At 61.8% G+C, this 55,974-nt stretch carries 53 protein-coding genes (1 of these 53 only partly in view); 22 read left to right on the forward strand and 31 right to left on the reverse strand.

Features of this window, described 5'->3' with window-relative positions; genetic code table 11:
* The first annotated feature begins 82 nt into the window (after positions 1-82).
* Positions 83-1,489, forward strand: a complete 1,407-nt coding sequence (locus KJP30_RS02930; protein WP_218447507.1) for a carnitine 3-dehydrogenase — start codon at positions 83-85, stop codon at positions 1,487-1,489.
* A 58-nt stretch (positions 1,490-1,547) separates the two neighbouring features.
* Here the strand turns inward: KJP30_RS02930 and KJP30_RS02935 are convergent, their stop codons facing one another.
* Positions 1,548-2,297 (reverse strand): hypothetical protein, encoded by a 750-nt coding sequence (locus tag KJP30_RS02935; RefSeq protein ID WP_218447508.1) that lies wholly within the window; start codon positions 2,295-2,297, stop codon positions 1,548-1,550.
* 118 nt (positions 2,298-2,415) lie between these two features.
* Here KJP30_RS02935 and KJP30_RS02940 point away from each other — a divergent pair, with 118 nt between their 5' ends.
* Positions 2,416-3,291 carry a glycosyltransferase family 2 protein gene (locus KJP30_RS02940; protein ID WP_218447509.1) on the forward strand — a complete coding sequence of 292 codons (876 nt, stop codon included), beginning with the start codon at positions 2,416-2,418 and terminating at the stop codon, positions 3,289-3,291.
* 3 nt (positions 3,292-3,294) lie between these two features.
* On the opposite strand, the gene KJP30_RS02945 is transcribed toward KJP30_RS02940, so the two are convergent.
* The 4 genes from KJP30_RS02945 to KJP30_RS02960 all read right to left on the reverse strand — a co-directional run bounded on the left by KJP30_RS02945 (position 3,295) and on the right by KJP30_RS02960 (position 6,636).
* Positions 3,295-3,834 carry a hypothetical protein gene (locus KJP30_RS02945; protein WP_218447510.1) on the reverse strand — a complete coding sequence of 180 codons (540 nt, stop codon included), beginning with the start codon at positions 3,832-3,834 and terminating at the stop codon, positions 3,295-3,297.
* A gap of 154 nt (positions 3,835-3,988) precedes the next feature.
* Positions 3,989-5,359: a M20/M25/M40 family metallo-hydrolase gene (locus KJP30_RS02950; protein ID WP_218447511.1), complete on the reverse strand. Its 1,371-nt coding sequence runs from the start codon at positions 5,357-5,359 to the stop codon at positions 3,989-3,991.
* A gap of 57 nt (positions 5,360-5,416) precedes the next feature.
* Positions 5,417-6,091 (reverse strand): anti-sigma factor, encoded by a 675-nt coding sequence (locus KJP30_RS02955; RefSeq protein ID WP_218447512.1) that lies wholly within the window; start codon positions 6,089-6,091, stop codon positions 5,417-5,419.
* On the reverse strand, positions 6,088-6,636 hold the full coding sequence (locus tag KJP30_RS02960; protein WP_218447513.1) for a sigma-70 family RNA polymerase sigma factor: 549 nt from the start codon (positions 6,634-6,636) through the stop codon (positions 6,088-6,090). Before KJP30_RS02960 ends, KJP30_RS02955 begins: the two co-directional genes overlap by 4 nt.
* A gap of 266 nt (positions 6,637-6,902) precedes the next feature.
* Here KJP30_RS02960 and hemA point away from each other — a divergent pair, with 266 nt between their 5' ends.
* From hemA to ispG, 3 genes are all read left to right on the forward strand, one after another.
* A complete protein-coding gene (gene hemA, locus KJP30_RS02965) occupies positions 6,903-8,132 on the forward strand; it encodes a 5-aminolevulinate synthase (RefSeq protein ID WP_218447514.1) in 1,230 nt (409 codons plus the stop codon).
* Positions 8,133-8,255: 123 nt separating this feature from the next.
* Complete coding sequence (locus KJP30_RS02970; RefSeq protein ID WP_218447515.1) at positions 8,256-10,097, forward strand: helix-turn-helix domain-containing protein; 1,842 nt, start codon at positions 8,256-8,258, stop codon at positions 10,095-10,097.
* A 92-nt stretch (positions 10,098-10,189) separates the two neighbouring features.
* Positions 10,190-11,314 (forward strand): flavodoxin-dependent (E)-4-hydroxy-3-methylbut-2-enyl-diphosphate synthase, encoded by a 1,125-nt coding sequence (gene ispG, locus KJP30_RS02975; protein WP_218447516.1) that lies wholly within the window; start codon positions 10,190-10,192, stop codon positions 11,312-11,314.
* Between the two features lie 4 nt (positions 11,315-11,318).
* On the opposite strand, the gene KJP30_RS02980 is transcribed toward ispG, so the two are convergent.
* The 3 genes from KJP30_RS02980 to KJP30_RS02990 are packed head-to-tail and all read right to left on the reverse strand — an operon-like array spanning position 11,319 to position 13,878.
* Positions 11,319-11,723 carry a hypothetical protein gene (locus tag KJP30_RS02980; RefSeq protein WP_218447517.1) on the reverse strand — a complete coding sequence of 135 codons (405 nt, stop codon included), beginning with the start codon at positions 11,721-11,723 and terminating at the stop codon, positions 11,319-11,321.
* 17 nt (positions 11,724-11,740) lie between these two features.
* Positions 11,741-12,523 (reverse strand): DsbA family protein, encoded by a 783-nt coding sequence (locus KJP30_RS02985; protein ID WP_218447518.1) that lies wholly within the window; start codon positions 12,521-12,523, stop codon positions 11,741-11,743.
* A 26-nt stretch (positions 12,524-12,549) separates the two neighbouring features.
* On the reverse strand, positions 12,550-13,878 hold the full coding sequence (locus tag KJP30_RS02990) for a M48 family metalloprotease (protein WP_218447519.1): 1,329 nt from the start codon (positions 13,876-13,878) through the stop codon (positions 12,550-12,552).
* A gap of 57 nt (positions 13,879-13,935) precedes the next feature.
* Here KJP30_RS02990 and KJP30_RS02995 point away from each other — a divergent pair, with 57 nt between their 5' ends.
* From KJP30_RS02995 to prfB, 4 genes are all read left to right on the forward strand, one after another.
* A complete protein-coding gene (locus KJP30_RS02995; protein ID WP_218447520.1) occupies positions 13,936-15,093 on the forward strand; it encodes a pyridoxal phosphate-dependent aminotransferase in 1,158 nt (385 codons plus the stop codon).
* 51 nt (positions 15,094-15,144) lie between these two features.
* Complete coding sequence (locus tag KJP30_RS03000) at positions 15,145-16,350, forward strand: N-acetylmuramoyl-L-alanine amidase (protein ID WP_218447521.1); 1,206 nt, start codon at positions 15,145-15,147, stop codon at positions 16,348-16,350.
* Positions 16,351-16,449: 99 nt separating this feature from the next.
* Complete coding sequence (locus KJP30_RS03005; protein ID WP_218447522.1) at positions 16,450-18,987, forward strand: penicillin-binding protein 1A; 2,538 nt, start codon at positions 16,450-16,452, stop codon at positions 18,985-18,987.
* A gap of 175 nt (positions 18,988-19,162) precedes the next feature.
* A complete protein-coding gene (gene prfB, locus KJP30_RS03010) occupies positions 19,163-20,287 on the forward strand; it encodes a peptide chain release factor 2 (protein WP_218447523.1) in 1,125 nt (374 codons plus the stop codon).
* Positions 20,288-20,302: 15 nt separating this feature from the next.
* Here the strand turns inward: prfB and KJP30_RS03015 are convergent, their stop codons facing one another.
* Complete coding sequence (locus tag KJP30_RS03015) at positions 20,303-20,722, reverse strand: PAN domain-containing protein (RefSeq protein WP_218447524.1); 420 nt, start codon at positions 20,720-20,722, stop codon at positions 20,303-20,305.
* A gap of 135 nt (positions 20,723-20,857) precedes the next feature.
* Between KJP30_RS03015 and KJP30_RS03020 the strand changes: the two genes are divergently transcribed.
* Positions 20,858-21,661 (forward strand): DUF2189 domain-containing protein, encoded by an 804-nt coding sequence (locus KJP30_RS03020; RefSeq protein WP_224874280.1) that lies wholly within the window; start codon positions 20,858-20,860, stop codon positions 21,659-21,661.
* A 24-nt stretch (positions 21,662-21,685) separates the two neighbouring features.
* On the opposite strand, the gene KJP30_RS03025 is transcribed toward KJP30_RS03020, so the two are convergent.
* From KJP30_RS03025 to ilvN, 5 genes are all read right to left on the reverse strand, one after another.
* Positions 21,686-21,898 carry a hypothetical protein gene (locus KJP30_RS03025; RefSeq protein WP_218447525.1) on the reverse strand — a complete coding sequence of 71 codons (213 nt, stop codon included), beginning with the start codon at positions 21,896-21,898 and terminating at the stop codon, positions 21,686-21,688.
* Positions 21,895-23,055 (reverse strand): aromatic ring-hydroxylating oxygenase subunit alpha, encoded by a 1,161-nt coding sequence (locus KJP30_RS03030; RefSeq protein WP_218447526.1) that lies wholly within the window; start codon positions 23,053-23,055, stop codon positions 21,895-21,897. The genes KJP30_RS03025 and KJP30_RS03030 overlap by 4 nt, the downstream gene beginning before the upstream one ends.
* 116 nt (positions 23,056-23,171) lie before the next feature.
* Positions 23,172-23,909, reverse strand: coding sequence for a helix-turn-helix domain-containing protein (locus tag KJP30_RS03035; protein ID WP_425515693.1), 738 nt, complete (start codon positions 23,907-23,909; stop codon positions 23,172-23,174).
* A gap of 177 nt (positions 23,910-24,086) precedes the next feature.
* Positions 24,087-24,458, reverse strand: a complete 372-nt coding sequence (locus KJP30_RS03040; protein WP_218447528.1) for a hypothetical protein — start codon at positions 24,456-24,458, stop codon at positions 24,087-24,089.
* Positions 24,459-24,593: 135 nt separating this feature from the next.
* Positions 24,594-25,154 (reverse strand): acetolactate synthase small subunit, encoded by a 561-nt coding sequence (gene ilvN, locus KJP30_RS03045; protein ID WP_218447529.1) that lies wholly within the window; start codon positions 25,152-25,154, stop codon positions 24,594-24,596.
* A 241-nt stretch (positions 25,155-25,395) separates the two neighbouring features.
* Here ilvN and KJP30_RS03050 point away from each other — a divergent pair, with 241 nt between their 5' ends.
* The gene (locus tag KJP30_RS03050; RefSeq protein WP_246594410.1) at positions 25,396-27,372 is read left to right on the forward strand and encodes an ATP-binding protein; all 1,977 of its coding nucleotides are present in this window, start codon (positions 25,396-25,398) and stop codon (positions 27,370-27,372) included.
* 6 nt (positions 27,373-27,378) lie between these two features.
* Here the strand turns inward: KJP30_RS03050 and KJP30_RS03055 are convergent, their stop codons facing one another.
* Both KJP30_RS03055 and KJP30_RS03060 read right to left on the reverse strand, forming a co-directional pair.
* On the reverse strand, positions 27,379-28,380 hold the full coding sequence (locus KJP30_RS03055) for an acyltransferase family protein (protein WP_218447531.1): 1,002 nt from the start codon (positions 28,378-28,380) through the stop codon (positions 27,379-27,381).
* Between the two features lie 207 nt (positions 28,381-28,587).
* A complete protein-coding gene (locus KJP30_RS03060; RefSeq protein WP_218447532.1) occupies positions 28,588-30,342 on the reverse strand; it encodes an acetolactate synthase 3 large subunit in 1,755 nt (584 codons plus the stop codon).
* A gap of 383 nt (positions 30,343-30,725) precedes the next feature.
* Here KJP30_RS03060 and KJP30_RS03065 point away from each other — a divergent pair, with 383 nt between their 5' ends.
* Together KJP30_RS03065 and KJP30_RS03070 are read left to right on the forward strand one after the other, a co-directional pair.
* Complete coding sequence (locus KJP30_RS03065; protein ID WP_218447533.1) at positions 30,726-30,878, forward strand: hypothetical protein; 153 nt, start codon at positions 30,726-30,728, stop codon at positions 30,876-30,878.
* Between the two features lie 95 nt (positions 30,879-30,973).
* Entirely contained in the window at positions 30,974-31,183 is a 210-nt protein-coding gene (locus KJP30_RS03070) for a hypothetical protein (protein ID WP_218447534.1), read from the forward strand.
* Between the two features lie 33 nt (positions 31,184-31,216).
* Here KJP30_RS03070 and KJP30_RS03075 read toward each other — a convergent pair whose 3' ends face one another.
* A complete protein-coding gene (locus tag KJP30_RS03075) occupies positions 31,217-31,861 on the reverse strand; it encodes a response regulator transcription factor (RefSeq protein WP_218447535.1) in 645 nt (214 codons plus the stop codon).
* Entirely contained in the window at positions 31,858-33,267 is a 1,410-nt protein-coding gene (locus tag KJP30_RS03080) for a cache domain-containing protein (RefSeq protein ID WP_218447536.1), read from the reverse strand. Before KJP30_RS03080 ends, KJP30_RS03075 begins: the two co-directional genes overlap by 4 nt.
* Before the next feature lie 243 nt (positions 33,268-33,510).
* On the opposite strand from KJP30_RS03080, the gene KJP30_RS03085 reads away from it, so the two are divergent.
* The 3 genes from KJP30_RS03085 (at position 33,511) to KJP30_RS03095 (ending at position 38,045) form a co-directional block, all read left to right on the forward strand.
* Complete coding sequence (locus KJP30_RS03085) at positions 33,511-34,599, forward strand: TRAP transporter substrate-binding protein (RefSeq protein ID WP_218447537.1); 1,089 nt, start codon at positions 33,511-33,513, stop codon at positions 34,597-34,599.
* Positions 34,600-34,709: 110 nt separating this feature from the next.
* Positions 34,710-35,669: a TRAP transporter small permease subunit gene (locus tag KJP30_RS03090; RefSeq protein WP_246594333.1), complete on the forward strand. Its 960-nt coding sequence runs from the start codon at positions 34,710-34,712 to the stop codon at positions 35,667-35,669.
* Between the two features lie 15 nt (positions 35,670-35,684).
* Entirely contained in the window at positions 35,685-38,045 is a 2,361-nt protein-coding gene (locus tag KJP30_RS03095) for a TRAP transporter large permease (RefSeq protein ID WP_218447538.1), read from the forward strand.
* Positions 38,046-38,100: 55 nt separating this feature from the next.
* Here KJP30_RS03095 and KJP30_RS03100 read toward each other — a convergent pair whose 3' ends face one another.
* The 5 genes from KJP30_RS03100 to KJP30_RS03120 form a co-directional block, all read right to left on the reverse strand.
* Entirely contained in the window at positions 38,101-38,337 is a 237-nt protein-coding gene (locus KJP30_RS03100; protein WP_218447539.1) for a hypothetical protein, read from the reverse strand.
* 235 nt (positions 38,338-38,572) lie between these two features.
* Positions 38,573-39,385, reverse strand: a complete 813-nt coding sequence (locus KJP30_RS03105; RefSeq protein ID WP_218447540.1) for an arginyltransferase — start codon at positions 39,383-39,385, stop codon at positions 38,573-38,575.
* Positions 39,386-39,549: 164 nt separating this feature from the next.
* The gene (locus KJP30_RS03110) at positions 39,550-39,993 is read right to left on the reverse strand and encodes an RDD family protein (RefSeq protein ID WP_224874276.1); all 444 of its coding nucleotides are present in this window, start codon (positions 39,991-39,993) and stop codon (positions 39,550-39,552) included.
* A gap of 58 nt (positions 39,994-40,051) precedes the next feature.
* Complete coding sequence (locus KJP30_RS03115; protein WP_218447541.1) at positions 40,052-40,486, reverse strand: DUF2852 domain-containing protein; 435 nt, start codon at positions 40,484-40,486, stop codon at positions 40,052-40,054.
* Between the two features lie 245 nt (positions 40,487-40,731).
* Positions 40,732-41,199, reverse strand: coding sequence for a YbaK/EbsC family protein (locus KJP30_RS03120; protein WP_218447542.1), 468 nt, complete (start codon positions 41,197-41,199; stop codon positions 40,732-40,734).
* Positions 41,200-41,294: 95 nt separating this feature from the next.
* Between KJP30_RS03120 and KJP30_RS03125 the strand changes: the two genes are divergently transcribed.
* Complete coding sequence (locus tag KJP30_RS03125; RefSeq protein ID WP_218447543.1) at positions 41,295-44,072, forward strand: [protein-PII] uridylyltransferase family protein; 2,778 nt, start codon at positions 41,295-41,297, stop codon at positions 44,070-44,072.
* Positions 44,069-44,350 (forward strand): hypothetical protein, encoded by a 282-nt coding sequence (locus KJP30_RS03130; protein ID WP_218447544.1) that lies wholly within the window; start codon positions 44,069-44,071, stop codon positions 44,348-44,350. The genes KJP30_RS03125 and KJP30_RS03130 overlap by 4 nt, the downstream gene beginning before the upstream one ends.
* Positions 44,351-44,396: 46 nt before the next feature.
* Here the strand turns inward: KJP30_RS03130 and KJP30_RS03135 are convergent, their stop codons facing one another.
* Positions 44,397-45,041 carry a bifunctional 4-hydroxy-2-oxoglutarate aldolase/2-dehydro-3-deoxy-phosphogluconate aldolase gene (locus KJP30_RS03135; protein ID WP_218447545.1) on the reverse strand — a complete coding sequence of 215 codons (645 nt, stop codon included), beginning with the start codon at positions 45,039-45,041 and terminating at the stop codon, positions 44,397-44,399.
* Between the two features lie 54 nt (positions 45,042-45,095).
* Positions 45,096-46,901 carry a phosphogluconate dehydratase gene (gene edd, locus KJP30_RS03140; RefSeq protein ID WP_218447546.1) on the reverse strand — a complete coding sequence of 602 codons (1,806 nt, stop codon included), beginning with the start codon at positions 46,899-46,901 and terminating at the stop codon, positions 45,096-45,098.
* A 167-nt stretch (positions 46,902-47,068) separates the two neighbouring features.
* On the opposite strand from edd, the gene KJP30_RS03145 reads away from it, so the two are divergent.
* The 3 genes from KJP30_RS03145 to KJP30_RS03155 are packed head-to-tail and all read left to right on the forward strand — an operon-like array spanning position 47,069 to position 49,971.
* Positions 47,069-48,277, forward strand: a complete 1,209-nt coding sequence (locus KJP30_RS03145; protein WP_218447547.1) for an RSP_2647 family RNA methyltransferase — start codon at positions 47,069-47,071, stop codon at positions 48,275-48,277.
* A complete protein-coding gene (locus KJP30_RS03150; RefSeq protein WP_218447548.1) occupies positions 48,274-48,816 on the forward strand; it encodes an RSP_2648 family PIN domain-containing protein in 543 nt (180 codons plus the stop codon). The genes KJP30_RS03145 and KJP30_RS03150 overlap by 4 nt, the downstream gene beginning before the upstream one ends.
* Positions 48,817-48,861: 45 nt before the next feature.
* Positions 48,862-49,971 (forward strand): ABC transporter ATP-binding protein, encoded by a 1,110-nt coding sequence (locus KJP30_RS03155; RefSeq protein WP_218447549.1) that lies wholly within the window; start codon positions 48,862-48,864, stop codon positions 49,969-49,971.
* Here the strand turns inward: KJP30_RS03155 and KJP30_RS03160 are convergent.
* From KJP30_RS03160 to chrA, 6 genes are all read right to left on the reverse strand, one after another.
* Positions 49,968-50,204 (reverse strand): ribbon-helix-helix domain-containing protein, encoded by a 237-nt coding sequence (locus KJP30_RS03160; RefSeq protein WP_218447550.1) that lies wholly within the window; start codon positions 50,202-50,204, stop codon positions 49,968-49,970. The genes KJP30_RS03155 and KJP30_RS03160 overlap by 4 nt on opposite strands.
* Positions 50,201-50,374 (reverse strand): DUF4169 family protein, encoded by a 174-nt coding sequence (locus KJP30_RS03165; RefSeq protein WP_218447551.1) that lies wholly within the window; start codon positions 50,372-50,374, stop codon positions 50,201-50,203. The genes KJP30_RS03160 and KJP30_RS03165 overlap by 4 nt, the downstream gene beginning before the upstream one ends.
* Before the next feature lie 58 nt (positions 50,375-50,432).
* Complete coding sequence (locus KJP30_RS03170) at positions 50,433-51,029, reverse strand: protein-methionine-sulfoxide reductase heme-binding subunit MsrQ (protein ID WP_218447552.1); 597 nt, start codon at positions 51,027-51,029, stop codon at positions 50,433-50,435.
* A gap of 184 nt (positions 51,030-51,213) precedes the next feature.
* Positions 51,214-52,608, reverse strand: coding sequence for a class II fumarate hydratase (gene fumC / locus KJP30_RS03175; protein WP_218447553.1), 1,395 nt, complete (start codon positions 52,606-52,608; stop codon positions 51,214-51,216).
* Positions 52,609-52,716: 108 nt separating this feature from the next.
* Entirely contained in the window at positions 52,717-53,184 is a 468-nt protein-coding gene (locus KJP30_RS03180; protein ID WP_218447554.1) for an SspB family protein, read from the reverse strand.
* 64 nt (positions 53,185-53,248) lie between these two features.
* On the reverse strand, positions 53,249-54,496 hold the full coding sequence (chrA, locus tag KJP30_RS03185) for a chromate efflux transporter (RefSeq protein WP_218447555.1): 1,248 nt from the start codon (positions 54,494-54,496) through the stop codon (positions 53,249-53,251).
* Between the two features lie 165 nt (positions 54,497-54,661).
* On the opposite strand from chrA, the gene KJP30_RS03190 reads away from it, so the two are divergent.
* A protein-coding gene (locus KJP30_RS03190; RefSeq protein WP_218447556.1) for a tryptophan halogenase family protein crosses the window boundary here: on the forward strand, positions 54,662-55,974 show its 5' portion. 331 nt of this gene lie beyond the right edge of the window; only the first 1,313 of its 1,644 coding nucleotides appear in the window; it begins with the start codon at positions 54,662-54,664; its stop codon lies off the right edge, out of view.

The following is a 55,974-nucleotide window of genomic DNA, read 5'->3' on the forward strand; positions in this document are numbered from 1 at the left end:
GTTCTTGCCGTGTTCTGCCGGACGCTACCCGGCAAGGGCTGCAATCTAGGCGCGGGATCACCGTTCAAAAAGGGAGAGACAGGTGGCAAATCGGGCAGCGATCATCGGCGGCGGTGTCATTGGCGGCGGCTGGGCGGCGCGCTTTGCGTTGATGGGCTGGGAGGTCCGGGTTTTTGATCCCGACCCCGAGGCAGAGCGCAAGATCGGTGAGGTCATGGCCGGTGCGGCCCGCGCCCTGCCCATGCTCTACGAAGCTCCGATGCCCGCCCGTGGCCCCATTGTCTTTTGCAAAACCTTGGCCGAGGCGGTCGAGGGGGCAAGCTATATTCAGGAAAGCGTGCCAGAGCGGTTGGATCTGAAACACAAGGTCTATGCCCAGATCCAGGCGGCTTGCGATCCGCTGGCGGCGCTTGCCTCGTCGACCAGTGGCTTTACCCCGACGCAACTGCAAGAGGGCTCGGCCCGGCCCGGTCAGATCGTCGTCGCGCATCCATTCAACCCGGTCTACCTCTTGCCGCTGGTCGAACTGGTGCCGGGGCCGGGGGCCGCGCAAGAGACCGTCGAGTCCGCGCGCAAGACGCTGAGCGCGATTGGCATGTACCCGCTGCATGTGCGTGCCGAGATCGACGCGCATATCGCCGACCGCTTTCTTGAGGCGGTCTGGCGTGAGGCACTGTGGTTGGTCAAGGACGGCATTGCCACCACCGAAGAGATCGACAATGCGATCCGCTATGGTTTTGGGCTGCGTTGGGCGCAGATGGGGCTTTTCGAAACCTACCGTGTGGCGGGGGGCGAAGCCGGAATGCGGCACTTTATGGCGCAATTCGGCCCTGCGCTGGAGTGGCCCTGGACCAAACTTATGGACGTTCCAGAGTTCACCGATGAGCTGGTTGACCTGATCGCGGATCAATCCGATGCACAATCGGGACACATGTCGATCCGGGAACTGGAACGTTTGCGTGACAATAACTTGGTGGCCATTCTTCGCGCTCTGAAAATGCAGGACGCCGCGGCGGGTAAGCTGATACGGGATCACGATGACAGCCTGCGTGGCCCGTTGGACGAGGCTGTTCCGATGGTCACGGTGCGACGGATCGTGCCGGTGGATTGGACCGACGCCAATGGCCACATGAACGAAGGCCGCTACGGGCAGGTCTTCTCGGACGCATCCGAGGAACTGATGGCCCATGTCGGCGCGGACCGCGCGTATATCGAGGCTGGCAACAGCTATTTTACCGCGGAAACCAACGTTAAGTATCTTGCGGAAACCCTTGCAGGCGAAGACATTATTGTCGAAACCAAGGTTCTGTTGGGCGAGGGGAAGAAACTGCGTTTGTGGCATGAGATGAAACGCGCCGAGGACGGCGAGCTTATGGCCACATGCGATCAGTTCCTGCTGCATGTATCTTTGGAAAGCCGGAAAAGCTGTCCGCCTCTGGACCATGTACGCGAAAACGTCGAACGGCTGGCCAATTTGCACGCCGGTTGATTGCCTGCGGGGTGAGTTGTTGAAACTCTCCTGCTTACAATCGCTTACAGGTCGACCTTCAGTCGTACCGAAAGCCGAGCCGCTCTTCGGTTTCAAGGTCAAGGGCACCGCGCAAAAACGAAAGATCCTCGGCGGGAAAACTGTCGGGGGTTTGGGGACGTTCATCCACCGAGGGCAGAAACTTGGACCCCAGCCTTTTGACAATGGGGCGGTAGGGTTTCTCTGGCGTTGGCAGGTCATAGGCCGTCAGCAGTGCCGACAGAAACCCCTGAGGGTCGTGCTGAACCGTCTCCATCCGGCACAGGACGACAGCGCAACCTCGGTTCAGGAAGGACAGCAGCCCCGACAACTTGGCCCGTCGCAGGGCAAAGAGGTTGGGGAACACCTGTCCGGTGATCGGATGGCGGTCATGCTGCAACGGTTGCCCGACCCCGCCGATGGCCTGAACCTGCGGGAAATATCTTTTGCGATCCGCAATGGTGGCCCATTCCGCCCGAATGAACCTTGGAAAGGGCAGCACCTGCATCTGCGGCGGACAATGCCAGGGCTTTGAATGCATGGACAGCGCCCAGGCTCGAGCATCGCGAACGCAACAGACCACCAGAACCTGCGGCGGGATCGCGGTCATATGCGGGAACCCGTGCTTCCAGCCAAGATCCTCTGTCGGGGTCAGACCCGTGTTCCGGCCGATCAGGCGCTTGACGAAATTTGTGCCCGAGGACCTTTCACCGAAAACCTGAAAGCTGACAGGCCGGGCAGGGCCTCGCACCATCTGCCAGCCGGTTTCCGCAAACCTGTCTTCGATCATGGCTGCCCTTTCCTGCCCGTGGGCACAGACTAGCGGGCCTGTGGCCAGAATGCGATTCTCATAAGCGCCGCAATGCTGTACCTTGACCGGCAAAACAACGGCGAAGAGGCCAGAGCAGATGCAATCGGTGGCAGCGGCGCTGACCATGGTGCGCGGCGACGCGTTTTTCCTGAAGGCCTGGGTGCGCCATTACGGCGAGACCTTGGGCCGCGAGAATTGCTATATCGTGAACCACGGTCGCGGAGATGATGTGGCTCGGATCGCAGAAGGCTGTAATATCATAGGTATACCGGGCGATCCTCACCCAAATTTCGACATGAAGCGTTGGCGGATGCTGAACAATTTCGTTCAGGGGTTACGTTGTTATTTCACCCATGTGATCGTTGGCGACGTGGATGAACTGGTCGTGGTGGATCCGTCCCACGGTGGCAGCCTTTTGGATTACCTCCGCCAGGTAAAGCCGAAGCGGGTGCTGACGCCCTTGGGCCTTGAGGTCATTCATCGCATCGACGTTGAACCGGAGGAGATCACAGGGCCGATCATCGGGCCGCGCAGGCATGTCCGGCTGGCACCGCATTACTCCAAACCCTGCATCCTGAGCCATGGGGTCAAGATCGCGCGCGGGGGGCATTTTACCCAGTACGATCAACTGATTGCCCCGGAGGAACTGTATCTGTTCCATCTAAAGTTCTGTGATTTCGGAAACTACGTCGAAACGATGAATGCCCGAAACCGCGTGACTGAAGAAGTGGGCACCAAGGTCGGCGACACGGCAATCGGTCGACATTGGTTTGCCGAGGCGCGGGGCGAGGATCGCGCCGTGTTCGAAGGTTTTGCGGAGTTGCCCTTGCAAGAGGGGTTTGATCTGTCCTGGGTCCGCAAGCGCATGGCCCGCAGTTGGGGCCCCCGAGGCGATACCGGGTTCTTTGCCTTCAAGCGACCGGACTACAATGCGCAGTATCTGCTGCCCGAGCGGTTTACAGGCATTATTTGACGGTCAATAGCCGCGTGACGAGGTAAAGCTGATCTGGTCGATGTTCAGGCCGGGAATGCTGTCTTCGAACAGGGCGCCCGCGCTGGCGAGGAAATTCTGCGACCGGCCATCCAAAAGGTCAAAGCCAAGGTTCACAACCGCGTCGGGTGTGTAGAACATCGCAAAAGCCAATGTGGCCCCAAGAAAATAGGCGCGTCCGTTCCGCCGTCCTACTCCGGCTGTCAGCGCCGCGCGGACCACCTGAAAGGTCAGCATAACCAAGGTGGCCGCCAGCGCCGCCGCCAGTCCTGACAGGATCAGGTTCTGGAACTCGGGGCTAAGCCCCTCTTGCCGCAGGGCAAGCTCGATACGGTCGCGATTGGTAGCGATGGCCGAGGCGGTATAGGCGGCACCAAACCCCAACAGGCAAGAGGTAAAGACCTTGGGTTGCGCGCTGCGCCTGACCATGGACCTTTGTGATGCGCCGGCCGGATCGATGCGGCGCACGCGCTTGCTAAAGTCGCTGTGGTCCTGTTTGCGAAAGACGGTGGGGCGATAAGGCATGGTCATGCCCAAATCGTTAACGCGGCAATTTGGCGGGAATGGCGATGAAATGTGGCGGGAAACGGGTTTTCCCGGTCAAAACACGCTGAATTTTATCGGAACAACCCAGGATGGCGGCACGCCCAAAGGGTATGCCGCCGGTCCGGGTCATGGTTTAGCGAATTGCGTCGAGGATCCGCGCCCAGCTGCGGATGCCTTTGTGAAAGCTCTCGACGTCGTATTTTTCATTCGGCGAATGGATCTGGTCGTCGTCCTTTGCCCAGCCAACCAGCATCGTGTCCATGCCGAGGATGGACTTGAAATAGCCCGCCACGGGGATCGAACCGCCGCAGCCGGTAAAGGCTGCCTCGTGTCCCCATTCATTGCCAAGCGCCGCACGGGCGGATTCAAACGCAGGGTGCGTGGTCGACATCTGTCCGGCGGGCGAGGCACCGTGGCCGTGGAATTCGACAGTGACATCCTCGGGCAGTTGTTCCCGTACCCATGCGCGGAAATGTTCGCGCAGGGCGTGAGGGTCCTGCTGGCCGACAAGGCGGAAGCTGACCTTGGCCGAGGCTTTGGACGGCAGGACCGTCTTGAACCCGTCGCCAGTGTAGCCGCCGATGATGCCGTTGATTTCCGCCGTGGGGCGCGACCAGATCATTTCCAGCGCACTGCGGTCCTGTTCCCCGGCGGGTTTGGACAGGCCGACGTCGCCAAGGAAAGTGCCGTGGTCAAATGCCAGCGCGTCCCATTGGTCCTTGATTTCGGCGGGCAGGTCCGGGACGCCATCGTAGAAATGCGGGACCTGGACGCGGCCCTGGTCGTCGTGCAGGTTGGCAAGGATCTTGGACAGAACGCGGACCGGGTTCATCGCCACGCCGCCGTACATGCCAGAATGCAGGTCCTTGTTCGGTCCGGTCAGGGTGATCTCTTCGCCCAGCAGGCCGCGCAACTGGGTCATGATCGCGGGCACGCGGCTTTCGAACAGGCCGGTGTCACAGATCAGGGCAATGTCAGCCTTCAATTCGTCCTTGTTGGCCTCAAGGAAGGGGATCAGCGAGGGCGAGCCGCTTTCTTCCTCGCCTTCGAAGAAAAAGGTGATGCGGCAGGGCATGGTGCCATGTTCTGCCTTCCATGCGCGGCAGGCCTCGACAAAGGTCATGAGCTGGCCCTTGTCGTCGGACGAGCCGCGTCCGCGGATTACCTTGCCCTTGGCGGTCTCTTCGATTGCGGGATCAAAAGGGTCACGATCCCAAAGGTTAAGCGGATCAACGGGTTGCACGTCGTAGTGCCCGTAGAACAGCACATGCGGGCCGTCACCCTCCACGTGGCCGACAACCATTGGGTGACCGGGGGTCGGGCGGGCTTCGGCGGCGATCCCAAGGCTTTGCAGGTCGGCCACCAGCCAGTCGGCGGCTTGCTGGCATTTGTCGGCATAGGCCGGATCGGTCGAGATCGAGGGGATGCGCAGCAGGTCCAGCAGCCGGTCGAGGGCGGCGGGCAGGTCGGAATCGATACGGGAAAGCGTTGCGTCGAGAGACATGAGGGCTCCTGAATTTTTCGGCGAGGCTAACAGACAGCTTTCCACTGTCCAGCCGGATCAGAGGGCAACCAGCAGAGCCGCGGCGAGAACCTCTCCGGTGGGGGCACCGGTGGGCGAGCCTCCGGGGGGTTCGTCCGAAACCGCCAGTGTCCCACCGTCCAGCCGCGCGGCAAGGTCGGGCGACAGGGCGATCTCGGCCCGGTCGGCATCGGGTAGAACGCCAAGCGACACCGGCGCCGGATCGTCCTCGGCAATCAGCCACAACTCCAGCGCGCGCCCGGGACGGGGACCGCCATCAAGACGGGCCAGAACCAGTTCGGTGCCGGTGATGCTGGCGTCGAATCGTAGCGCTCCGTCGGCAGAAGCGATCTGGGCGCCAAACTGCGGCCCGCGCAGGATCGGGGGCAGGGGCACCACCACGGCCAGCACCGCCAGCGCGGCAAGCCCCAGCCCGGCTCCCAGCCACCAACGACGCCCGCGCGATTCGGGCGCGCCGGAAATTTCTTGCAGCAGGGCGCGACGCACGCGGGGCGAGGCCGGAACATCGTCGAGATCCTCGGCCAGCACGGCCAGCCGGGCCTCCCAGTCGCGGACACGGGCCGCGAAACCGGCATCCTCCGAGGCGCGCCGGGCGGCGACACCTTCGAGGTCGGCGGACAGCAGGCGCAGCACGTATTCCGCCGCCAGCAGGTCATCGTCGTCTTCGGGCATTTCGGGCAGATCGGCGCTCATCGGGACATGCACTCCCTCAGGCTTTGCAGGCTGCGGCGCAGCCATGTCCGCATCGTGTTCAGCGGAACTTCGAATTTCACCGCCAGATCGGCGTAGCTGGCCCCTTCCAGATAGGCCCCCCGGACGGCATTGGCGCGGTCATTGGGCAGCTCACTCAGGCAGGCCACGATGCGGCGGCTTTCGGATGCGGCGATGGTCGATGCCTCGGGTCCGGGGCGGGAATCGGGCAGGGCGTCGGTTTCCGGCCCGTCCGAGCCGGCCTGCGCCCTTTGTCGGGCGCGCAACCGGTCGATGGCGATGTTGCGCGCCACCGTGATCAGCCATGTCATCGGGCTGTGGCCGGTTACGGCATAGCGATCTGCCTTGTTCCACACGCGCAAGAAAACCTCTTGCAAGGTATCCTCGGCCTCTTCCCGATCCTTGAGGACCGACAGGCATATCGCCAGCAGCTTGCCGCTGGTGGCGTCGTAAAGCGCCGAGAATGCGTCGCGGTCACGCAGGGCGATGCGCGCAATCATGGCCTCGATGTCGCTTCGGCTTGTCATGCACGCTCCGGTCTGCAAGGACAGGTCGAACCTAGTCCGGGTCGGCCCCGAGGCCAAGCAATCATGTTTCCGATATGCGTCATTACGTATCGGGTTTCGGCTTTTCCTTGGTCACGGCGTTGATTCAGATCAAGGATGCGACCGTAAGTCCGGACCTAAACGGTAGACACATGACCTCGTGGGCGATAGTTATTCATGAAATTGAATAAGCTGTGGCCCGCAGCACCGGCCCCTTGGCAAGGGTCGCTAGTAGAAGGAGGAGCCCGGTGGACTACACCGCGAAACTGGATGACGCCCTGAACCGTCTGCACGAAGAAGGCCGTTACCGCACCTTCATCGATATCGAACGCAAGAAGGGCCAGTTCCCCCATGCCACCTGGTGCAAGCCGGATGGCGCCGAGGTGCCGATCACCGTCTGGTGCGGCAATGACTACCTTGGCATGGGGCAGCATCCGGTTGTCCTGAGCGCCATGCACGAGGCGATCGACGCCACCGGGGCGGGCTCGGGCGGCACGCGGAACATTTCGGGCACCACGGTCTATCATAAGCGTCTTGAGGCCGAGCTGGCCGATCTGCACGGCAAAGAAGCGGCGCTGCTGTTTACCTCGGCCTATATCGCGAATGACGCGACCCTTTCGACTTTGCCGAAACTCTTTCCGGGTCTCATCATCTATTCCGACGAGTTGAATCACGCCTCGATGATCGAAGGTGTCCGCCGCAACGGTGGCGCCAAGCGGATCTTCAAGCACAACGATCTGGCCGATCTGCGCGCCAAGCTGGAGGCGGACGACCCCGCCGCGCCCAAGCTGATCGCCTTCGAATCGATCTACTCGATGGACGGCGATTTCGGCCCGATCGAGGAAATCTGCGATCTTGCCGATGAATTTGGCGCTTTGACCTATATCGACGAAGTGCACGCGGTGGGCATGTATGGCCCGCGCGGCGCAGGCATCTGCGAACGCGACCGCCTGATGCACCGTCTGGACATCATCAACGGTACGCTGGCCAAGGCCTATGGCGTGATGGGCGGCTATATCGCCGCTTCTGCAAAAATGTGTGATGCTGTGCGGTCTTATGCGCCGGGTTTCATCTTTTCGACCTCGCTGGCCCCGGCATTGGCCGCGGGCGCAACCGCATCTGTCGCCTTTCTCAAGACCTCCGAAGGGCAGAAGCTGCGCGAAAAGCATCAGACACAAGCCAAGATCCTGAAAACGCGGCTTAAAGGCATGGGCTTGCCGATCATCGATCACGGCAGCCACATCGTTCCCGTGATCGTAGGAGATCCGGTCCACACCAAGCAACTGTCGGACATGTTGCTGGACGGCTATGGCATTTACGTGCAGCCGATCAACTTCCCGACAGTCCCGCGTGGGACAGAGCGGCTGCGGTTCACGCCATCGCCGGTGCATGGTCCCGATGAAATGGACCGCCTCGTGGGCGCGATGGACGAATTGTGGAGCCATTGTGCGCTGAATCGCGCTGAATTGGCAGGCTAAACCCCGCCGATACCTGTCAAACTACTTGAGATGTGTTAGCCTGAACGTAATAACCGACCCCACGAATCGTGCTGGTCGGACAGGGCAGGCACAGAATGATGGGTAGGATGGGGCAGTCTCGCTATGATCGGGCGCAAATCCCAACACCGTGAAGAGAACGGCGCAGAAGCGCCGCAGCAAAGCTTTGACGATTTCACCCTGAAGCTGGGTGATGTCATGCGCGGTGAACGGGCAACCATGGGTAAGTCTCTGCTGGATGTGCAGCGCGAGCTGCGCATCAAGGCAAGTTACATCGCGGCGATCGAGAACTGCGATCCCTCTGCCTTTGACACACCGGGGTTCATTGCCGGCTACGTTCGGTCCTATGCCCGTTACCTCGGGATGGACCCAGACGAAGCCTTTGCACATTTCTGCGCCGAAAGCGGTTTCTCTGTTGCGCATGGCATGTCGCAAGAGGCCTCGGTGGTTCGCAAACCCAAGGTCGATGCGCTGAAGGCCCGCAACCGGGATACGATTGCCGAGCCCCGCATGCCCTTTGCCCCGGCGCGCGACAGCATGTTGTCGCGGATCGAACCGGGCGCGGTTGGCTCGTCCCTTGTTCTGCTGGCGCTGATCGGTGGCATTGGCTACGGCGGATATCGCGTGTTGCAAGAGGTCCAGCGCGTTCAGGTGACACCGGTCGACCAGACGCCCATCGTGTTAAGCGAACTGGACCCGCTGCAATCCGCCATCGCGCCCAGTGCGCGCCCCGAGGGTGAAGAGGTCACACAGGCCGGTGTCTTTACGCCGCCGACCACCGAAGCCTTTGACCGGCTCTATCGCCCGCAGGCTTTGGACGTGCCGGTTCTGGTTGCGCGCGATGCGCCGATCTCGACGCTCGATCCCGAACGTGTGGGCGTCTTTGCCGGGGCCGGGCGGTCGGGCTTGCCCGCGATTCAGGACAGCTCTTTGGCGGCTGCGGCTTTGGCCGAACGGCTGGTTGCCGAGGGGGTGATCCCCGAATCCGCCACCGGTGCCGCGCCGGGCCTCAGCCTCGCCGGTGCCAAAGGGGTGACCGTGGTTGCCGTGCGCCCTGCTTGGGTCGAAATCCGTGCCGAAGGGCGCGGCGTGCTGGTATCCCGCGTGTTGAATGCTGGCGAAACCTTTTCCGTGCCCCGCGACGCTTCGAACGCCCGCATCCGGGTGGGCGAATCCGGGGCCGTTTATTTCAACGTCGACGGCCAGACATTTGGTCCGGCCGGCGCACCCGGTCGCGTGACCAGCAATGTGTCGCTGGCCGCTGCTGACCTTGTGGACCGATATAATCTTGCGGATACAGCCAAGGATCGCGACCTGGCGTCGGTTCTGGTGGATCTGAACCTGTCCGCGCCGCAAGTGGCGCTTGCAGAAACCGTGGACCGCACCGCGCAATCTCCGATCCTGACGGATCTGGCGCGCAAAGTGCCCGACACACCGCCGGTGGCGCGCCCGGAAAGCATCGCGCTTGCCGCGGCCATCGCCGCCACCCCTGTTGCCCCGACCCCGACACCGCAGCCGACCCCGGTTGCCCCGGCAGCGCCTGCTCCGGTGGCTGCTGTCGAGCCGGACCCACAACCGATCGTACCGCAAGTACCGCGCGTGACGGCGGAACCGGCCCCCGGGATCACCGTGGTCGCCGTGGCCGAAACATGGGTCGAAATCACGTCACCTTCGGGCAAGAAGCTGTTGGCGCGGTTGCTGAAACCGGGCGACACCTATCAGGTGCCCCAGACCGATCAGGCCCCGACGATCTTTTCGGGCAACGCCGGTGGCGTCTTTTTCGCGGTGAACGGTCAAACCTATGGTCCTTATGGGGCCAGCGGGCAGTTCGGACGGGATCTGGCGCTGTCGGCGAACGAGATCCAGCGCGAAATGGCCGTGGCAGATCTGAGCCGCAACCAGACCCTTGCCAAGGTTGTCGCGGAACTGAACCTGCAAGGTCAGTGACGGCAAGGCGCGGCGCCGGGACGCATGCTCTGGTCTGTCGCCCTGCGAAGGTCTAGGTTCGCCCCAAATCGACCCAACACAGGACCGAGCGCATGAGCCTCAATCACGTCCGCCCGTGGCGCAATATCTATCGCCGGAGCTCCCGCCAGATCATGGTTGGCAATGTCCCGGTCGGCGGGGACGCTCCGATCAGCGTCCAGACCATGACCAATACGGTCACAACCGATATTCCCGGCACAATCGCGCAGGTTCAGGCCGCCGCCGAGGCGGGGGCCGATATTGTCCGCGTGTCGGTCCCGGATGAAGACTCGGCCAAGGCGCTGAAAGAGATTGTCCGCGAAAGCCCCGTGCCCATCGTGGCCGATATCCATTTTCACTATCTCCGCGGCATCGAAGCGGCCGAGGCCGGGGCCGCCTGCCTCCGGATCAACCCGGGCAATATCGGCAGCCCGGAGCGGGTCCGCGAAGTGATTCAGGCCGCGCGGGATCACAACTGTTCGATCCGCATCGGCGTGAACGCAGGCAGCCTTGAAAAGCACCTGTTGGAAAAATACGGCGAACCCACCCCCGAGGCCATGGTCGAAAGCGGGCTGGACCACATCAAGCTGCTGCAAGACAACGATTTCCACGAGTTCAAGATCAGCTGTAAAGCCTCGGATGTCTTTATGGCGGCTGCCGCTTATCAGCAATTGGCCGAACAGACGGACGCGCCGATCCACCTTGGCATCACCGAGGCAGGCGGCCTGATGTCTGGCACGATCAAATCGGCCATCGGTCTTGGCAACCTGTTGTGGATGGGCATCGGCGACACGATCCGCGTGTCGCTGTCGGCGGATCCTGTTGAAGAGGTCAAGGTCGGTTTCGAGATTCTGAAATCGCTTGGTTTGCGCCACCGGGGCGTGAACATCATCTCTTGTCCGTCTTGCGCGCGGCAGGGCTTTGACGTCATCAAAACGGTCGAAACCCTTGAAAAGCGGTTGGAGCACATCAAGACACCGATGAGCCTGTCGATCATTGGCTGTGTGGTGAACGGCCCGGGCGAAGCGCTGATGACCGACGTTGGCTTTACCGGGGGGGGCGCTGGATCGGGCATGGTCTATCTGGCGGGCAAGGCCAGCCACAAGATGTCCAATGACAAGATGATCGACCACATTGTCGAAGAAGTCGAAAAGCGTGCCGCCGTGATCGAGGCCGAGAAACCCGAAGCTGCCGAATAGGCGGTTATTCCGAAAGGTAACGTGCCAGCACGAAAGCTGGCATGTCACCGCGGATCAACCTGTCCTTCATCACATAGGATGGCAGCACGTCCAGCCCGAGCGCCGCCATCAGGTCAGCGACCTTGGGATCGGCGCTGTCATGGATGCGGATGTCCAGCCCCCGTTCCTTGGCCATGGCGCGAAGGTCTTGGCCTGCATTTGCGCAGGTCGGACAATCGGGACCGATGAACATGGCGATCACCGCGCCTTCGGCCCCGAACAAATCGGGCGCGTGGCGGGCAATCAGGGCAAGATCGCTTTGCCGCTCGTCGGCATAGGGATCAACGGGCGCGGGCGCATTCAGCGCCCGCAACCGTTCACTCAGCGTTGCCTCTTGTGCCGAAACGGCTCCGGCACAGAGACAGGCCATTAAGAGCGCGGGGCGGATCAATCCGCCTCGGCGCGGATCTCCGCAACGATCTGCTGCATGGTCGGCAGCGGCGCGTAACCTCGGACCATCTGGTCTCCAAAGACAAAGCTTGGCGTGCCGTTGATGTTCATCGCCACCGCCAGTGCGCGTGTTTCAGCGATGCGACGCGACACTTCCTCGCTGCCCATCTCGGCCATAATCAGATCGGCATCCAAACCCAGCGTTTCCGCGATGCGGCGCAGCGGGCCGTTGCCGGGATTGCCTTCCAGCGTGATCAGTGCGTCATGAACCGCCTTGTAGGCTTCGTCGCCGGCGACGATCTTGGTCGCGATGGCAAATCGCGACGAGGTCATCGAAGCCTCGCCAAGGATCGGAAATTCCTTAAGGATGAAGCGGATATTGCCATCGCTTTCGATCAGTTCCTGAACTTCGGGATGGGCGCGGCGGCAGTAGCCACAGCGGTAGTCCGAAAATTCCACGATGGTGATATCGCCCTCGGGGTTGCCGCCGACCCAGGAAAACCCGTCGTCCAGCAAGCGGTCCATGTTGTTTGCAACCAACGCATCGTCCTGTGCGGCCTGCGCGGCTTTCTCCCGTTCTTCGAGGACGGCGACCGCCTCCATTATGACCTGCGGGTTGTCCAGCAGATAGGCGCGGACCTGCACACCGAAGGCGGCGCGCTGTTCCGGTGTCATGGCGCCAAAGTCGAAGTCGGGCGCATCCTGTGCCACGGCCATCGGCGCGGCGAGAAAGCAGAGGGCGGCAGCGGTGCCACGCAGGGCTTTGATGGAGGTGAACATGGAAACTCCTGGAAATGGGTGTCTGATTATTTCGCCTGTTTTGCCGCACTTAGCACATCCTGTGCCCGTTGCCACGGGGCAGAGCCGCGCGGCAGGGTCGCGACGGCCCGTTCGGCATGTAGCTTGGCGTCTTTCAACCGCCCCTGTAGGGCGTAGCGTTCCGCGGTTACAACCGAGGCCATGCCGGTCTGACCCAGTTTGGCATAGGCAACGGCAAGATCGCGCAGGACGCGGGCATCGGTGAAATCGCGGCCGCGGGCAGCCTCAAGAGACTTGAGCGCCTCTCGGTGATTGCCGGTTGCCAATAGCGCGCGGCCCAGACCGCCAAGGATCAGGGGTTCGCGCGGGGCACGACCGGCGGCGGCGCGATAGACCTGTACCGCCGCTCCGAACTGGCGCGATTCCAGCAGGATCTGGCCCTTGAGTTCCAACAGGTAAGGATCGTTGGGCCGCAGGGCGATGGCCTTGTCGATGGCCGAGACGGCCTTTTTCAGGTTGGATTGCCGGTGGTAGGCCACGGCCTCGCGCATGTAGGCGATGTCCTGACTGCCGCTGTCCTTGAGCCTGCGCAGGGTCCAGGACGGGGCGCGTTTGAAGGCACTCAGCTTGCCCTGTGCGCGTTTGAACCAATATTGCGCCGTCGGGTTACGGCCCGGGCTTTTTGTCCCGACCACCAATGCCTCAAGCGCGCGCAGCCGTTCCCGGGACAGGGGGTGGGACCGCATGTATGGGTCCTGCCGTCCGACGGACAGCGCCTCTTGTCCCCGGAAAAGCTGTTGGACCTCCAGCGCGCCGCGCGGATCGACGCCCGCGCGCACCATGTACCGGACAGAGGAAATGTCCGCGGCGGCCTCTTCGGCGCGGGTATGGGCAAGAAACAGGCGCAGCGCCGAACCTTGCGCGCCAAAGGCCACACCGGCGGCGGCCTTGCTGTTGGCACCGGCTGCTGCTGCGGCGGCGGCCAGAGCCATACCAATGCCCGCAGCCGTGCGCGCGGCCCGCATGTTGCCCAGACGGCGCGAAATATGACCGTTTGCGATATGGGCTGCCTCATGGGCGATCACGGCCTGCAAGGCCTCGGCGCTGTCCAGTCGCATGATCAGGCCCGAGTGCAGGAAGATATGGCTGGTGTCAGTCACGAAAGCGTTAAGCGAGCCATCGTCGATGACGATGATCTTGACCTGTTGAGGGCTGAGCCCGGCGGCGCTGAGCAGGGGGGCGGCCAACTGGCGCAGGGCATATTCCATGTCTGCGTCGCGCAAAAGCGTTGTCGCCGCCCGGGCCTGCGTGGTGGCCATCAGGGAAAAGGCCAGCACCGCCGTCAACAGCCGGGGCAGGATCGTGTCGCGGATCATTGACGGGCTGCTCCTTGTCCTCGTAAGCCTCACTGGCGACACAGTAGAGAGGCGGGCATGCGAAGTTCAACCCGGGGCGCGGTCGATCCCTTTATCGTGATGGACGTGATGGAGGCCGCGCGGCAGGCCGAAGCCGCAGGTCGGCGCATCATCCACATGGAAGTGGGCCAGCCCAGCACACCCGCACCGGCCGCCGCGCGTGCGGCGCTGGCCCGTGACATGGAGCGTGATCCGCTGGGCTATACCGTGGCGCTTGGACTGCCGGAATTGCGGGCGCGGATCGCGAAACTCTATCAGGAATGGTATGGGTTGACGCTTGATCCGGCGCGGGTGGTGGTGACGCCCGGTTCCTCGGGCGGGTTCATTCTTGCCTTTACAGCGCTGTTCGATGCCGGGGAAAAGGTGGCGCTTGGGGCGCCCGGCTATCCTTCCTACCGGCAGATCCTACGGGCGCTGGACCTTGTACCGGTCGAGGTGCAGACCTCGGCGGAAAACCGCCTTCAACCAGTCCCCGCCGATCTGCAAGATGTCGATTTCGACGGGTTGCTGGTGGCCAGTCCCGCGAATCCCAGCGGCACGATGCTGGACAAACCGGCGCTTGCCGCATTGATCGAGGCCGCGCAGTCTCGTGGCGCGGCCTTCTTGTCGGACGAGATCTACCACGGCATCGAATACGACCAGCGGGCGGTATCCGCGCTGGAGATCAGCGACGACGTCATCGTGATCAATTCCTTTTCCAAGTATTTCTCGATGACCGGTTGGCGTGTCGGCTGGCTGGTGGTGCCCGAGGATATGGTGCGACAGGTGGAGCGGCTGGCGCAGAACCTGTTCATCTGTCCACCGCACGCGGCACAGGTGGCCGCATTGGCCGCTCTGGACGCGCGCGATGAGCTGGAAGGCAATCTTGCCGTCTATGCCCGCAACCGGACCCTGATGATGGACGGGCTGCCCAAAGCGGGGTTCGACCGGATCGCGCCGCCCGATGGGGCGTTTTATGTCTATGCCGATGTCAGCCACCTGACCGGGGACAGCCGTGCCTTTGCGCGCGAGATTCTCGACAAGGCAGGCGTGGCCGTGACGCCGGGTCTGGATTTCGATCCGGTGCGCGGGGCAGGGACGCTGCGGTTTTCCTATGCCCGGTCGACCGAGGACATCGAGGAAGGCCTGGCGCGGCTGAAGACCTTCATGCAAGCGCGCGGACAGGAGCTGCCTTGAAACGCCAAAGACGCAGGCCCTAGGATGGCCCAAAAACCGGAACCGGGGCAGATGAGCAGATTTCTTACCTTCCTGATAGGGCTGTGCCTGTGGGCCAGTGGGACCATGGCGCAGGACGCGGGCCTGGCGCGTTTGATCGAGGGGCGCATCGAGGACCGACGCTTTGGCGGGACGGAACTGGTGCTGTCATTGTCGCAAGGCGTGCCGTGGCGGGTTTTCACCCTGACAGAGCCGGACCGGCTGGTGCTGGACTTCGCCGAGGTCGACTGGCAAGGCGCGGATCCGCGAAAACTGAACAACAGCGCCCGGATCAAGACCCTGCGTATGGGACTTTTCCGTCCCGGCTGGTCCCGGCTGGTGGCCGAACTGGCCGAACCGCTGAGCATCACCCGCGCAGGCATGACCGTTGCCCCGGACGGAAGCGGGGCCGAACTGGTCCTGCGGCTCTCGGAAAGCGACGCGGACAGCTTTGCCGCCAGTGCCGGGCCGCCTGCCGATCCCTCTTGGGTGCAGACGCGGCCGCAGGCACGGCGCATCGATCCTGATCCGGACCGTCCGCTGACCATCGTGCTGGATCCGGGGCACGGCGGCATCGACCCCGGAGCGCAGCGGGATGGCGTCAACGAGGCCGACCTTGTGCTGACCTTCGCGCTTGAACTGCGCGAGTTGCTGTTGCGGTCGGGGGACTACCGCGTTCTGCTGACCCGGCAGGAGGACCACTTTGTCTCGCTCGAGGGGCGGGTGAAATTCGCGCATGACGTGGGCGCGGACCTGTTCATTTCGCTCCATGCCGACGCGCTGGAGGATGGCGTGGCGCATGGTGCCGCCGTCTATACGCTGGCCGAAGAGGCGTCGGACGCGGCGTCGATGGCGCTGGCCGAACGGCATGACCGCGACGACCTTTTGGCCGGGCTGGATCTGACAGGGACCGATGATCGGGTGGCGCAGATCCTGATGGATCTTGCGCGGCTGGACAACACGCCGCGCAGTCAGGCGCTGGCCCGGCACGTGGTTGTGGGGATAGAGGACGCGCTGGGGCATGTTCACAAGGATCCGTTGCGGCAGGCGGCGTTTTCGGTGCTGAAATCTGCGGACATCCCGTCGATCCTGCTGGAACTGGGTTTTCTTTCGACCGAGGCGGACCTGCGCAACCTTCAGGATCCGGTCTGGCGTTCGGGCATGGCCCGTGGCATCCGCGACGGTCTGAACGCCTGGGCGCTGGAGGATGAGGCCCTGTCGCGGTTGCGCCGCCGATAGGCAAAGCCCCGCGCCCCGCGCCGCCCTTGCGGCGATGTGTTTTGACCCGTGCAGTCTTGCGTTATATGCACGGGTTCAATCGGGCAACGGGAGCCGCCAGTGCTGCGTTTCATCTTTTCCTTCTTCGGGGGCATCTTTTCCGTCGTGACCATGGGCACCATGATGGTGGCCCTGACGGTGGGGGCCGTTTTCTGGATGTATGGACGGGACCTGCCCAGCCATGAACATCTTGCCCAATACTCTCCGCCCACGATCAGCCGGATCTATTCCGCCGAAGGCCGTGTCATCGACGAATTCGCGCAGGAACGGCGGTTGTTCACCCCGGCGCGGGAAATTCCCGACCTTGTGAAACACGCTTTCATTTCTGCCGAAGACAAGAACTTTTATGTCCATCAGGGCTATGACGTTCGCGGGATCGTGGCCGCGGGCGTGCAGGCGGTGCAATCGCGCGGTGACAGTGTGCGCGGGGCGTCGACCATCACGCAGCAGGTGATGAAGAACTTTCTGCTGTCCGGCGACCGCCGGGTGGAACGCAAGATCAAGGAAATCATCCTTGCCGCCCGTGTCGAAGGCGCCCTGTCCAAGGAGAAGATCCTTGAGCTGTACCTGAACGAGATCTTTCTGGGTCAGAACGCCTATGGTGTCACCGCCGCCGCGCAGGTCTATTTCAACAAGTCGCTGGGCGAACTTGCCCCGCATGAGGCGGCGACACTGGCCTCGCTGCCCAAGGCCCCGTCGGATTTCCACCCGGTTCGCCGCAAGGAGCGCCTGAAGGAACGGCGGGACTTTGTGCTGAAAGAGATGCTGGAAAACGGCTATATCGATCAGGCAACGTATGAGGCCGAGGTCGCTTTGCCGCTGCGGTCGGTACAAAATGGCGATTTCGAGCCGTACCAGCGGTCGCTGCCGCCGCGCGACTACTTCACCGATGAAATTCGCCGTCAGCTAAGCCGCGACTTTGGCGAGGAACAGTTCTTTTCGGGCGGCTATTCGGTGCGCGCCACGCTGGATCCGGAAATGCAGGAAAAGGCGGCCGCCGCCTTGCGCGCCGCGCTGGAACGGTATGACCGCTCGCGGGGGGAATGGCGCGGCACGGGCAAGACGCTCCCGGCGGAAACCCTGAGTGACGAGACAGAATGGCGGGCCGCTCTGGCGGACCTGCGAATTGCGCGTGACATCGTGCTGGAAAACACGTGGCATGTGGCCGTTGTGCGCGAGGTGCGGGACAACGAACTGGTCCTCGGGATCGAGGACGTGGCGCTGGACGATGCACGTGGGACCAGCGTGCCGCGTTCGGACACCGATTGGTTCAAGGGCAGCCTGCGGGACAATTTCGCGCCCGGCGACGTGGTGCATGTGCGCGAAGTGACCAAGGACAGCGACGGTTCTTTCGTGCGCTGGTCGTTGCGGCAGGTGCCCGAGGTGCAAGGCGGGTTCATGGCCATGGACGCCCATACCGGGCGTGTGATTTCGATGCAGGGCGGGTTTTCCTACCAGCATTCGGTGTTCAACCGGGCAACGCAGGCGATGCGTCAGCCGGGCTCCAGCTTTAAACCCTTCGTTTATGCCTCGGCGCTGGACAGCGGGTATACGCCCGCAACCATCGTGGTCGACGCCCCGATCGAGATCGACACCGGCGGCGGCGTCTGGCGGCCCAAGAACGCCTCGAACCAGTTTTACGGCCCGACACCGCTGCGCACGGGGATCGAACGGTCGCGGAACCTGATGACGATCCGCCTTGCCCAAGAGGTTGGCATGGATATCGTCGCCAGCTACGCCGAGAAATTCGGTGTCTATGATCGGATGGGGCTGGCGCTTGCGAACTCTCTGGGGGCAGATGAAACCACGCTGTTCCGGATGGTTGCGGCCTATGCGATGTTCGCAAATGGCGGTGAGCGTGTAGAGCCCACGCTGGTTGACCGTGTGCAGGATCGCTATGGCGCGACCGTTTATTCGCACGAGGCGGTCTATGGCAACAAACGGGTCTGCGTGGATTGCGACAATCCCGATCTGCCCGAGGGCGAGGCGCCGAGGATCGTTGATGAACGCGAACGGGTGATGAACGCCGTCACCGCCTATCAGCTGACCTCGATGATGCGAGGCGTGGTCGATCGCGGCACCGCCAGCGGCACGGTCAAACTGAGCGTGCCGACGGCCGGCAAGACCGGCACCACCAACGATGCCAAGGACGTGTGGTTCGTGGGCTTTACCTCGAACATCGTGGCCGGGTGCTATATTGGCTATGACACGCCGCGCCCTCTGGGCCGCGGGGCCTCTGGCGGGGGCATGTGCGGGCCGGTGTTCAACGAGTTCATGAAGGAAGCGGTCAAGAAATATGGCGGCGGTTCTTTCAAGGTTCCCGAGGAATGCCAGTTCATCAAGATCGACCGGTTTTCGGGCGCGCGCCTGCCAAACGATGCCAGCGGGCCGAACGTGGTTTCGGAATGTTTCCGCGCTGGCGAAGAGCCGATCTTTGGCATCATGTTCGACGGTGGTTTCGCGATTTCCGGCACGTTTGACGTGATTCAGCCGGACGGTTCGACCGTCGCCCAAGAGGTCACCACCTCGACCGGTGACAAGGCCATCGTCGGCCCCAAGGCGGGGTTTGGCACGCTGTCCTCGGGCGGCCTGTACTAAGCCTGTACTAAACCCCTGGCCGCCCGAAGGGGCGGCCCGACAGCCCTTTGGGTCACATTTGGGCGGGCAGGGCGTTCGGACGGCCCGTTTCAGGCGGGGCGAAATGCATTCGCCGTCTTGCCGCCTCCCTTGGCCCTTGGTATCACGCAGGGCCTGAGAGACTAAGGATATTCCCATGCGCGCAGAGACCCAGAACCAAGCCGAGAAGATCGAGAAATCGCTCGAGCTGCTGGCGCAACGCATGGATTGGGAAACCGCCCCGCACCGGCTTGAGGAATTCAACGCCCGCGTCGAGGACCCGAACCTCTGGGATGACCCGGCAGCGGCGCAAAAGCTGATGCGCGAGCGTCAGCAGCTTGTCGATGCGATGGAGACCTACACCTCGATGAAGCAGGATCTGGCCGACCAGATCGAGCTGATCGAACTGGGCGAAATGGAAGAAGACGCCGAAGTTGTGGCCGAGGCCGAGGCCGCCATTGCCGCACTGGTCGGCAAGGCTGCCAAGAAAGAACTGGAGGCGCTGCTGAACGGTGAGACCGACGGCAACGATGCCTTCCTCGAAATCAAGGCCGGGGCCGGTGGCACCGAGGCCTGTGACTGGGCGCAGATGCTGGCGCGGATGTATGTCCGCTGGGCCGAAAAGCGCGGATTCGAGGTTGACCTGCAAGAAGAACAGGCCGGTGCCGAGGCCGGCATCAAATCGGCCACTTACCAGATCAAGGGGCCGAACGCCTATGGCTGGCTGAAGTCCGAAAGCGGCACGCACCGGTTGGTGCGGATTTCACCCTTTGGCAAGGGCACGCGCGAAACATCCTTTGCCGCCGTGGGCGCTTATCCGGTGATCGACGACAATATCGAGATCGAGGTGAACCCCGCCGATATCCGCATCGACACCTTCCGATCCTCGGGCGCGGGCGGTCAGCACGTGAACACCACCGACTCGGCAGTGCGGATCACGCACATGCCCACCGGCATCGTCGTGACCAGTTCCGAGAAGTCGCAGCACCAGAACCGCGACATTGCCATGAAGGCCCTGAAATCGCGTCTGTACCAGATGGAACTGGACCGCCGGAACGCCGAGGTCAACGCCCTGCACGAGGCCAAGGGTGACGCGGGTTGGGGTAACCAGATCCGGTCTTATGTCCTGCAACCCTACCAGATGGTAAAGGACCTGCGGACCAACCATGAGACCGCCGATACCTCTGGCGTTCTGGACGGCGACCTTGATCCCTTCATGGCGGCGACGCTGGCGATGAACGTGGCGGGCAAGAGCCGCGCCGACGCCCAGTCCGAGGATTGATCGCCGGTCCCGCGCCTAGCGCAGGACGGTCCCGCTGGTGCAACAACTGCCGACATAGCCATCGGGGATCTGCGACTTGATCCAGCAGTTGGGTGTTGGTCCCTGCACCCCGGCATTGACATAGGTCCAAGCGACGCAGCCTGCGTTGTCAACGCAGGCCGTCCGGCATTCATCGGGATCGCTGACCGCAAAGCCGGGCCGCAGGTCGCTGCCGGGGATATCGACATTGACGACGGATCGATAGCCGGACAGCAGGTCGCGGATCTGGACAACCGTCAACTGACCGGCTTGAACGATGTGCCGCTCTGACCGGGGGTCGGTATCATAGGCCCTGCCCGCAGAGGCGTCGCCCGGGGGACTCTCCTGTCCGGTCGCGAGGGTGGGGGCAAGCAACAAGACAACGCTCAGGCACAGGCGGAACATGGCAAACCTCATGGCAGCGGGGTGTCAACCAGAGTGTCCTACACTGGAACACCTGTCCAGTTTTGCGAGGTGAACGGCGGTTGACGCTGGCAAGTCACATATCGTTTACTGAATGCTGAACGAAGGGCTGAGCATGGGAGGAGAGCCGTGCCCGATACCCCCAAACCCGGTGTCCCGGATCTGGGGCCGGTCAATCCGGCCATGCTGAAAGAAGCCTTGCGCCGGGGGTGGAGCGACTTGCGGCGCGCGCCCGGCTTCGCCGTGCTTTTCGCCTCGGTCTACGTGCTGGGTGGCTGGTTCATGGCGTGGGTGACCTGGATCACCGGCCAGAGTTACTGGCTGGTCTTTGCCGCCATCGGCTTTCCGCTGATCGCGCCATTTGCGGCCGTTGGGTTCTACGATGTCAGCCGAAGGATCGAACAGGACCGGCCGCTGGACTGGATGCAGATCCTGACCGTCGTGAAACGGTCCGGCGGGGGGCAATTGCCGTGGCTGGGGGCCGTGGTTCTGGTGATCTTCCTGTTCTGGTTCTTCCTTGCGCATATGATCTTTGCGCTGTTCCTCGGGCTGTCGACGATGACCAATGTCTCGACCTCGCTGGACGTCTATTTCACCGCCAACGGGCTGACCATGCTGGCGGTTGGTACAGGCGTGGGGGCCGTGTTTTCGGTCGTGCTGTACATGATCTCGGTGCTGTCGTTGCCGATGTTGCTGGACCGCGACATAGATTTCGTCACCGGCATGATCACCTCATTCACCTACGTGCAGAAACACCCTCTGCCGATGTTCGCATGGGCGCTTTTCGTGGCTGTCTTTACCTTGGTGTCGATGCTGCCGGGATTTCTGGGGCTGTTCATTTCGCTGCCGCTGTTGGGGCATGCCACGTGGCACCTGTACGACATGATCGCCTATGGCACCCGGCACGAGGCCGGGGCGCATGTTGCGGCCTGAGCAACGGCCCAGACCGCCAAGGATTCAGGCCTCACGCCCTTCGGCCATCAGCCGGGCGTGAAGCGGCGCGGCGCGGGGGTCGCCCAGTTCCAGCGCAAATATATAGGCGTGGGTGAGGTAGAAACAGGCCGCATCCAGATCGTTCGCCGTATCCGCTGCCTGTTCGTATAGCCCGACGAGCGCTGGCCTGTCGTCTGCGTCATGCGCCGACAGCAGCAGATCGTCGAGAGCCCTCATTCCGCGGCCTCGGCCATTGCGCGATGGTTCTGGACCTGCGTCGCCACCCAGTCGTGGAAGCAATGCGTCGGGCTGTCCATCGCGGGCGAAAAACGGCCACCGTCAAAGCCGGCGGCATAGCGCCCCCGCTGCATGCCTTCGACCACAAAGATGTCTTCTTCGAACACGGTCTTCCACAGTTGGGTGTTGCGCTGGCGCAGGCCGCTGTCGGTCTGGGGTTGCGCATAATAAAGATGGATGTTCTCGACAGTCTTTTCCGGCCCTTCAGGCAGCAGCACGATCGCAAAGGCATGGTCGCGATGCACCCCCAACAGGACGTTGGGATAAACGGCGATATATTCGGCTGCCGTATCCCATTTTTTCGACAAACCGTCGAAATCCGGGAAGGGGTCGCCGTTTTCATTGGTCACCTGGCGATAGACTTCGGTCCCCTGACCGGAGAATTTGCCGGGCTGTTCGATGTTATAGTGATCTTCGAGCCGCGAGTAGGAGTTCAGGCCGGGGTGAACCCATGGCAGGTGATAGCTTTCGCAATAGTTTTCGACCGCCAGTTTCCAGTTGGTCGCCACTTCGAGCGCGAACGAACTGTCGGACCCGCCGTGATAGACCGGCTGCTCGAACTCTGCCCAACGGGCAATGACATCGGCCATGGCCTCTTCAAAGGCGGGCGCTGTGCCCGAGACGTTGACCCAGACCACGTCGCGCCAGATGTGGCTGCGGACCTCGATCAAGCCCAGCGTGGCCCGGTCGATGGCGTCATGTGTGTTGTGACCGGGGCCGCCCACATGTGGCGTGCTGACAAGACGACCGTCGGTCCCATAGCACCACGAATGATAGGGGCAGCGGATCGCACCTTCGATCTTGCGGGCTTCCTCGACGAGGATCATGCCACGGTGGCGGCAGATGTTCTGGAACACACGCACGGAATCGTCACGGCCACGGACCAGCAGCAACGGCATTCCGAGGAACGTGATCGGCTTGGCATCACCCGCTTCGGGCACATCGGCCGCAACGGCAAGGCCGGCCCATTGGCCGAACAGCAGGGCCTCGCGTTCCTCGGCAAAAACGGTGGGGTCAATGTAATGCGCATTCGGCAGACCGTTGGCCTGCGCAACGGGACGGCGAACGCTGTCAAGATCGGTCGGGGGAAGGGTCATGGCTGCGGGCCTCCTGCTGACGTGTGACAGCTTCCCCGGTAGTCCCGAATTGTGCCCTTGTCCTGACCAATCCCGACACAGTTTGTATCACAGCGACCTAAGGGGTCTGCACCGCGTCAGACGAAGGTCTCGCCCGGTTTCAGCAGGTTGCGTTGATAAGGAAGCAGATCGCCCTCTGCGCAGAAGCCCGCGCTGCGGGCGGCAGGCAGGACATCCTCCATGTCACGCCCGAGGTATTCGTAGACAAGTCGTTCAACCCGTCGACCGGCGACGTTTTCGCGGACCGTGCGCGTGACGTAGCCAACCCAGAAGTTGTTTTCGAACGACGGGATCCGCGCCAGAAAATTGAACGAAGAGGTGATTGATCCGCGCCGGCTGACCAGTGCGGCAATGCCGTCCTCCTGCGGGATGACGGCGCCCCGAAACTCACGCGTGGCGGGATCCGTGGGCAATCCCTGCTGGCGCATGGCTTCCTTGGCCTCAAACCCCTTGAGGAATGTGCCCTCGCGGTTGCGAAACACGTAGATCAGCCCGCGCACAAACATGCCTTCGTCCAGAAAGCTCCGGCGGGCAAAACGGTAAAAGCCGCTGGGAAAGTCATCCTCGGAGACAGGACGTGTCGCGCCACCGAGGTAATCCGAGATCGCCGGGTTGTTGAAGATGCTGACGTCGCCGCCGGAAATCTGCCCCACTGGTTCCAGCAGGATCCGTGCATCGACATTGAAATAGGTACAGATGCGGTGGAGCACGTCCGGTCGCGGAAAGCTCTCTCCCGCGAGGTAGCGGTTGTACTGTGTGCGGTTGATCCCCAACTCCCGGCACAGGGCCGAGATGGAGGGCGCGCGCTGGGACAATTGCCTCAAATTCGCACCAAGCATACTGCGAAGTTCGGCCGGGCTGGGACTTCTGCTGGTCGATTTTGTGGCAAGGTTCTCGGCCATGGTGTCCCGATCCTGTCCTGTAGGGCCCTTCAGATGCAGCATTTTCGTCGTTTGATCCAGCTAGATGGCCATGGTTGATGCTGATCGGCGTCACGCCTGATGCTCTTTGGCGACAAAACTGGACTGTTGCGCCACAAAAATCAAGGAGGCGACACGGAAATTAATCTGTCGAACAGGTAAGGTTTCGTTCACGCTGATCGGACAATCATCAGCGGGTGTCTTATGCAGGATCAGATGTTTGGCGTTGTTTTGTGGGCGGATGCCAGTGACCGCAAGGCCGTGATCTGGTGCGAAGATCACGGAAACCTCGCCTATTACACGGCAGCGGAACAAACTGTTCACGAGGGTATCAATCTGGATGCGGGCGACCTGATCCAGTTTGATCTGCGCGAAGAGCGCGATGTGCGGCGGGCCCGCAACTTGCGGCGCGTCGACGCGGGTTTCGCCCCGTCCATAGCGCATGAACTGCGCAGCCGTGGTCCCGGTCGCGGCAGCAGCGTGGCTGGAAATGTGGTGAATTTTCCCGAAACCCGTCGCGCCGGGTAATAGGGTGGCTCACGGCCCCGGATCGTGGGGCCGTGTCGTCTTGTCGGTGGGTCAGGCGCCGCGCGCCAAAGCAGCCACACCGGTACGCGCAATTTCGATCAGGCCCAGCGGACGCATCAGATCGGCGAAAGCGTCGATTTTGTCCGGCGTGCCGGTCAGTTGAAAGACAAAGCTTTCCAGCGTCGAATCCACGACATTGGCGCGGAAGATATCCGCAAGGCGCAGTGCTTCGACGCGCTTGTCGCCGGTCCCGGACACTTTCAGCAGCGCCAGCTCACGCTCAACGGATTTACCCTCGACGGTCAGGTCATGCACGTCGCGCACGCTGACGATCCGGCCCAGTTGAGCCTTTATCTGGTTGATCACCTGCGGTGTGCCGCTGGTGACGATGGTAATGCGGCTCAGATGGCCCTCATGATCGACCTCGGCCACGGTCAGGCTGTCGATGTTGTAGCCCCGGCCAGAAAACAACCCGATGACCCGCGCCAGCACACCCGGTTCGTTCTCTACCAATACCGCGATGGTATGGGTTTCCTGCACGTCCGAGAAGTTGGGACGCAGGTTATAGGCGGAGTGTTTGCTCGAGCCTTTCTTGATCTTGAGTGCTGACATCTCGAAGCCTTTCTGAGGAGTGCCGACCCGCCGACAGACGGACCGCAAACGGGTTTAATCAAGATCAATCTGTTTGACCAGCGCGCAGCAACGCAATTCCCCTCGATCTCGACATTTAATGGCCTGTCAACGGTTTCGCGATACTCCGGGCTCATAACGACCGCCCATTTTCGGAGGAACTGCCGCCCCGATGTCCGACAAGGAAAAAGACGCCAGGATCTGGTCGGACGTCATCCATCTCATGCCTGCATGGACGTGGGAGGCGGACGCCGACTTTCGGCTTAATTATGTCAATATCCAACATTCCGGCCTGCAAATGACCAGCGATCAGCTGATCGGGCTGCGCATCCTTGGGTCCAGCGCGCCGGATGGGGATGAGGCCGGTCTGGACCGTTTGCTGAACGCGATGCGCGCCCATGAGGAAATTCGGAGTCTCAGCTATGAACGGGTGATGGTGAATGGCCGCCGTGCCGTTCTGATGGATACCGCCGTGCCGCTGAGAGATGAACAGGGGGCTTTTGCGGGATACCACGGGATCACCATGAATATCAGCGATGTGCTGCAAAAGGCCGAGGTGGCGGATACCCTGATTGCAGGGCTTAACCGCAGGACAGCCGCGCTGGAGCAAAGCCTTGTGTCCAAGGCCGCGGAACTGACGGAAACCAACCGCCTTTTGACCGAAATCGTCGAGGGGATGGGCGAGGGCCTGGTCGTGACCAGCGGGACGCGGCTGGATGACCATGAAAACCGCATCTTGCAGGTCAATCCCGCCTATCTTCGCCTGATGGGCCTGTCACCGGCAGACATCCCCGAGGGGATGGCGTTCCGAGATCATCTTCAGTTCCTTGTTGAAAACGGGAAGGCCGTAGACGACCCCGAAGTGCACCGCGAGATCGAAGAACTGGTGTCGTCGGGTGAAAAAGTGACAATTCGCATCCCGGACAGCGGGCGCAGTTTCTACCTGCAAGCCACGCCGCGCCCTTCGGGTGGGCATGTTCTGGTCCATACCGACATCACCGACCTGCGCAACCAGAACGCAGCGCTGCGTGCGGCACGGGATGCGGCGGATGTGGCCAACAAGGCCAAGTCGAGCTTTCTGGCAAATATGAGCCATGAGATCCGCACGCCGATGAATGGGATCGTTGGTATGGCGGACCTGCTGACGGAAACCGATCTGGATGCCGATCAGGCGGATTACGTAGCAACGATCCGCAGTGCGGCGCTTGCTCTGACCTCGTTGATCTCGGACATCCTCGATTTCTCCAAGGTCGAGGCGGGGCGGCTTGAGATCGAAGAGGCCCCCTTTGAACTGGACACGCTGGTAGAGGAGGTCAGCGATCTGCTGACACCGCTTGCGGCGCAAAAGGGGCTGGAAATGCAGATTACCGTTGACCCCGACGTGCCGCGACTTGTCGAAGGGGATGCGCTGCGCATCCGGCAGGTTCTGATGAACCTCATGGGCAACGCCATCAAGTTCACAATCCTCGGGCGGGTCAGCCTGCATCTGTCCCGCAAGCACGCACGCGGGAACGAGATTCGCTTTGCTGTTACCGACTCCGGGATCGGCATCCCGGCCGAACGATTGGCGCAGATCTTTGACCCTTTCGAACAGGTGCACACCGGACGGGAAAAGGAATTCGAAGGCACGGGGCTGGGCCTGACCATCAGCAAAAGGCTTGTGGATGCCATGGGTGGCAGCATCGCCGCGCAATCCACCATGGGCGAAGGCACACAGTTTCATGTCGATCTGCCGCTACCTGCAGTGGCGGCTGGCGTGCCTCAGAACGCCGAGGTTTCCATGGCGGACATGCGGCTTGACGGGATTTCGGTTCTCGTGGTCGAGGACAACCTGACCAATCAGGCGGTTGCCCGCAAGATGCTGGAACGGCGGGGCGCCGCCGTGGTTTTGGCCGAGAACGGGCTGCGCGCGGTAGAGTTGTATGACCCTGAATGCTTTGACATCGTTCTGATGGACATTTCGATGCCGGTCATGAACGGGTTGGAGGCGACACGCCTGATCCGGGAACACCAGCGCCAACGAGGCTGGGCCCATCGGCCGATCGTCGCGCTGACCGGCAACGCCTTCGACAAGGACCGGGACGAGGCCGAAGCCGTGGGCATGGACGGTTTTCTCAGCAAACCGGTGCGGCGGGACGCGCTGTTGCTGACCATCGCAACGCATCTGCAATCGGTTCAATTGCGCGCGGCGGCTTCGTAGTTCAGGTCAGAACCCCAAAAGGCGCGGCGAGGCGACGGAACGAACGGCGAAATACAGCAGGACCGGCCCGACCAACCCGGCCACTGTACCGACCGCAAGGTGGATCACCGGATCTGTTGTGACCTTGAACAGTGCAATCCGGCTGGCCGCTGTGAACAGTGTATGCGCCAGATAGATCGGCATCGACAACTGGCCCAAGCGGACAAGAAGCCGTGCAACCGCCCCCCCGGTTCCCGACCACGGCGGCATCAACAGAATGAAGGACAGTGACAGCAGCGCGGCAACCAGCTGAAAGGCCCAAACGCTTTCGGGCAGCGCAAAACTGACCAGTTGCACCACCACGAAGACCGTCAGTGCCTTCAGCGCGGTGGAGGGGCCAGAGGGCAACCTGCCAGCCCGAGCCAGCCAGATACCCAGAAAGAAGAGACCCATGTGCAGCGCCGCGTTCACGGTCAGCGGGCCCAGCGGCAACCCGGGCAGCGAAACCACCGCCATGGCCAAAAGCGCCAGCGCCAGCCATGCCCAACCTGGGCGGGGGGTCTTGCCCGGAACGGCAATCAGCAAGCCCGCGATCTGGATCAGGAACAGCGCCCAAAGGAACCACAGGTGGTCGCGTGGCGGCAGCGGCCAAGAAAATAGATCCGTCAGGGCCTCGGGCGAATTCGCAGCCCCGCCCGCAAGGTAGCGGAAACCGGCAAAGACATAGGTCCAAAGCAACAGCGGCCAGAGCAGCCGGATCGCCTTGTCCCTTGCGCCGCGCACCAACGGTTTGCGCCGCGCCGAGGCTTCGAAGGTGACACCGGACAACAGGAAGAAAAGCGGCATATGGAAGTTGTAGATCAGCTTTTCCACAACAGAAAACAGCCGGTCCGCCGGGATCAGCCCTGCCGCTTGCGCGCCCAGCCATGCATGACCAAAGACAACAAGGACGATGCCCGCCCCCTTGGCCCGGTCAAGCCAGTGAACCCGGCTTGACGAACCGGTGATGTCCTTGATGTCACGGCCCAAATCCGCTGGCCCTTTTGGATTACTGTCGTCGCACTATCGGCATTGCAGCCTTGCCTGTCCAGCCGCATGGGCGCGGTTGCACGGTCACAACGGCAGGGGCAAAGGAAAAAGGCACGATGACCATTCTGGCCACCGTGCCCTTTTTTCAATGTCGTGCGTTTCCGGCTATTTCACCCTCCCGCCAGATCCGGCGGGCAGGGCGACGCATCACACCAGAACGGCACCTTTGCCGGCAATGGCGTTGGTGGCCTTGGCGTCCCCCAGCAGCATCTTGTTGTGCGGCTCGCCCGAGGGGATCATCGGGAAGCAGTTTTCGTGCTTTTCAACGAGGCAATCAAAGATCACCGGGCCGTCATGGTCCAGCATTTCCATAATCGCATCGTCAAGATCCGCGGGATCCTTGCAGATGATGCCTTTGGCACCAAAGGCCTCGGCCAGCTTGACGAAATCGGGCAGCGCCTCGGACCAGGAGTGCGAATACCGCTCACCATGCAGAAGCTGCTGCCACTGACGCACCATGCCAAGGCGTTCGTTGTTCAGGATGAACTGCTTGACCGGCAGGCGGTACTGAACCGCGGTTCCCATTTCCTGCATGTTCATCAGCCAAGAAGCCTCGCCCGCGACATTGATGACCAAGGCTTCGGGGTGGGCAATCTGCACGCCGATGGAAGCAGGGAAACCATAGCCCATGGTGCCAAGGCCACCGGAGGTCATCCAGCGGTTCGGATCTTCAAAGCCAAGGTATTGCGCCGCCCACATCTGGTGCTGTCCGACCTCGGTGGTGATGTACCGGTCTCGGCCCTTGGTCAGGGCCTCAAGGCGGGCAAGCGCGTGCTGCGGCTTGATCGAACCTTCGGAAGGTTTGAACTTGAGGCAGTCGACCTTTTTCCACTCTTCGATCTGCGCCCACCACTTGGCCAGCGCCTCGCGGTTGACCTTGCGGCCGCGGGCCTTCCAAAGGTTCAGCACGTCTTCCAGCACATGGCCCACATCGCCGATGATCGGCGTGTCGGTCTTGATGACCTTGTTGATCGACGACGGGTCGATATCAATATGCGCCTTGTGCGAGTTCGGGCTGAAGGCATCAAGCCGACCGGTGATCCGGTCATCGAAACGTGCGCCAATGTTGATCAGCAGATCGCAGCCATGCATGGCAAGGTTGGCCTCGTAAAGACCATGCATCCCGAGCATGCCCAGCCACTGCCGGCCCGAGGCCGGGTAGGCACCAAGACCCATCAGCGTCGAGGTGATCGGAAAACCGGTGGCATCCACCAGTTCGCGCAACAACTGGCTGGCTGCGGGGCCAGAGTTGATAACGCCGCCGCCGGTGTAGAAAATCGGCTTTTCCGCGGTTTCGATCTCTTCGACCAGCGCCTCGATCATCGCCATGTCGCCTTTGACTTGCGGCTGGTAATGGCTGGTCACGGTCTTGGGGATGCCCTGATACTGCGCGCTGGCGAATTGGACGTCCTTGGGAATGTCGATCAGCACCGGACCGGGACGGCCCGACGTCGCAACATGGAACGCCTCGTGGATGGTCGAAGACAGCCGCGCAGTGTCCTTCACCAGCCAGTTGTGCTTGGTGCAGGGGCGGGTGATGCCCACGGTATCTGCCTCCTGAAAGGCGTCCGAGCCAATCATGAAGGTTGGCACCTGTCCGGTGAGGACGACAATCGGGATCGAGTCCATCAGCGCGTCGGTCAGGCCGGTGACGGCGTTGGTCGCACCGGGCCCCGAGGTCACAAGGACAACGCCGGGCTTGCCGGTCGAGCGCGCATACCCTTCGGCGGCGTGAACCGCACCCTGTTCGTGGCGAACAAGGATGTGGCGAATGTCATTCTGCTGAAAGACCTCGTCGTAAATCGGTAGTACAGCGCCGCCAGGGTAGCCGAATACCGTGTCCACACCCTGGTCCTTGAGGGCCTGAACCACCATTTTCGCTCCGGTCATCTGACGTGTCATCGCTGTTTCTCCGTTCACGACACTTAACGTTTGCGTACAAAAAAGCCCCCGAGGGTCAGTCGGGGGCGCATGGGGACCTTTAGGGTTTCCGGGTTACCGGCCCATGCGCCTTGTTCCTACGATTACCACTAGCGTGGACATGCCCGAGGCTCCTTTGTATCGCGCGGGGACACTATGGCGCGAGTCACGGGGCGTCAACCGTTGATGTGGCAGAAAGCAAATTTCGTGGCAGCCGTCGGCGGCTTTGCGAAAATTTCCGCGAGTCGGATCGGGGCGATCCATGCAGAAATGCTGTGCAGCCATGCGCATATCCATGATTGCGGAGATGAGGCATTGTCTGGCAAGTGCTGAACCAAACAGTTCAGTTCGCAACGGAGGCCATCATGCTGCGATCCCGACATAACCGCGAGTTCACCCGCTTCAAGGCCATCTCTCTGATGGCGCTGATCCTTCTGGCCTTTACGCTTGGCGGCGGCGGCCAGACAGCCGGGGCCGGCACGGTTCCCGCCGCGGTGGCCGTTCACTGGTATCCTTGACGGTTCTGCAACAATCACGCGCGGCAACGTGAATTGTGCGAAGGGGCAGGTTGGGCGATGCTAAAGGCGTAGCAATAGGAGACGAGGGTCTCGACATGACAAAAAATGTATTTTTCCGCGACTTCACGATCTGCAAGGCGGTGGCGCTGGTTGCGTTGATGGGTCTTGCAGCGGCGCTTGGCGGCGTGCCCAAGGGCGGGACGGCGCTGGCCGAAACGGCAACATCCGAGGCCAAGCTGATCCCGGCGACGGTCTACAAATTCTGGGACGAGTGCGACACCGAAAAGACCGGCGTCGACCTCTGAGGCGCGATCACACGGCCGGACCGGCGCGCCGCATTACAGGTTGGCGCCGGTCCCCTGCAACACGCCGTGTTCCAGCGCATAGCGCATCAGGGCGGCGGTGCTGCTGACCCCCAGTTTGCGGCGGATGTTCTTACGGTGGGTTTCGACCGTACGCACCGAGATATCCAGCGCAATCGCCACCTCTTTGTTGGACTTTCCCTGCGCCAGTTGTAGCAGGACCATCTGTTCGCGGTTGGTCAACTGTTCGCGCTCCTGCCCGCCGGGGGCCAGCGCGCCTTCGGCACCGGTGCACAGGTAACGTTCCCCCGTCATGACCGTGTCGATGGCTGTCTTGATCTCTTCGGTCGGCACATCCTTGAGGACATAGCCACAAGCACCGTGGCTGAGCGCGGTCGAGATATATTCGGGCGTGTCATGCATCGACAGGATCAGCACGCGAGTGGCCGGGCGGCGTTCGAGGATCATCTCGGTCGCGCTGAGACCGCCCAGTCCGGGCATGTTTAGATCCATCAGGATCACGTCCGGCGACAACTCGTCCAATCTGTCGATCATGGTCTGACCGTCCGACAAGGTCGCGATCACGGTGATGTCGTCATAGCCGTCGAGGATCGCTTCGATCCCTTCGGCGACCATGGGGTGATCATCGACAACAACGACTCGGGTGGGGGCAGGGGTCATGCGCGGACTTTCGGTTTCGGGATTGCGCCCTCTTCGGGCGGCAACAGATGCGTCAGCGGCACCTGCGCCTCGATAACGGTGCCGCCGCGTGACGACAAGACGCGCAGGGTGCCATCCAGCTGTTCCATACGTTCCTGCATGTTGCGCAGACCGATCCCGCGGGTCGCGCCGCCGGTTTCACGCATGCCGGTGCCATTGTCGGCAATACGCAGGGTCGCCCCGGCCCGGTGGCCGCGCAGGTCGATGTCAACATGGGTCGCGCCGGCGTGGCGTTCGATGTTGGTCAGAGCCTCTTGCGCAATACGGAACAGCGCGATCTTGGCCTCGGGGTCCAGACGGTTGCGAAAGACAACGGTGTTGAACTCGGTTTCGATGCCGGTGCGTTGGCGGAACTCTTCGGCCAGCGCCTTGATCGCAGGACCAAGACCAAGATCATCCAGAACACCGGGTCGAAGGTCCCGGCTTATCCGGCGGACCTCGTTGATGGCCTGCCCCAGATTGTCAGCCCCTTTGGCGAGGGTTTCCTCGGCCTTGGGATCGCCCGCGACCACCCGGCGCCGCGCAATTTCCAGCGCGTATTTCACGCCGACAAGGATCTGGCTGATCCCGTCGTGCAATTCCCGCGCGACGCGGCCGCGTTCTTCTTCCTGAGCGTCCAGAACGCGTTGGGTCAGCTCCTTGAGCTTGGCATCCGCAAGACGCCTTTCCCGCAGGTTCAGCACCACCCCAGAGAAAAAGACCATCAAGAGCGCCCCGAGGGTGATTGCACCGATGTAGATAAAGTTGCGCTGAACACGCGCCTCGACCTCGGCCCTTGAGGCCGCGACCGTTGCCAGCACATCGTCGATGAACACACCGGTGCCGATGGCCCAACGCCAGCTTTGCAACCCAAGAACATATGTCACCATCCGCGCCTCTTCGCCGGTCGATGGTTTCGGCCAGAGGTGTTCGACATAACCCGCGCCTTGCCGGGCGGTTTCGATGTATTCGCGAATGACATAGGTGCCTTCGCTGTCGGTCAGGTCCAGATGATCGTGATTGATCAGGTCCGTCTGACGAGGCGAGACAAGGTTCTTGCCGTCGTAATCATAGACAAAGAAGAAACCTTCTTCGCCATAGATCATCGCGGCGAGGATCTGGAGGATCTGCTGTTTTGCATCCTCGTCATCCGGCGCGGCAGAACCATAGACGAAATAGAATCCGTTGCGGGCCTGAGTGACGTAATTGCGCAACTCGCGCTTCTTGGCCTCAAGCAGTTGGGTTTCCAGCCCCCGGATTTCGCGCTCGGCAAGGCTACGTGCCTGATTGGCCACCAACAGCGCGATGGCCGAAACCGCCAGAACCAGCGGCACGCTGGCCAGCAGAAACAGTTTCTGCCCGTAGGTGATGCGAAACCGCGCGAACATGGGCGTCAGGAAACCACAAACAGGCGCACCGGGGAAAGCCCCGCCGATGCGTCAACTGTGCGTGACGCCCGGGAAAGCGCGTTCGCGAAGCGCTCAAAAACCGTCCGGAAGGTCAAAAATCCCGCCCATCTCCGTAGCACTGGGTATTTTCAACTCGGAATCGACCTCCTAGTGTTCGGGCACTCAACCCGATCCGCGCGAGGTGGGGAGCCTTGCGCACAGACAAAATCTGGGAGGATTTACATGGATCGTCGTTCTTTCCTTCGCAACTCGACACTGGGTGCCGGCGCTGCCGCTGCCGCCTCGACGCTGGCCGCACCGGCCTATGCGCAGGGCAAGCGGACCCTGACCATGGTCACCTCGTGGCCGCGCGGCTTTGCCGTTCTGGATGATGCCGCCAGCTACCTTGAGAAAATGGTTGGCGAAATGTCCGATGGCATGCTGACCATCGACAAGAAAGCGCCGGGCGAACTGGTGGGTGCGCTGGAAGTGTTTGACGCCGTGTCGTCCGGTCAGGCCGACATGTATCACTCGGCGGACTACTACTTCATCAACAACCACCCGGGCTATGCGTTCTACACCGCGGTTCCCTTCGGTGGCACCGCTCAGGAAATCACCAACTGGTACTACAACGACGGCGGCGAAGAGCTGCACGACGAACTGGGCCTGATCTTCAACATGAAGGGCTTGATCGCCGGCAACTCCGGTTCGCAGTCCGGTGGCTGGTTCCGCAAGGAAATCACCTCGGCCGATGACTTCAACGGTCTCAAGTTCCGTATGCCGGGTCTTGGCGGCAAGGTGCTAGGCGAACTGGGCGCATCGGTTCAGAACATCCCCGGCGGCGAACTGTATCAGGCGCTGTCCTCGGGTGCCCTCGACGGTCTGGAGTGGGTCGGCCCGATGGCCGACGAGCGCGCCGGCTTCCAGGAAGTGGCGAAGGTCTACTACGCAGCGGGCTTCCACGAGCCGGGTTCGGCGCTGGCGGCCAACGTCAACCTTGACGTCTGGAACGACCTGACCCCGCAGCAGCAGGCAATCCTGCGCTATGCCTCGATGGCAACCACGCATCTTCAGCTGTCGGAAACGCTGGCCAACAACGGTGCGGCGCTGGAGCGTCTTAAGGCACAGGGCGTCAAGGTCCTGCAATTCCCCGATGACGTTTGGGATGCCTTCGGTGCGGCCTCGAAGAAGGTCAAGGACGAGAACATGAGCGACGAACTCTACGCTCGCATCCGCGAAAGCTTTGAAGCCTCGCTGTTCTCCTCGTCGGAGTGGATCAACCAGTCGGACGGCTTCTACGTGCAGCAGCGGAACCGCGTGCTGGGCGGCTGATCCACAAAACTTGAAAACCGGGGTCCCTGCGCAAGGTGCAGGGGCCTCTTTCGGCGTATCCCGCGGCGCAAGCCTCCGCGTTGGGCCGACCTGGGGAGCAGGGGGACATCATGGAACAGAGCGAATCTGCCGGCTTTGGGCAGATCATGGCCGCACTGGGGGACGGGATCGCATGGATCCTTCAACACCTCGGGCTGGCGTTCTACAATTTCGGCTATGCGGTTCTACATCCGCAGTCGTGGCTGAGCTGGACCGGTGGTCTGGAAACCTTGGAAGACAAGCAGGCGCTGATGCGCTTCGTCTACTACGGTGCCTCGGTCGAATTCTTCTTCATCGCATTCATGGTCTTCCTGCTGATCTTCGCTGTCGGCCTGTGGAAGAATGCCTTTCTCTGGGGCGTGGTGCGGGTGCTGGAAGGTTTTGCAAATACCGTGGGCCGGTTCGCGGCCTGGGCCGGTCTGCTGATGGTCATTCAGCAGGTCATCATCGTTTTCATGCAGCGGATCTTTACCCGGCCGGACATCGTCTTTGGTTTTGGCGTGCCGCTGCAATTCGACATCTCGTGGTACGCCGAAGAGCTGAAGCTTTATAACGCGATGGTGGTGGCGCTGTGCCTGACCTACACCTTCGTGCAGGGCGGTCACGTGCGGGTCGATCTTGTTTATGCCGCTGTGTCGCATCGGGCCAAACGTGTCATCGACATGTTCGGGTCGCTGTTCTTCATGCTGCCGATGGCGGTTCTGATCTGGATGTATTCGTGGTCCTTCATGTGGCGGTCGCTGATCGTGCCCCCAGTGAATGCGACCGACCCGCTGAACCGGCTTGAGGCGAAGGCCCGCGCGCTGCGCTGGAACGTCGAGACAATCGGCTTTTCGCCGAACGGGTTCAACGGCTACTTCCTGTTCAAGATCCTGATGATCATCATGGTGGGCATGATCTTCATCCACGCCTGGGCCTTCTTCTACCGTTCCTTCCTGGAATGGCGCGAAGGACCCGAGAGCGAAGGCAAATATCTCGACAAGGACGTGATCGAGGCGGGCGAAGAGCCCTACGATCACGCCGAATTCTAAAGGGGCAGCAAGACAATGCTATTCGGATTGGACGGCGTCGAGATCGGCCTGATCATCGTCTTTCTCGCGCTTTTTTCGGCCATCCTGTCGGGCTTTCCGGTGGCCTTTGCCATCGGTGGCGCCGGGGTGATTTCCTTCGGGATCATCGCCGCTCTGGACAGTGCCGGCATCCTGGTTCACCAGGCCATCGACACCTCATCGGACGCCTATGCGGCTCTTGTGGCCTCGGGCGTCCCGGAAAAGGGGATCTCGATTTTCCGCTATCCCGATCTGCCAAGGATCGCGACGGACTCGATCTTCCCGGCCGGCGACTATGAAGGCGCGCTCAAGCGCGTGGTTGCAGGCATCACCAACCGCATCAACGAACGTGTGATCGCGGGGCAATCCATCGAAACCCTGCTGGCCGTGCTGATGTTCGTCCTCATGGGCATCGTGCTGGAACGCTCGAAGATCGCAAACGACCTGCTGACCACCATGGCGCGCGTCTTTGGCCCGCTGCCGGGCGGTCTGGCCGTGTCGATCGTGGTCGTGGGTGCGTTTCTTGCTGCATCGACGGGGATCGTGGGCGCAACCGTGGTGACCATGGGCCTTCTGGCCTTGCCGACAATGCTGCGCAACAACTATGCGCCGGAACTGGCCACGGGTGTGATCGCGGCCTCGGGGACGCTTGGGCAGATCATCCCGCCTTCGATCGTGATCGTTCTGCTGGGCACTCTGGCGGGCGATCTCTATTCGGCGGCACAGGAGTCTCGGGCGCAGCTTGCGGGCTGTACCGACGCGCTGACCTATCTGGGCAGCCCTGCGGTGGTCTCGGTGGGTACGCTGTTCCAGGCCGCTTTGTTGCCCGGCATCATGCTTGCCGGTCTCTATGCGGCTTATGCCTTTGGATTTGCCATGCTGAACCCCTCCAAGGCGCCTGCCGTCGAGATGGGGGATTCCACCGGCGAACCCGTGACCCGGGGCGAGGCCTTTACCTGGTTCGTCGGCGTGCCGGTCCTTCTGGTGGTTGGCACGATCGTTCTGGGGCAGGTCGGGCTGGTCGGCTCGCAATCGACCCAGGTCGACACGTTCTCGGACACCGGTGAGGCGGCAAGCCTGCGGACCAATGTCTCGGACCAGTGTAAGGCTTCGATGATTGACCTGCACGGTCAGGCAGCCTGGGATAAGGCCGTGGCCGAACAGGCCGAGATCGACGCATCGGGCGGTGCTCAATCCAGCACCCGTCTGACACCGGAAGAGATCGCCGAACGCCGCGCAGCCAAGATCGAAAACGCAGCCCCCGTGGGCACCGGCATCGCGACTTTGGCTGTGATCTTTGGCCTGATCCTTGCGGTGGCACGGGGCGTTTCGCCTTCGTCCAACCCGCGTCCGCTTCAAATTGGGGCGGCCGGTCTGGTGCTGGGTCTGCTGGTCGACATCTTCCTGCTGTCGCCGACGACCTCGTCCATGGTGACCGTTCTGCTGATGGCGCTGCCTTGGGCGATCACGATCTATGGCTGTGTCTACGCGATGGGGCTGTTGTCCAAGAACGAACTGTTGCGCGTGGTCTTCCCGCCGCTGGTTCTAATCGTCGCGGTTCTTGGGTCGATCCTTGGCGGCATCACCAACCCGACACCCGCCGCGGCGCTTGGGGCGGCAGGGGCCATCATGCTGGCAGCTTACCGCAAACTGGGGGACGAGGATAAATCACCTAAAATCATCATCTGGTCGACGCTTGCCGTCGTCCTGATGATCCTGACGGGGATCAACTTCGACCTTCGGATCAACACCGAGGTTGTCAGCTTCGAGACATGGGTGGCCTTCTTCTTTGCCTATGCCTGCTGGCTTTACGCGCTGTTCGGCCTGCTGTTCAGCTGCTGGGTGCTGTATCGGTCCGGTGTCCTGAGCCCCGCGGTGCGGGAAACAGCCAAGGTGACCTCGATGGTCTTTACCATCCTGATCGCCTCGCAGCTGTTGAACCTTGTGGTGATCTCTTTCGGTGGCGAACACTACATTCAGGACTTCCTGCGCAGCTTTGACGATCCGCGGACGGCCTTCATCATCGTGATGATCATCCTGTTCATCCTTGGCTTCGTGCTGGATTTCCTCGAGATCATCTACATCGTGGTGCCGATCGTGGGACCGGTGATCTATGGCGCACATTTCGATCCGAAATGGGTGACGATCATGATCGCGGTCAACTTGCAGACATCGTTCCTGACACCGCCCTTCGGTTTTGCGCTGTTCTACCTGCGTGGCGTGGCACCGAAAGAAGTTACCACCGGTCACATTTACCGTGGCGTGATCCCCTTTGTGCTGATCCAGGTGGTCGGTCTAGCGATCCTTGCGCTGTTCCCGGGAATCGTGACCATCGTGCCGGATATCCTTGGCCACTAAGGCCCGGGACACCGGTAGACAAAACAAAAACGCCCCGCATCAGTGGGGCGTTTTCTTATGAATCGTTGGTTTCAAAGACCGCTTGTTCCAGCTTCAGCAGTCGTTTTTCGACATCGGTCGCAAGGACAAAGGTGGAAGAAGCCACCGAGTCCTTAGGCGTATGGGCCAAGGCGTAGCCAAGATATTCGATCAGGGGCACCACGATATCCCGGAGGTAGGTGATCCGATCCTCTACGGCCATGCTGTCCGCGTCGGCGATGACTTCCGCCAGATAGTCTTGTGCAGATTTCATGATCGGATCGCTCCTGCTCAGGTTGTATTTTGACCACATGGTCAAATTAGCAGTTGGAACGATATAGTGGATTCGGCAACCACCACTTCTCGACGTAATCCCAAGGTGTTGCACCGAGAACAAAGGTATTGGCCCGACGGATTATTTCAACCCATCAGGTCAGTCGAATTTAGGGACACACAACCCTAGCGGTGCAGCGCTTGGTTCAGTCCGTTGTCACCTCCGGTCTGTCTGGTCAGGCGCGGGTGTCGGGAAAGGAAATATTGGCGACCTGTTCGGCAATGGGATCGGTCGACAACGGGTGCATTTCGGCCGAAAAATCATCGGCATTCTCAAGCCGTTCCCATTTACCCCGACGATAGATCTCCAGCGCGTTGAATTGCGCCTTGTAGCCCATCTTGTCGCTGCCGGGCACCCAATAGCCAAGGTAGACATAGGGCAAGCCAGCCTCTTTCGCGATCTGGATGTGGTCGAGAACCATCCATTTCCCAAGGGACTGCCGTGGCATGTCTGGTTCGTAGAAAGAATAGACCATGGACAGCCCGTCATCCAGCATGTCGGTCAGACATGTGGCGACAAGCCGGTCGCTCTCGCGATCAAAGTATTCGATCACGCGGCTGCGGATCGGTGTTTCTTCGATCATGGCCGCGAATTCGAAAACATCCATATCGGCCATGCCGCCATCAGCGTGGCGGGCATCCAGATAGCGGCGGAACAGATCGTACTGCTCTTCGGTGGCCCAAGGGCTGGTCGCGCGCCGTTCCAGATTCGCGTTGCGGTTCATCACCTTGCGCTGGTTTCTCGAAGGTTCGAACCGCCTCACGTCGATCCGCGCCGACAGACAAGCCGCGCAATCGGCACAAGAGGGGCGGTACAACACGTTCTGCGACCGACGGAACCCTTGCTTGGACAGAGAGTCGTTCAGCTTTTGCGCCGAGTCGCCCTGAAGGGCGGTAAACAGCTTCCGTTCCATCCGGTCTGCCAGATAGGGGCAGGGCTGGGGGGCGGTGACATAAAACTGAGGTGCAAGCGGCAGCGCGTGACGCATCAGGACGAAACCTTTCGGCAATTTAACGAAACGGTAACAACGATCCTGCCGCGCGCCAAGCCCCCCAAAGGCAGGAGGCCCCGCAATGGCGGAGCCTTTCCGATAACAGCGTAAACAAGCCGCGAGGCAGGAACAAATCCGTCCGTTTCAAGGCCTCTGTTGCCTCATGCGCGACGGTTGAGCGCTACCGTCCCCAGAACCATGTCATGCAGGCCCTGTCCGCGTTCGCTTAGAAACATCAACACGATAGAGGCCAGTTGAAGAATCACGGTGGTCGCAATCAGGGTGTAACCCAGCGTGTGAAGAAAAGCCTGACCGCCGTCGAACCGTTCGCCCCAGGCGTTACGGAACTCGATGTTCATAAAGCGCATCCCGGGCGTCGCAGAACGGCCCGCTATCGTCATCCAGCGATAAAGAAACCCGATCACAAGGAACAAAAGCGGGATCATGAACAACCCCACAATCGAAAATATGGCAATCGGCAGGGTAATCAGGGAAATCAGCAACGTGTCCAGCACCCATGCGACGCCGCGCTTGATCGTCACGCCGTCATAAAAAGCGGCCTGTCGGTCTGGATCGGGCAGGTGGGACATTGTCTCGGAATACATTTATTGCTCCTGGCAGAAAAGGGGGAAGGCGCCCCCGGAACAGGGGCGCCCGTCGTCATCAGGCGTTTTCGGTTTCGTCGGCCTCGGTCCGTGCGCGGCGTTCGCGTTCGTCCATGAACTGGTCGAATTCCGATTTATCCTTTGCTTCGCGCAGGCGCTCGAGGAACTGCTCAAAGGCGTCCTGTTCGGCCTCAAGGCGGCGCAGCGTGTCAGCCTTGTACGCGTCAAAGGCGCGGTTGCCCGAAGGTTTCATAGCGGCCCAGGCAGCCTTTCGGCCTTCGTGGTTACGGCCGGTGCGGCAGGATTTGCTGAACATACGTTTGCTCCAGATCATATAGGCGAGAAGGGCCAGCCCAACAGGCCAGAAGAAGATGAACCCAAGAACCATGGCCGCGATCCAGGCGCCTTTGCCTTTGTGATCCAGCCAAGCCTCGGCCCGCGCGAACCAGCCAGCATTGGCAGGAAGCGTGGATGTGTAAGCGGCGGTGGTCATGTCTCTCTCCGTTTGAATGTTTATGTGAATGCCTTTCACATTGAAGTAGATCGGAAGACAGAAGGGGTCTTTCAAGTGTCGATGTGAATGTTTTTTACATTTACACTGTGATCGATCGGCAAGCCACTGATAATAATATAAAAGGCGCGACCCCTCTTTGGGCGCGCCTTTTACTTTCCGGCATATTCGGTTGCGAATTTCGGTTGAAATGAGGGGTCTTCGCCCCCGGCTCCCAGAATCGCCGTCTACCTCGTGAAATCATCCACCACAGCGCCCGTCAGGGCCGGCAGGGCCCTGGGATCGATGGGAAAGACATGGCGCGGCGTTCCGGCAGCGGCCCAGACTTCGGAAAATTCCAACAGGCGCGGGTCGATCCACGCCCGGATCGGATTCAGATGACCGACGGGGGCAACGCCTCCGATGGCGAAACCGGTCTGCTCCCGGATCAGCGCCGCATCTGCCTTGCCCAAAGGTTCGCCCGCCAATCGGGTGGCTTTGTCGGAGCAGACCTGATTGCCGCCAGCGGTCAGGAAGAGCACCGCCTCACCGCTGGTTTCCGCACGAAAGATGATGGATTTGGCAATCTGGTCCAGTGTGCAACCGACGCTGTCAGCGGCCTCTTGAGCGGTCCGGGCCTGTCCGACTTCGCGGATCTCGGAGGACTGGCCCGCTTCTTCCAGCGCGGTGCGGACACGTTTCAGGCTTTTGCTCATCTCTGTTCCCCATAACTCTGCGCGGCAAACTGGGCCAATGTCGCACCGGCCGCAAGAGAGTTGCGCTTGCCCGCGAATGGTGGCCATCTGCCGTCATGACGCTGGAAGACCGCACCACCCGACTGCCGCATGCCTTTGAACCCGATCGGGGACGCGAGGCACTGGACGCCTGCCCATGGGCCACCGGCCAAACCGCCCAACTGATCGAAGGCACGGGCGGATCCAGCCCCTATTTGCGCGGGCTGTTGTTGCGCGAGGGCGGTTGGCTGGAAACCGCCGTCGATGATCCGGAAGCCGCGATTTCATCGGTTTATGAAAGCCTTGAACAGCATTCGCCCACCGAGATCGGCGCGGCACTGCGACAGGCCAAGCGCCGGATCGCCCTGTTAAGCGCCCTTTGCGATCTGGCCGGGGCATGGCCGTTGGAGCAAGTCACCGGCACACTCAGCGATTTTGCCGACTTGTCTGTCTCGCTGGCCCTGCGCGCGGCCATCACGCCCGAAGTGTCCCGCGGCAAGCTGCCCGGCGCGACCGAGGACGATATTGCCACAGCCGGAGGCATGGTTGCCTTGGCCATGGGCAAGATGGGGGCGGGGGAGTTGAACTACTCCTCGGATATCGACCTGATCTGCCTGTTTGATGAAACGCGCTATGACCCGTCCGATTACCACGAGGCGCGCGCCTCGCTGGTGCGGGCCACGCGCAAGATGGCGGCGACGCTGAACGACCTGACAGGCGAAGGCTATGTGTTCCGCACCGATCTGCGGCTGCGCCCGGACCCGGCGGTCACACCGGTCTGTATGGCGATGGAGGCGGCGGAACGCTATTACGAAAGCGTTGGCCGAACATGGGAGCGGGCAGCCTATATCAAGGCGCGCCCGGCGGCGGGCGATCTGGATGCCGGGGCACGTTTCCTCAAGACGCTGACGCCATTCGTCTGGCGCAAGCACCTTGATTTCGCGGCCATTCAGGACGCCCATGACATGCGCCTCAGGATCCGCGAACACAAAGGCTTTCACGGCAAGGTCGCCTTGCCGGGACATAATATGAAACTGGGACGTGGCGGTATCCGCGAGATCGAATTCTTTACCCAGACGCGTCAGTTGATTGCCGGCGGGCGCGACCCGGAACTGCGCGTGCGCGGCACGGTCGAAGGGCTGCATCGGCTGGCGGAAAAAGGCTGGATTCCGACCGAAGCGGCCGAAACACTGTCAGATCATTACCGCGCACACCGCGAGGTGGAACATCGCATCCAGATGATCGGCGACGCCCAGACACACGACCTTCCGAAATCGCCCGAAGGGATGCAGCGGCTGGCTTGCCTCATGGGGTCCGAGTTGAATGCGCTTGAAGCGGATCTGGTGGCCCGCCTGACCGAAGTCCACGAACTGACCGAAGGGTTCTTTGCTCCCGGTGCAGGCGCTTCGCCTCAGATCCCGGAAATTTTTGCCAACAGTCAGTTGCCCGCGCGCTGGGTCAACTACCCGTGTTTGCGGTCGGAACGTGCGGTCACGATCTTCGAGAGGCTCCAGCCCGAAATCCTGCGACGACTGAGCGAAACCGATCGCCCTGACGAAGCGCTGATGGCGTTTGACAGTTTCCTTGCGGGGCTGCCTGCGGGGGTGCAGCTGTTTTCCCTATTCGAGGCCAATCACCAGTTGATCGATCTGCTGGTCGACATCGTTGGCACCTCGCCTGATCTGGCCCGCTACCTCTCGCGCAACGCGAGCGTTTTTGACGCAGTGATCGCCGGGGATTTCTTTAGCGCGTGGCCCGGTGCAGATGCGCTGCGGCTGTCGTTGATGGATCAATTGGAACGGGCCGGGGATTACGAACACAAGCTGGACGCGGCCCGCCGATGGGCGAAAGACTGGCATTTTCGCATAGGGGTTCACCTGCTGCGCGGGCTGATGGGCCCCGAAGAGGCAGGCAAGGCCTATGCGGACCTTGCCGGGGCGGCGCTTGCGGCGGTCTTTCCACAGGTCCAGACCATGTTCGCTGAGAAACACGGCCCGCCTCCGGGCCGTGGTGCGGTCGTTCTGGGCATGGGGTCTCTGGGGTCGCGCCGACAACATGCCCGGTCGGATCTGGACGTGATCGTGATTTACGATGCCGAAGGCGTCGAGGCCTCGGAGGGACGCAAACCCTTGGCCAGCCGCACATACTACGCCCGCCTGACTCAGGCCTTGATCACCGCGATGAGCGCACCGATGGCGCAGGGGCGGCTTTATGAAATCGACATGCGGCTGCGTCCGTCGGGCAATCAGGGGCCGGTGGCGACGTCCTGGGCTTCTTTCCAAAGCTACCAGCGCGACGAAGCGTGGGTCTGGGAACACTTGGCGCTGACGCGCGCCCGCGTCGTGGCGGGTCCCGGCGATCTGGCCGCGGATGTCGAGGCATTGCGCCGCGAGGTCATCGGCACGCCCGGTGACCGGTCCGAGGTCTTGCAAGCTGTGGCCAAGATGCGCGCCCGCATCGCGGCGGCCAAGGCACCAGCAGGGCCTTTGGACGCCAAGATCGGCCCGGGGCGATTGCAGGATATCGAACTGTTTGCCCAGATGTGCGCGTTGATGGCAGGCCGGCCCGTTCGCGAAACGCCGCGCGCCCTGCGTTTGGCGGATTGGCTGGCCGAAGACGACCGCAAGGCATTGATCGAAGCCTACGAGCTGTTTTGGACCTTGCAGATCGGTGCCCGACTGGTCAGCGAAGAGGCGCTGGATCCGGAAAAACTGGGTTCGGGGGGCTGTGGTTTCCTGTTGAGGCTGATCGGTGCGGCGTGCATGGACACGTTGCGGTCGCAACTGGAAGCGCAGGCCGGGCGCGCTGAGGCGATCATCGACAAGGTATTGCCCGAACCGGAGGAAGAGACATGAAACACGGTGATCCGATGGACCCGAAGGGCTTGATTGCCGACGCCTATGACATGCCGGAACTGACGATCGGGGAATGCCGTTCGATCTTTCTGGACTGGGCCTTGTCGGCCCCCGATGGCGAGGACATGCAGGTTATGTTGGGGGCGCTTTTGTCCCGCTATGGCGAAGGTAAGACGCATCCGATGACCGAGGTGCTTCGGGAAGGTCTTGAAAAGGCGCAGGCCCCACGTCGGCGCGGCGGGTGGAAATCGCGGCCACGGAACACGAACCTCAACTGAATTTCCCCGCCCGCGGAAGTCCGGAGCGGGGAAACGTGGCGGGGTTTCAGGTCCGGGGCAGGGCGGCCGCAGCGCGGGCCAGCTCCTCGATCCGGGCCCAATCGCCTGCCAGTACCGCGTCTTTGGGGGCAACCCAGCTGCCGCCGACACAGAGCGTGTTCGACAGCGCAAGATAGTCGGGCGCGTTATGGGGGCTGACGCCGCCTGTGGGGCAGAAGCGGACCTGCGGAATCGGTGCACCAATGGATTTCAACGCGGGCACACCGCCATTGGCCTCGGCGGGAAAGAATTTCTGCACGGTATAGCCGCGTTCCAGCAGGCGCATCGCCTCGGAGGAGGTCGCAGCCCCCGGCAGCAGTGGCAGGTCTGCGGCCTCGCAAGCGTCCAGCAGTTTATCGGTTGCTCCGGGCGAAACACCGAATTTCGCACCGGCTGCCACGGCGGCCTCGACATCCGCCGGGGTCAGCAAGGTGCCGGCACCCACAACCCCACCGTCGACCTTGGCCATCTCGCGGATCACGTCCAGTGCAACAGGCGTGCGCAGGGTCACTTCGAGAACCGGTAGACCACCGGCAACCAGCGCCTCGGCCAGAGGGCGGGCATGGGCGACGTCATCGACCACCAGAACCGGAATGACGGGGGCAAGGCGGCAGAGCGCCTCGTTGCTTGTGCTGGCGTCCTGGGGAGTCATGGATGGGGTCTCGCTTTGTATAGATCGTAAGTTTTGCTCGGGGCAGAATCGGCGTCACACCACCACGGCGGCACCGTTGGAGGCAAGGCCGACATTCTGGCGGAAGGCTTCGAACAGTTCGCGCCCGACGCCGTGGCCGTTCCCGGTCAGGTCGGCAGTGACGGGATCACGGCTGTCGAAATCCGCCGCAAGGGTTTCAATCGTACCGTTGACCGCATCCACGCGCACCACGTCACCATCGCGCAGGCGCGCCAGCGGCCCACCGTTCGCCGCCTCGGGTGAAATATGGATCGCGGCGGGCACCTTGCCCGAGGCACCGGACATGCGCCCATCGGTGACCAGCGCCACCTTTAGACCGCGATCCTGAAGGACCGCCAGCGTCGGCAGCAAACCGTGCAGCTCTGGCATCCCGTTGGACTTCGGCCCCTGAAAACGCACCACAACAACGGTGTCCGAGGTGAACTCGCCCGCCTTGAAGGCGGTCTTTACGCTTTCCTGATCGTGGAAAATCCGCGCCGGTGCCTCGATCACATGGCGTTCGGGGGCGACAGCGGAAACCTTGATCATGCCGTGGCCAAGGTTGCCGTAGAGCTGTTTCAAGCCGCCGGTCGACTGAAAGGGATCGCGCGCGGGACGCAGGATCTTGTCATTCTGGCTTTCACGCGGACCGTCGCGATAGGTGACTTCGCCGTCTGTCAAAACCGGTTCGCGGGTGTAAAGTGACAGACCATCGCCAGCGACGGTCTTTACCTCGTCATGCAGAAGGCCCGCATCCAGCAGATCCCCGATCATGTATTGCAGCCCGCCCGCCGCGTGGAAATGGTTCACATCCGCAAGGCCGTTTGGATACACCTTGGCCATCAGCGGCGTGACCGAACTGATCTCGTCGAAATCTTCCAGTTCCAGCACGACACCGGCGGCGCGGGCCATGGCAGGCAGGTGCAGCACGAGGTTGGTAGAGCCGCCCGTCGCCATCAGGCCGACGATCCCGTTCACAAAAGCCTTGGCGTCCAGAACGTCGCAGACAGGACGATAGGCATTGCCCAGTTGGGTGATCGACAACGCATGTTTTGCCGCTTCGGCGGTCAGTGCTTCGCGCAGCGGAGTGCCCGGGTTGATAAAGCTGGTGCCCGGCAGGTGCAGGCCCATGAACTCCATCAGCATCTGGTTGGAATTGGCGGTGCCGTAGAAGGTACAGGTGCCCGGCCCGTGGTACGAGGCCATCTCGGCCTCCATCAGCTTGTCGCGCCCGACTTCGCCGGTGGCGAATTGCTGACGTACCTTGGCTTTCTGGTCATTGGGCAGACCGCTGGTCATGGGACCGGCGGGAATGAACAGGCCCGGCAAATACCCAAAGGTGGCTGCCGCGATAACCAGCCCCGGCACGATCTTGTCGCAGACGCCCAGATAGACCGCCGCGTCGAAGGTATTGTGCGACAGCGCCACACCGGCGGCCAGCGCGATCACATCGCGTGAAAACAGCGACAATTCCATGCCGACCTGGCCCTGGGTCACGCCGTCACACATGGCGGGCACGCCACCGGCCACCTGCGCGGTGCCGCCAGCGGCGCGGGCTGCACGACGGATCACCTCGGGGTAGGTTTCGAACGGCTGGTGGGCGGACAGCATGTCATTGTAAGCGGTGACAATGCCAAGGTTCGGCGCGCGCCCTTCGGCAAGCGCCCCCTTGTCCGCGCCCATGGCAGCATAGGCATGGGCCTGATTTCCGCAGGTTAGATGCGCCCGCCGGGGACCTTCTTCTGCGGCGCGACGCATCCGGTCCAGATAGGTGGCACGCAATGTTTCAGAGCGGGCTTCGATACGGGCAGTGACTCGGGCGATCGTGGCGTCAAGCGGCATTCGTGTCTCCCTTCGGGATCGGCTATGGCCTGGCTTTGGCCGTTCCATGCGGTTGCGCGTTGCATACGATAGTTAGCGCTAACGGTAAAGGCCCGATTGTGGCGGCCCGCTGCTGCGGCTATGTGGGGACGCTTCCGCACTCCGTGTTTTCCAGCTAAGCGAAACCCATGATGGATTCCAATACCCCAACGGCCCGCGCCGTACTGCGCATGAAACCCAAGGCGAACGCCCGCGCTATCCGGCGTGGTGCGCCGTGGGTCTTTGACAATGAACTGGTTCTCGACCGGCGGACCAAGGGGCTGGCCCCCGGCAGCATCGCGACGCTGGAAGATGGCGAACGCAAACCGCTGGCGACCGTCGCGGTGAACCCCGGATCGCGGATCGTGGCCCGGGTGCTGGACCGTGACGCCGATGCCCGGATCGACGGAGCATGGTTCACCAAACGTCTGCGCAAGGCGCTTTCGCTGCGCGAGGCCGTCTATGATGCGCCGTTTTATCGGCTGGTTCACGCCGAGGGTGATGGACTGCCCGGGCTGGTGATCGACCGGTTTGGCGACACCTGCGTGGTTCAACCCAATGCCGCATGGGCCGAGGCGCATCTGGACCTTCTGACACAGGCTCTTGTCGATGTGACAGGCGTTGCCAATGTGCTGAAGAACGCCGGCGGGCGCGGGCGCGCGCTGGAGGGGCTGGACGATGTAGATGCCGTCCTGCGCGGCGCGGCACCCGAAGGGGCGCTGCCCGTTGTCATGAACGGTGCCACCTACATGGCGGACCTGACCGGGGGCCAGAAAACCGGGCTGTTCTTTGACCAACGGGATAACCACGGGTTTGTCGCCCGGCTGGCCAAAGACCGCTCGGTTCTGGACGTGTTTTCCCATGTCGGCGGCTTTGCCCTGGCGGCCTTGGCCGGAGGGGCCTCCAACGCGCTGGCGGTCGATGGTTCGGCTCCCGCACTGACCCTGGCCGAAGAAGGTGCCGCGCGCATGGGCGCCGCGGAACGTTTTGCCACGCGCCAAGGCGACGCTTTTGACACGCTGGATGCGCTTGCGACGGAAAACGCGGCCTTCGATCTAGTGGTTTGCGACCCGCCTGCCTTTGCGCCCAACAAACCCGCGTTGGAAAAGGGATTGCGCGCCTATGAACGTGTCGCACGGCTTGCCGCGCCGCTGGTGCAGACCGATGGCTTCCTTGCGCTCTGCTCTTGTTCTCATGCCGCGGACCTGAACGCCTTCACGGGGGCTTGCCTGCGTGGCATCGGGCGTTCTGGACGACGGGCGCAACTGATACACACCGGGTATGCCGGGCCGGATCACCCCCTGTTGCCGCAACTGGCCGAGTCAGGCTACCTCAAGGCTCTGGTCTTTCGCCTGTGAAGGTTCTGCTGGACACCTGCGTTCTGTACCCGACGGTTATGCGCGAGGTGCTGCTGGGGGCGGCGCGGGCGGGGTTTTACACACCGCTCTGGTCCGCCCGTATCCTCGAAGAATGGGCCCGCGCCGCCCGCAAGATCGGCCCCGGCGGCGAGGAACAGGCACGCGGAGAAATCGCGCTGACCCGCGCCGCGTGGCCTGCCGCCGAGGTGACATGCAAGCCTTCGCTAGAGGCGCGGCTTTGGCTGCCTGATCCCAACGACCTGCATGTGCTGGCCGCCGCCATTGCCGGGAATGCCGATGTGATCGTCACCATGAACGCCGGGGATTTCCCGCGCGGCACCCTTGCCGAAGAGGGCCTGTCCCGTGCCGATCCCGACGGGTTTCTGCTGGGGTTCTACCAGAGCCGCCCAGAGGTCATGGCAGAGGTCGCCGACAAGGTTCGCGCCAAGGCCGAAACGCTGTCCGGCGCCCCATGGAGCGTGCGGAACCTGTTGAAAAAGGCCCGCCTGCCGCGTCTGGGAAAGGCGCTGGCCACCTGACCTTGCAGGGCGGGGGCGGGCGCTTTATCTGTCGCAGGAAACCCGATGAATTCCGTCGGACACCACGAAGGACGATCCGTGCAACCACCCCGCCTTGAAATCCGTGACATCATTCGACGCTACGACGGCAAGCCGGTGGTCAACAATGTCTCTCTGGCGATCCAACCCGGCCGGGTGACCTGCCTGCTGGGGCCGTCCGGTTGCGGCAAATCCACCACCCTGCGGATCATCGCCGGGGTCGAGATGCAGGATTCCGGCACGATCCATATCGATGGCAAACTGATCTGCGACACGGTCTATCGTGTGCCGCCGGAACGTCGGTCGGTTGGGTTGATGTTTCAGGATTTTGCCCTGTTCCCGCACCTCAGTGTCGGCGAAAACGTTGCCTTTGGCCTGAAAGGCCCCGGCGCCGAAAAGAAAGACCGCGCGCGGGAATATCTCGAACGGGTCGGGCTCGCGGGTTACATCGACGATTATCCCCACCAATTGTCCGGCGGCGAACAACAACGCGTGGCACTCGCGCGGGCACTGGCCCCCAAGCCGCGCCTCATGCTCATGGACGAACCGTTTTCGGGGTTGGACAACCGCCTGCGCGACGGCATCCGGGACGAAACTCTGGAACTTCTGAAAGAGGAAGGCACATCGGTTCTGCTCGTCACGCACGAACCCGAAGAGGCCATGCGCATGGCCGATGAAATTGCCCTGATGCGCAAGGGCAATATCGTCCAGCTTGGCGCACCTTACAACGTCTATAACGCGCCCGTAGATCGTGAGGCTGTCGCCTTTTTCAGCGATATCAATACGCTGCGGGGCAAAGTTCAGGGCGCGCTGGTCGCCACCCCCTTTGGCCAGTTCCTCGCCCCGGGTTATGCCGATGGCACAGAGGTCGAGATCGTGTTCCGCCCGCAGCACGTCAGCATTGATTTCGACCGCGCCGGCAAGGGGCCAAGCCCCTCGGCCAAGACCGGCGCTCCGGCGCGCGGCGTGGTCCAGCGTGCGCGCTTCATGGGGTCGGAAAGCCTTGTCGAATTCCGAATGGATCACGACGGCGAGAAACTGCGCGCCACGGTGCCCAATGTCTTTCTGCCCAAACCGGGCACGCCGATGTGGCTCAGCATCCGCCGCGACCGCTGTTTCGTTTTCCCGGCCAGCTAGAAAGACCCTGCGTCCCGGGCGGACAGCGCCTCTTGCAGCACATACACGCGGATGGAAGAGGCCAACCCCACCTCCGGATCGCGCGTTACGTCAATTTCGCTGGCCAGCGCATTGATTGTCATGCCTTTTTCTCGCGCGATCCGTCGAAATTCGCGCCAGAACACATCCTCCAGAGACACCGAGGTACGGTGCCCTTTCAAGGTCAAAGAATGTTTGACCGGACGGCCGCTCATTCGAGTTCGTGGCCGTCAAGATCCCGCCGAGCCTTGTCGGCTTTTGCCTTGGTCAACTCTTTTTCGGCCTTGCTCTGACCATGGCGCAAGGCGTTTTGCGCGCCTTCCCGACGCTTGTCGGTGCGGGCCTTCTGTTTGCGAAAACGGTTGAGATTCACGATCTGGGACATGCCATGATGATGCCCCGCCCAAGGGGGCAAGGCCAAGGGGTTTCTGCATATCCGGCGATCAGGCAGCCGCCTGCCCGCGGGGCCGCAAATACCAGTACCATACCCGATAGGCCTCCAGTGCGATCAAAGGCCCGAAATGCACCAGCGCCGCCGCAGGATGCCCCCAGTCGTGCAGCGCCGCCCAATGAACAAGGGTCAGGGCCGCCGCCGGATAGGTCCAGCGTTGCAGTGCCTTCCATGCCGGACCCATTTTTCGGACGAAATAATCCATAGAGGTCACCGCAAGCGGAATAAAAATCACAAAGGCCAGCCATCCCGTCCAGATGTAAAGCCGCGGCAAGTCGGTCAGGACACGGTCCAGAACGGCCTTGTCGATCAAATAAAACACCGTGTGTGCCAGAGCATAGACAAAGGCCGCCACACCGAAATACCGCCGGTTCCGTTTCAGCCAGCGCGGCCCACGCCAACCTTTGAAAACCAGCATCAGGGGCGATGCCAACATGGCAACAATCATGAACCGTGCGGCGAACTCGCCGGTCGGATGCACAAGGATGTGATAGATGGATGGGTTCGTGCTGCCCACCAATTCAAAGGCCATACCGAAACCGGGCAGGGCAAGGACAAGCCACAACCAATAGGGAGACAGGCGGGACATGGGACTCTCCGTCGAAATTGCTCCCCTCTGATACGCCGCCATCGCAACATCACGTCGCTGGACATGAAAAAAACGCGCCCCGTTACAGAGCGCGTTCCATGTTTCTTCTGTCCAAAAATATCCCGGGGAGCGCGAGGGGCTGGCCCCTCGCATTTTTTGTGCCGCGCCTGTGGCGCGAGAAACCTCAGCCCTTGGGGCCGATCATCTGCTCGGGGCGGACCACGGCGTCAAAAGTCTCGGCATCCACGAATCCAAGGGCAATGGCCTCTTCCTTCAGCGTGGTGCCGTTCTTATGCGCGGTCTTGGCAACCTTGGTGGCATTGTCATAGCCAATGGTCGGTGCCAGCGCGGTCACAAGCATCAGCGATTCCTGCATCAGTTTCTGGATGCGAGGCTTGTTTGCCTCGATGCCCAGCAGCATCCGCTCGGTAAAGCTGTCGGCCACGTCGCCCAGCAACTGCATGCTTTGCAGCAGGTTGTAGCTCATCATCGGGTTGTAGACGTTCAGTTCGAAATGGCCCTGGCTGCCGGCGAATTTCATCGCGGCGTCATTGCCCATCACATGGGCGGCCACCTGGGTCATGGCCTCTGCCTGCGTCGGGTTTACCTTGCCCGGCATGATGGATGAGCCGGGCTCGTTTTCCGGCAGGATCAGTTCGCCCAGACCTGACCGCGGGCCGGAACCCAGAAAACGGATGTCATTGGCGATCTTGTACATGCTGCCCGCCACCGTAGCGAGCGCACCGGACATAAAGACCATGGCATCATGCGCCGAAAGCGCCTCGAACTTGTTGGGCGCGGTGACGAAGGGCAGGCCGGTGATCTCTGCCATGTTGGCGGCAACGGCCTTGTCCCAGCCCACCTGCGTGTTCAGCCCGGTGCCGACGGCAGTACCGCCCTGCGCCAGTTCATAGATACCGGGCAGCGCCGCTTCGATCCGGGTGATGCCCTGCCGGATCATATGCGCATAGCCGGAAAACTCCTGACCAAGGGTCAGCGGCGTTGCGTCCTGCGTGTGGGTGCGGCCGATCTTGATGATGTCCTTGAACTCTTCAGCCTTCTGCTCCAGCCCAGCCAAAAGCTTGTTCAACCCCGGCAGCAACACGTCGCGCACGGTCATTGCGGCGGCGATATGCATGGCCGTGGGGAAGGTGTCGTTGGACGACTGGCCCATGTTGCAGTGATCGTTCGGGTGCACCGGATCCTTGGAACCGATCACGCCGCCGAGGATTTCGATCGCACGGTTGGCGATCACCTCGTTCGAGTTCATGTTCGACTGGGTGCCGGACCCGGTCTGCCAGACCACCAGCGGAAAGTTGTCGTCGAACTTGCCGTCGACCACTTCGCCAGCCGCTTCGATGATCGCATCGGCGATCCGGGCCTCAAGGTTGCCGGTCGCCTTGTTCTGCATGGCGCAGGCCTTCTTGATCACGCCAAGCGCGCGCACGATGGCCACAGGCTGTTTTTCCCAACCGATCGGGAAGTTCATGATCGAACGTTGGGTCTGGGCGCCCCAATACTTGTCGGCGGGAACTTCGAGCGGGCCGAAGCTGTCGGATTCGGTGCGGGTCGCGGTCATGGCATGCCTCCTTCACGAGTTGCCTTCTCATACCCCAGAAGCGGCGAAAGACAAGGCGGCATACCACGGGATACCGTTAACATGCGTCAGAATGCCAAGGCTGCGGTGTTATTTCCGGAACCGATCCAGACTGACGACCTCTGCATCGTGATGCACCTCTTCTTCCGGACCGTCGGGACCGGGGCCTTCGGGCGGGGTCGGATCGTCGTCTTCTTCGTCTTCATCCTGGGATTCAAACCGCAGGCCGAATTCGACCGAAGGATCGACAAAGGTTTTGATCGCGTCATAGGGAATATACAGACGCTCCGGCGCATCACCAAAGTTCAGCGTGACCGCGAAACCATCGTCACCCACGTCCAGATCGTCATACCAATGCTGCATGACGACGGTCATTTCCTCGGGATAGCGGTCGGACAGCCAATCGGCCAGTTCCGCATCGGGATGGCCGGTGTCGAAGGTGATGAAGAAATGATGCTCTCCGGGCAGCCCGTCACGCTGCACGTCCTCCAGTACCTGCTGGATCAACCCGCGCATGGCGCGGTGCATGAGCTTGCCGTAATCAATGCCTTCGGACATATTGGGATCCTTCTGCGCGTAGCCTCAGCATATTGCTTTTGACGTGGAACGAAAGGGGCGATTGTCAGAGTTGTGACAGGCCCCAGCCCAACGCCGCACAAAGTGCCAGTGTCACCGGAATGCCGCGCCGCCCGGCAAAGATCAACAGTGCCGCCAGCCCGATCAGAGGCAGCACCTGCCAACGCAGTGACCCGAGGACCGGCAGGTCCAGCGACAGAGGCCCGACAGTAACCGGCAACAGCTTGGCAAACAGCACGTGCAGCGCGAACCACAGGGACAGGTTCAGAATCACGCCGACCACCGCAGCGGTGATTCCGGACAGGGCCGATTGCAGGCGCGGGCGCGCCAGCAGGTTTTCGACGTAAGGTGCCCCGGCAAAAATCCACAAGAAGCAAGGCACGAAGGTCATCCACAATGTCAGAGCACCGGCCGCGATGGCCAGACCCGGCCCGCCTTGCACGTGTCCGGTCAGCTGGCCCACGAATTGCGTCACTAGGATCAGCGGGCCGGGGGTGGTTTCCGCAAGCCCCAATGCATCGACCATCTGTGCCGCATCCAGCCAGCCACGGGTTTCGACCACCTCTTGTGCCATGTAGGCCAGTACCGCGTAGGCTCCGCCGAATGTCACGACCGCCAGCTTGGCGAAAAAGGCCGCAAGGTCGAACAACAGGGTCTGACCGGTGATCCACAATAGCGGCAAGGGCAGCAACCAGAGCACCGCCCAAAGGATGATCGTAACCGGAGAGGTCCGCCGCCTGTCCGGTTCCGGTGGCGGTGCTTCGCTGCCCTGCGCGCGCAGGGCGCCCCAAAGCGCAGCAAGCGCGATGATCAACGGGAAGGGCAGACCCAGAGCGTAGATCCCAAGAAAGGACAATCCGGCCACAATGTATTCGCCGCGGCCCTTCAGCGCTTTTTGCGAAAGCTTTACCAAAGCCTGCGCCACGATCACCACGACACAGGCCTTGACCCCCATCAACAGGGCCTCTGTTTCGGGACGGGCGCCGAATTGTGCATATAGCAGCGCCAGCACCATGATCACCAACGCACCGGGCAGAACGAACAAACCGCCCGCGATCAGACCGCCCGGTACCCCGCGCAGACGCCACCCGGTGTAGGTGGCCAGTTGCATCGCCTCGGGACCGGGCAGCAACATGCAGAAACTCAGCGCCCGCAGGAATTGCTGCTCGGTCAGCCATGGCCGCTCTTCGACCAGTTCGCGGTGCATCAACGCGATCTGCGCAGCAGGACCACCGAAAGAAAGCAGACCGATCCGCCCGAAAACACGGATCAATTCGCCGATGCTTGCCGTCATGATCCGCCCACCTTTGTCGCCCGTCACGCAGGCGTTCCGTTGTCGGTGTCATAGCCAGTCCGCATCGGACGGTACAGGCCCGCAGGCCGCAAAGAACCGCGCCAGGGACTTGCTTGCCGTTGGGTCACCTGTAACACTGATGCAAAACCCGGGGGACAGCACGACATGCCGGATTTCATCACCAAGGTCACCATCGTTGGCGGCGGCACGGCAGGCTGGATGTCGGCGCTGATCCTGTCCTCTCTGCTGAGCCGAAACCCTGAAACCGGCGAAAAGATCGAAATCACGCTGATCGAGTCCCCGGATATTCCCACTGTCGGCGTTGGCGAGGCCACGGTGCCGGGCATGCCGCGCACCCTGCGCGAGGCCGGAATCTCAGAAGAGCGGTTTATGAAAACCTGCAACGCCTCGTTCAAGCTGGGCGTGATGTTCGACAACTGGAACCAGCACCCTGACGGCACGCCGATCCGATTTGCCACGCCCTTCGAACGTCCGCCGACGATCCGGGGCGTCGACATGGCCCGCTATTTCCTGCGCTACGGGGCAGGTGACCTTGAATATCTGCACCTTGTCGCGCCCAGCCTCGACCTGCGCGAACGGATGCGCGGGCCGAGGCCGTTCCGTGCTTCGGAATACAACAACGATGTCGGTTTCGCCTATCACCTCGACGCAGGGCTTTTCGCAAAGATGATGCAAGAGGCCTGTACCGAACGGGGCGTCATTCACGTGATGGACAACCTCCGCAATGTGGAACTGAACGAGGACGGATTTGTTGCCGCGCTGCATCTGGAAAAGACCGGGCGGCAAGAGGTGGAACTGGTGCTTGATTGCACAGGATTCCGCGGCCTCATCATCAATCAGGCCCTAGGAGGGGAATTCGTCAGCTATTCCAAGTACCTTGCCAATGATCGCGCCATGGCGGTGCAGGTCCAGCATCCGAACCACCTGATCGAACCGATGACCCGGTCCACGGCCTTGGGCGCCGGTTGGACGTGGCGGGTGCCGCTGTATAACCGGATCGGCACCGGATATGTCTATTCCAGTGCCCATCGCACCGACGAAGAAGCACGCGCCGAATTCCTTGAATGGCTGGGACCGTTGGGCAAAGGGGCCGAACCGCGTGTGATCCCCATGCGGATCGGCCGCAACAAAGAGCAATGGGTCAAGAACTGTGTTGCGGTCGGCCTGTCGTCGGGGTTCATCGAACCTCTGGAATCCACCGCGATCCACATGATCGAGATGACGGCCCGGATGCTGGCGACCTACTTCCCGGACAAAAGCTATGACCCCGCCCTGCGCGGGCGTTTCAACAAGCAGATGCGCAAGATGTACGACGAAGTACGCGATTTCATCTGTTTTCACTATGCTCTGGGAAACCGGACGGACAGCCCATACTGGATCGATGCCCGCGAGGCTCTGGAAACGCCCGACAGCCTTGCCGAGAACCTCGACCTATGGCGGCACGTTCTGCCAGGCCC

The organism is Antarctobacter sediminis (assembly GCF_019218285.1).
In the GTDB taxonomy this organism is placed as follows: domain Bacteria; phylum Pseudomonadota; class Alphaproteobacteria; order Rhodobacterales; family Rhodobacteraceae; genus Antarctobacter; species Antarctobacter sediminis.

Excerpts from the sequence above, each read along its gene's own strand:
- KJP30_RS03075 (WP_218447535.1), bottom strand. The coding sequence starts at position 31,861 with ATGACCCCTGCCCCCACCCGAGTCGTTGTTGTCGATGATCACCCCATG.
- KJP30_RS02985 (WP_218447518.1), bottom strand. The coding sequence starts at position 12,523 with ATGTTCACCTCCATCAAAGCCCTGCGTGGCACCGCTGCCGCCCTCTGC.
- KJP30_RS03170 (WP_218447552.1), bottom strand. The coding sequence starts at position 51,029 with ATGTCCCGCCTGTCTCCCTATTGGTTGTGGCTTGTCCTTGCCCTGCCC.
- fumC (WP_218447553.1), bottom strand. The coding sequence starts at position 52,608 with ATGACCGCGACCCGCACCGAATCCGACAGCTTCGGCCCGCTCGAAGTT.
- ilvN (WP_218447529.1), bottom strand. The coding sequence starts at position 25,154 with ATGTCAGCACTCAAGATCAAGAAAGGCTCGAGCAAACACTCCGCCTAT.
- KJP30_RS03085 (WP_218447537.1), top strand. The coding sequence starts at position 33,511 with ATGGATCGTCGTTCTTTCCTTCGCAACTCGACACTGGGTGCCGGCGCT.
- KJP30_RS02960 (WP_218447513.1), bottom strand. The coding sequence starts at position 6,636 with ATGACAAGCCGAAGCGACATCGAGGCCATGATTGCGCGCATCGCCCTG.
- KJP30_RS03050 (WP_246594410.1), top strand. The coding sequence starts at position 25,396 with ATGCCTGCATGGACGTGGGAGGCGGACGCCGACTTTCGGCTTAATTAT.
- KJP30_RS03180 (WP_218447554.1), bottom strand. The coding sequence starts at position 53,184 with ATGTCCGAAGGCATTGATTACGGCAAGCTCATGCACCGCGCCATGCGC.
- ispG (WP_218447516.1), top strand. The coding sequence starts at position 10,190 with ATGAGCCTCAATCACGTCCGCCCGTGGCGCAATATCTATCGCCGGAGC.
- chrA (WP_218447555.1), bottom strand. The coding sequence starts at position 54,496 with ATGACGGCAAGCATCGGCGAATTGATCCGTGTTTTCGGGCGGATCGGT.
- KJP30_RS03040 (WP_218447528.1), bottom strand. The coding sequence starts at position 24,458 with ATGCGCTATGGACGGGGCGAAACCCGCGTCGACGCGCCGCAAGTTGCG.
- KJP30_RS03015 (WP_218447524.1), bottom strand. The coding sequence starts at position 20,722 with ATGAGGTTTGCCATGTTCCGCCTGTGCCTGAGCGTTGTCTTGTTGCTT.
- KJP30_RS03125 (WP_218447543.1), top strand. The coding sequence starts at position 41,295 with ATGACGCTGGAAGACCGCACCACCCGACTGCCGCATGCCTTTGAACCC.
- KJP30_RS03130 (WP_218447544.1), top strand. The coding sequence starts at position 44,069 with ATGAAACACGGTGATCCGATGGACCCGAAGGGCTTGATTGCCGACGCC.
- KJP30_RS02970 (WP_218447515.1), top strand. The coding sequence starts at position 8,256 with ATGATCGGGCGCAAATCCCAACACCGTGAAGAGAACGGCGCAGAAGCG.
- KJP30_RS03160 (WP_218447550.1), bottom strand. The coding sequence starts at position 50,204 with ATGAGCGGCCGTCCGGTCAAACATTCTTTGACCTTGAAAGGGCACCGT.
- KJP30_RS03070 (WP_218447534.1), top strand. The coding sequence starts at position 30,974 with ATGACAAAAAATGTATTTTTCCGCGACTTCACGATCTGCAAGGCGGTG.
- KJP30_RS03030 (WP_218447526.1), bottom strand. The coding sequence starts at position 23,055 with ATGACCCTTCCCCCGACCGATCTTGACAGCGTTCGCCGTCCCGTTGCG.
- KJP30_RS03155 (WP_218447549.1), top strand. The coding sequence starts at position 48,862 with ATGAATTCCGTCGGACACCACGAAGGACGATCCGTGCAACCACCCCGC.
- KJP30_RS03000 (WP_218447521.1), top strand. The coding sequence starts at position 15,145 with ATGAGCAGATTTCTTACCTTCCTGATAGGGCTGTGCCTGTGGGCCAGT.
- KJP30_RS03090 (WP_246594333.1), top strand. The coding sequence starts at position 34,710 with ATGGAACAGAGCGAATCTGCCGGCTTTGGGCAGATCATGGCCGCACTG.
- KJP30_RS02955 (WP_218447512.1), bottom strand. The coding sequence starts at position 6,091 with ATGAGCGCCGATCTGCCCGAAATGCCCGAAGACGACGATGACCTGCTG.
- KJP30_RS02935 (WP_218447508.1), bottom strand. The coding sequence starts at position 2,297 with ATGATCGAAGACAGGTTTGCGGAAACCGGCTGGCAGATGGTGCGAGGC.
- prfB (WP_218447523.1), top strand. The coding sequence starts at position 19,163 with ATGCGCGCAGAGACCCAGAACCAAGCCGAGAAGATCGAGAAATCGCTC.
- KJP30_RS02980 (WP_218447517.1), bottom strand. The coding sequence starts at position 11,723 with ATGGCCTGTCTCTGTGCCGGAGCCGTTTCGGCACAAGAGGCAACGCTG.
- KJP30_RS03165 (WP_218447551.1), bottom strand. The coding sequence starts at position 50,374 with ATGTCCCAGATCGTGAATCTCAACCGTTTTCGCAAACAGAAGGCCCGC.
- KJP30_RS03105 (WP_218447540.1), bottom strand. The coding sequence starts at position 39,385 with ATGCGTCACGCGCTGCCGCTTGCACCTCAGTTTTATGTCACCGCCCCC.
- KJP30_RS03060 (WP_218447532.1), bottom strand. The coding sequence starts at position 30,342 with ATGACACGTCAGATGACCGGAGCGAAAATGGTGGTTCAGGCCCTCAAG.
- edd (WP_218447546.1), bottom strand. The coding sequence starts at position 46,901 with ATGCCGCTTGACGCCACGATCGCCCGAGTCACTGCCCGTATCGAAGCC.
- KJP30_RS02990 (WP_218447519.1), bottom strand. The coding sequence starts at position 13,878 with ATGATCCGCGACACGATCCTGCCCCGGCTGTTGACGGCGGTGCTGGCC.
- KJP30_RS03100 (WP_218447539.1), bottom strand. The coding sequence starts at position 38,337 with ATGAAATCTGCACAAGACTATCTGGCGGAAGTCATCGCCGACGCGGAC.
- KJP30_RS03080 (WP_218447536.1), bottom strand. The coding sequence starts at position 33,267 with ATGTTCGCGCGGTTTCGCATCACCTACGGGCAGAAACTGTTTCTGCTG.
- KJP30_RS02995 (WP_218447520.1), top strand. The coding sequence starts at position 13,936 with ATGCGAAGTTCAACCCGGGGCGCGGTCGATCCCTTTATCGTGATGGAC.
- KJP30_RS03115 (WP_218447541.1), bottom strand. The coding sequence starts at position 40,486 with ATGACCACCGCCGCTTACACATCCACGCTTCCTGCCAATGCTGGCTGG.
- KJP30_RS03110 (WP_224874276.1), bottom strand. The coding sequence starts at position 39,993 with ATGTATTCCGAGACAATGTCCCACCTGCCCGATCCAGACCGACAGGCC.
- KJP30_RS03095 (WP_218447538.1), top strand. The coding sequence starts at position 35,685 with ATGCTATTCGGATTGGACGGCGTCGAGATCGGCCTGATCATCGTCTTT.
- KJP30_RS03145 (WP_218447547.1), top strand. The coding sequence starts at position 47,069 with ATGATGGATTCCAATACCCCAACGGCCCGCGCCGTACTGCGCATGAAA.
- KJP30_RS03135 (WP_218447545.1), bottom strand. The coding sequence starts at position 45,041 with ATGACTCCCCAGGACGCCAGCACAAGCAACGAGGCGCTCTGCCGCCTT.
- KJP30_RS02940 (WP_218447509.1), top strand. The coding sequence starts at position 2,416 with ATGCAATCGGTGGCAGCGGCGCTGACCATGGTGCGCGGCGACGCGTTT.
- KJP30_RS02950 (WP_218447511.1), bottom strand. The coding sequence starts at position 5,359 with ATGTCTCTCGACGCAACGCTTTCCCGTATCGATTCCGACCTGCCCGCC.
- KJP30_RS02945 (WP_218447510.1), bottom strand. The coding sequence starts at position 3,834 with ATGCCTTATCGCCCCACCGTCTTTCGCAAACAGGACCACAGCGACTTT.
- KJP30_RS03065 (WP_218447533.1), top strand. The coding sequence starts at position 30,726 with ATGCTGCGATCCCGACATAACCGCGAGTTCACCCGCTTCAAGGCCATC.
- KJP30_RS03025 (WP_218447525.1), bottom strand. The coding sequence starts at position 21,898 with ATGAGGGCTCTCGACGATCTGCTGCTGTCGGCGCATGACGCAGACGAC.
- KJP30_RS03120 (WP_218447542.1), bottom strand. The coding sequence starts at position 41,199 with ATGAGCAAAAGCCTGAAACGTGTCCGCACCGCGCTGGAAGAAGCGGGC.